The organism is Achromobacter marplatensis (assembly GCF_049060505.1).
Lineage (GTDB): Bacteria > Pseudomonadota > Gammaproteobacteria > Burkholderiales > Burkholderiaceae_B > Achromobacter > Achromobacter marplatensis_A.
In genome coordinates, this window is sequence record NZ_JBMGRB010000008.1 from 112,230 (window position 1) to 167,071 (window position 54,842).

At 67.0% G+C, this 54,842-nt stretch carries 52 protein-coding genes and 1 pseudogene (1 of these 53 only partly in view); 28 read left to right on the forward strand and 25 right to left on the reverse strand.

Features of this window, described 5'->3' with window-relative positions; translation table 11 throughout:
* The 8 genes in view from ACI0FO_RS20075 to ACI0FO_RS20110 are tightly spaced (at most 17 nt apart) and all read right to left on the reverse strand, a layout consistent with a single transcriptional unit that may run on beyond the window.
* Positions 1–706 carry the 5' portion of a glycosyl transferase gene (locus ACI0FO_RS20075; protein WP_416029481.1) on the reverse strand. Its footprint begins 218 nt before the window's first position, so the window shows 706 of its 924 coding nt (coding positions 1–706); its start codon is at positions 704–706; its stop codon lies beyond the left edge, outside the window.
* A complete protein-coding gene (locus tag ACI0FO_RS20080) occupies positions 703–1,455 on the reverse strand; it encodes a glycosyltransferase family 2 protein (protein WP_416029483.1) in 753 nt (250 codons plus the stop codon). The genes ACI0FO_RS20075 and ACI0FO_RS20080 overlap by 4 nt, the downstream gene beginning before the upstream one ends.
* On the reverse strand, positions 1,442–3,178 hold the full coding sequence (locus ACI0FO_RS20085) for an AMP-binding protein (protein ID WP_416029484.1): 1,737 nt from the start codon (positions 3,176–3,178) through the stop codon (positions 1,442–1,444). Before ACI0FO_RS20085 ends, ACI0FO_RS20080 begins: the two co-directional genes overlap by 14 nt.
* Complete coding sequence (locus tag ACI0FO_RS20090; RefSeq protein WP_416029486.1) at positions 3,142–3,690, reverse strand: hypothetical protein; 549 nt, start codon at positions 3,688–3,690, stop codon at positions 3,142–3,144. The genes ACI0FO_RS20085 and ACI0FO_RS20090 overlap by 37 nt, the downstream gene beginning before the upstream one ends.
* On the reverse strand, positions 3,687–3,941 hold the full coding sequence (locus ACI0FO_RS20095; protein WP_039883125.1) for an acyl carrier protein: 255 nt from the start codon (positions 3,939–3,941) through the stop codon (positions 3,687–3,689). Before ACI0FO_RS20095 ends, ACI0FO_RS20090 begins: the two co-directional genes overlap by 4 nt.
* A gap of 17 nt (positions 3,942–3,958) precedes the next feature.
* Positions 3,959–4,219, reverse strand: coding sequence for a phosphopantetheine-binding protein (locus ACI0FO_RS20100; RefSeq protein WP_416029488.1), 261 nt, complete (start codon positions 4,217–4,219; stop codon positions 3,959–3,961).
* A gap of 5 nt (positions 4,220–4,224) precedes the next feature.
* Positions 4,225–5,061, reverse strand: a complete 837-nt coding sequence (locus tag ACI0FO_RS20105; protein ID WP_416029490.1) for a lysophospholipid acyltransferase family protein — start codon at positions 5,059–5,061, stop codon at positions 4,225–4,227.
* Entirely contained in the window at positions 5,058–5,786 is a 729-nt protein-coding gene (locus tag ACI0FO_RS20110; RefSeq protein ID WP_416029492.1) for a beta-ketoacyl synthase chain length factor, read from the reverse strand. Before ACI0FO_RS20110 ends, ACI0FO_RS20105 begins: the two co-directional genes overlap by 4 nt.
* Positions 5,787–5,920: 134 nt before the next feature.
* Here ACI0FO_RS20110 and ACI0FO_RS20115 point away from each other — a divergent pair, with 134 nt between their 5' ends.
* From ACI0FO_RS20115 to ACI0FO_RS20145, 7 genes are all read left to right on the forward strand, one after another.
* On the forward strand, positions 5,921–6,562 hold the full coding sequence (locus ACI0FO_RS20115) for a 4'-phosphopantetheinyl transferase family protein (protein ID WP_416029494.1): 642 nt from the start codon (positions 5,921–5,923) through the stop codon (positions 6,560–6,562).
* Positions 6,563–6,652: 90 nt separating this feature from the next.
* Entirely contained in the window at positions 6,653–7,870 is a 1,218-nt protein-coding gene (gene hmpA, locus ACI0FO_RS20120) for an NO-inducible flavohemoprotein (protein WP_416029496.1), read from the forward strand.
* Between the two features lie 56 nt (positions 7,871–7,926).
* Complete coding sequence (locus tag ACI0FO_RS20125) at positions 7,927–8,364, forward strand: Rrf2 family transcriptional regulator (protein ID WP_105558904.1); 438 nt, start codon at positions 7,927–7,929, stop codon at positions 8,362–8,364.
* A gap of 111 nt (positions 8,365–8,475) precedes the next feature.
* Entirely contained in the window at positions 8,476–9,723 is a 1,248-nt protein-coding gene (locus ACI0FO_RS20130; RefSeq protein WP_416029498.1) for a D-amino acid dehydrogenase, read from the forward strand.
* Between the two features lie 167 nt (positions 9,724–9,890).
* Positions 9,891–10,811 carry a DMT family transporter gene (locus tag ACI0FO_RS20135; RefSeq protein WP_416029500.1) on the forward strand — a complete coding sequence of 307 codons (921 nt, stop codon included), beginning with the start codon at positions 9,891–9,893 and terminating at the stop codon, positions 10,809–10,811.
* 133 nt (positions 10,812–10,944) lie between these two features.
* Positions 10,945–11,904, forward strand: a complete 960-nt coding sequence (locus ACI0FO_RS20140) for a proline dehydrogenase family protein (protein ID WP_416029502.1) — start codon at positions 10,945–10,947, stop codon at positions 11,902–11,904.
* A gap of 21 nt (positions 11,905–11,925) precedes the next feature.
* Positions 11,926–12,732 carry a helix-turn-helix transcriptional regulator gene (locus tag ACI0FO_RS20145; RefSeq protein ID WP_416029504.1) on the forward strand — a complete coding sequence of 269 codons (807 nt, stop codon included), beginning with the start codon at positions 11,926–11,928 and terminating at the stop codon, positions 12,730–12,732.
* Here the strand turns inward: ACI0FO_RS20145 and ACI0FO_RS20150 are convergent.
* A complete protein-coding gene (locus tag ACI0FO_RS20150) occupies positions 12,678–13,346 on the reverse strand; it encodes a flavodoxin family protein (RefSeq protein WP_416029506.1) in 669 nt (222 codons plus the stop codon). The genes ACI0FO_RS20145 and ACI0FO_RS20150 overlap by 55 nt on opposite strands.
* A gap of 153 nt (positions 13,347–13,499) precedes the next feature.
* Between ACI0FO_RS20150 and ACI0FO_RS20155 the strand changes: the two genes are divergently transcribed.
* Positions 13,500–14,384 (forward strand): LysR substrate-binding domain-containing protein, encoded by an 885-nt coding sequence (locus ACI0FO_RS20155; RefSeq protein WP_416029507.1) that lies wholly within the window; start codon positions 13,500–13,502, stop codon positions 14,382–14,384.
* Here the strand turns inward: ACI0FO_RS20155 and ACI0FO_RS20160 are convergent.
* Positions 14,341–15,804 (reverse strand): MFS transporter, encoded by a 1,464-nt coding sequence (locus ACI0FO_RS20160; RefSeq protein ID WP_416029509.1) that lies wholly within the window; start codon positions 15,802–15,804, stop codon positions 14,341–14,343. The two genes, ACI0FO_RS20155 and ACI0FO_RS20160, sit on opposite strands and share 44 nt — an antisense overlap.
* A gap of 168 nt (positions 15,805–15,972) precedes the next feature.
* Here ACI0FO_RS20160 and ACI0FO_RS20165 point away from each other — a divergent pair, with 168 nt between their 5' ends.
* From ACI0FO_RS20165 to ACI0FO_RS20180, 4 genes are all read left to right on the forward strand, one after another.
* On the forward strand, positions 15,973–16,893 hold the full coding sequence (locus ACI0FO_RS20165; protein WP_416029510.1) for a LysR substrate-binding domain-containing protein: 921 nt from the start codon (positions 15,973–15,975) through the stop codon (positions 16,891–16,893).
* Complete coding sequence (locus ACI0FO_RS20170) at positions 16,877–17,782, forward strand: LysR family transcriptional regulator (RefSeq protein ID WP_416029512.1); 906 nt, start codon at positions 16,877–16,879, stop codon at positions 17,780–17,782. Before ACI0FO_RS20165 ends, ACI0FO_RS20170 begins: the two co-directional genes overlap by 17 nt.
* Before the next feature lie 152 nt (positions 17,783–17,934).
* Complete coding sequence (locus tag ACI0FO_RS20175; protein WP_416029514.1) at positions 17,935–18,564, forward strand: glutathione S-transferase family protein; 630 nt, start codon at positions 17,935–17,937, stop codon at positions 18,562–18,564.
* A 31-nt stretch (positions 18,565–18,595) separates the two neighbouring features.
* Complete coding sequence (locus ACI0FO_RS20180; RefSeq protein WP_416029516.1) at positions 18,596–19,597, forward strand: pyridoxamine 5'-phosphate oxidase family protein; 1,002 nt, start codon at positions 18,596–18,598, stop codon at positions 19,595–19,597.
* Here ACI0FO_RS20180 and ACI0FO_RS20185 read toward each other — a convergent pair.
* Positions 19,594–20,049 carry a winged helix-turn-helix transcriptional regulator gene (locus tag ACI0FO_RS20185; RefSeq protein WP_416029518.1) on the reverse strand — a complete coding sequence of 152 codons (456 nt, stop codon included), beginning with the start codon at positions 20,047–20,049 and terminating at the stop codon, positions 19,594–19,596. The genes ACI0FO_RS20180 and ACI0FO_RS20185 overlap by 4 nt on opposite strands.
* Before the next feature lie 220 nt (positions 20,050–20,269).
* On the opposite strand from ACI0FO_RS20185, the gene ACI0FO_RS20190 reads away from it, so the two are divergent.
* Complete coding sequence (locus ACI0FO_RS20190; protein WP_416029845.1) at positions 20,270–21,451, forward strand: MFS transporter; 1,182 nt, start codon at positions 20,270–20,272, stop codon at positions 21,449–21,451.
* An 81-nt stretch (positions 21,452–21,532) separates the two neighbouring features.
* Here ACI0FO_RS20190 and ACI0FO_RS20195 read toward each other — a convergent pair whose 3' ends face one another.
* Positions 21,533–23,302 (reverse strand): acyl-CoA dehydrogenase, encoded by a 1,770-nt coding sequence (locus tag ACI0FO_RS20195; protein WP_416029520.1) that lies wholly within the window; start codon positions 23,300–23,302, stop codon positions 21,533–21,535.
* Positions 23,303–23,343: 41 nt separating this feature from the next.
* Positions 23,344–25,014, reverse strand: coding sequence for an acyl-CoA synthetase (locus ACI0FO_RS20200; RefSeq protein ID WP_416029847.1), 1,671 nt, complete (start codon positions 25,012–25,014; stop codon positions 23,344–23,346).
* 176 nt (positions 25,015–25,190) lie between these two features.
* Between ACI0FO_RS20200 and ACI0FO_RS20205 the strand changes: the two genes are divergently transcribed.
* Positions 25,191–25,901 carry a Crp/Fnr family transcriptional regulator gene (locus ACI0FO_RS20205; protein ID WP_416029521.1) on the forward strand — a complete coding sequence of 237 codons (711 nt, stop codon included), beginning with the start codon at positions 25,191–25,193 and terminating at the stop codon, positions 25,899–25,901.
* 6 nt (positions 25,902–25,907) lie between these two features.
* Here the strand turns inward: ACI0FO_RS20205 and ACI0FO_RS20210 are convergent, their stop codons facing one another.
* Together ACI0FO_RS20210 and ACI0FO_RS20215 are read right to left on the reverse strand one after the other, a co-directional pair.
* Complete coding sequence (locus tag ACI0FO_RS20210) at positions 25,908–26,612, reverse strand: aspartate/glutamate racemase family protein (protein WP_416029523.1); 705 nt, start codon at positions 26,610–26,612, stop codon at positions 25,908–25,910.
* On the reverse strand, positions 26,609–27,067 hold the full coding sequence (locus ACI0FO_RS20215; RefSeq protein ID WP_416029525.1) for a MarR family winged helix-turn-helix transcriptional regulator: 459 nt from the start codon (positions 27,065–27,067) through the stop codon (positions 26,609–26,611). Before ACI0FO_RS20215 ends, ACI0FO_RS20210 begins: the two co-directional genes overlap by 4 nt.
* A gap of 231 nt (positions 27,068–27,298) precedes the next feature.
* Between ACI0FO_RS20215 and ACI0FO_RS20220 the strand changes: the two genes are divergently transcribed.
* Together ACI0FO_RS20220 and ACI0FO_RS20225 are read left to right on the forward strand one after the other, a co-directional pair.
* Complete coding sequence (locus tag ACI0FO_RS20220) at positions 27,299–29,584, forward strand: nitric-oxide reductase large subunit (RefSeq protein WP_416029527.1); 2,286 nt, start codon at positions 27,299–27,301, stop codon at positions 29,582–29,584.
* Positions 29,585–29,689: 105 nt separating this feature from the next.
* A complete protein-coding gene (locus tag ACI0FO_RS20225; protein WP_416029529.1) occupies positions 29,690–30,508 on the forward strand; it encodes a formylglycine-generating enzyme family protein in 819 nt (272 codons plus the stop codon).
* A 4-nt stretch (positions 30,509–30,512) separates the two neighbouring features.
* Here ACI0FO_RS20225 and ACI0FO_RS20230 read toward each other — a convergent pair whose 3' ends face one another.
* Entirely contained in the window at positions 30,513–31,331 is an 819-nt protein-coding gene (locus ACI0FO_RS20230; RefSeq protein WP_416029531.1) for a Crp/Fnr family transcriptional regulator, read from the reverse strand.
* Positions 31,332–31,525: 194 nt separating this feature from the next.
* Here ACI0FO_RS20230 and nirK point away from each other — a divergent pair, with 194 nt between their 5' ends.
* Positions 31,526–32,608: a copper-containing nitrite reductase gene (gene nirK, locus ACI0FO_RS20235; RefSeq protein ID WP_416029533.1), complete on the forward strand. Its 1,083-nt coding sequence runs from the start codon at positions 31,526–31,528 to the stop codon at positions 32,606–32,608.
* 186 nt (positions 32,609–32,794) lie between these two features.
* Positions 32,795–35,458: a pyruvate dehydrogenase (acetyl-transferring), homodimeric type gene (gene aceE / locus ACI0FO_RS20240; RefSeq protein ID WP_416029535.1), complete on the forward strand. Its 2,664-nt coding sequence runs from the start codon at positions 32,795–32,797 to the stop codon at positions 35,456–35,458.
* A 25-nt stretch (positions 35,459–35,483) separates the two neighbouring features.
* Here aceE and ACI0FO_RS20245 read toward each other — a convergent pair whose 3' ends face one another.
* Positions 35,484–36,107, reverse strand: coding sequence for a LysE family translocator (locus ACI0FO_RS20245; protein ID WP_105558923.1), 624 nt, complete (start codon positions 36,105–36,107; stop codon positions 35,484–35,486).
* A gap of 166 nt (positions 36,108–36,273) precedes the next feature.
* Between ACI0FO_RS20245 and gorA the strand changes: the two genes are divergently transcribed.
* The gene (gorA, locus tag ACI0FO_RS20250) at positions 36,274–37,632 is read left to right on the forward strand and encodes a glutathione-disulfide reductase (RefSeq protein ID WP_416029538.1); all 1,359 of its coding nucleotides are present in this window, start codon (positions 36,274–36,276) and stop codon (positions 37,630–37,632) included.
* 12 nt (positions 37,633–37,644) lie between these two features.
* On the opposite strand, the gene ACI0FO_RS20255 is transcribed toward gorA, so the two are convergent.
* Positions 37,645–38,469 carry a DUF72 domain-containing protein gene (locus tag ACI0FO_RS20255; RefSeq protein ID WP_416029542.1) on the reverse strand — a complete coding sequence of 275 codons (825 nt, stop codon included), beginning with the start codon at positions 38,467–38,469 and terminating at the stop codon, positions 37,645–37,647.
* Positions 38,470–38,807: 338 nt separating this feature from the next.
* Between ACI0FO_RS20255 and ACI0FO_RS20260 the strand changes: the two genes are divergently transcribed.
* Complete coding sequence (locus ACI0FO_RS20260) at positions 38,808–39,440, forward strand: LysE family translocator (RefSeq protein ID WP_416029545.1); 633 nt, start codon at positions 38,808–38,810, stop codon at positions 39,438–39,440.
* The gene (locus ACI0FO_RS20265) at positions 39,440–39,736 is read left to right on the forward strand and encodes a hypothetical protein (RefSeq protein WP_416029547.1); all 297 of its coding nucleotides are present in this window, start codon (positions 39,440–39,442) and stop codon (positions 39,734–39,736) included. The genes ACI0FO_RS20260 and ACI0FO_RS20265 overlap by 1 nt, the downstream gene beginning before the upstream one ends.
* 48 nt (positions 39,737–39,784) lie before the next feature.
* On the opposite strand, the gene ACI0FO_RS20270 is transcribed toward ACI0FO_RS20265, so the two are convergent.
* A complete protein-coding gene (locus ACI0FO_RS20270; RefSeq protein WP_416029549.1) occupies positions 39,785–41,275 on the reverse strand; it encodes a PLP-dependent aminotransferase family protein in 1,491 nt (496 codons plus the stop codon).
* A 124-nt stretch (positions 41,276–41,399) separates the two neighbouring features.
* On the opposite strand from ACI0FO_RS20270, the gene ACI0FO_RS20275 reads away from it, so the two are divergent.
* Both ACI0FO_RS20275 and ACI0FO_RS20280 read left to right on the forward strand, forming a co-directional pair.
* Complete coding sequence (locus ACI0FO_RS20275; RefSeq protein ID WP_416029551.1) at positions 41,400–42,128, forward strand: GNAT family N-acetyltransferase; 729 nt, start codon at positions 41,400–41,402, stop codon at positions 42,126–42,128.
* A complete protein-coding gene (locus ACI0FO_RS20280; RefSeq protein WP_416029553.1) occupies positions 42,119–43,003 on the forward strand; it encodes a DMT family transporter in 885 nt (294 codons plus the stop codon). Before ACI0FO_RS20275 ends, ACI0FO_RS20280 begins: the two co-directional genes overlap by 10 nt.
* Before the next feature lie 332 nt (positions 43,004–43,335).
* Here ACI0FO_RS20280 and ACI0FO_RS20285 read toward each other — a convergent pair whose 3' ends face one another.
* The 4 genes from ACI0FO_RS20285 to ACI0FO_RS20300 all read right to left on the reverse strand — a co-directional run bounded on the left by ACI0FO_RS20285 (position 43,336) and on the right by ACI0FO_RS20300 (position 46,988).
* Complete coding sequence (locus ACI0FO_RS20285) at positions 43,336–44,223, reverse strand: DMT family transporter (protein ID WP_416029849.1); 888 nt, start codon at positions 44,221–44,223, stop codon at positions 43,336–43,338.
* A 56-nt stretch (positions 44,224–44,279) separates the two neighbouring features.
* Positions 44,280–44,615: a thioredoxin family protein gene (locus tag ACI0FO_RS20290; protein WP_006226863.1), complete on the reverse strand. Its 336-nt coding sequence runs from the start codon at positions 44,613–44,615 to the stop codon at positions 44,280–44,282.
* Between the two features lie 115 nt (positions 44,616–44,730).
* Positions 44,731–46,053: a Zn-dependent hydrolase gene (locus ACI0FO_RS20295; RefSeq protein ID WP_416029555.1), complete on the reverse strand. Its 1,323-nt coding sequence runs from the start codon at positions 46,051–46,053 to the stop codon at positions 44,731–44,733.
* Between the two features lie 140 nt (positions 46,054–46,193).
* The gene (locus tag ACI0FO_RS20300) at positions 46,194–46,988 is read right to left on the reverse strand and encodes an enoyl-CoA hydratase/isomerase family protein (protein ID WP_416029557.1); all 795 of its coding nucleotides are present in this window, start codon (positions 46,986–46,988) and stop codon (positions 46,194–46,196) included.
* A gap of 136 nt (positions 46,989–47,124) precedes the next feature.
* Between ACI0FO_RS20300 and ACI0FO_RS20305 the strand changes: the two are divergent.
* A pseudogene (locus ACI0FO_RS20305) lies at positions 47,125–48,059 on the forward strand (SDR family oxidoreductase).
* On the opposite strand, the gene ACI0FO_RS20310 reads toward ACI0FO_RS20305, so the two are convergent.
* A complete protein-coding gene (locus ACI0FO_RS20310; protein ID WP_416029559.1) occupies positions 47,996–48,748 on the reverse strand; it encodes a TetR/AcrR family transcriptional regulator in 753 nt (250 codons plus the stop codon). The pseudogene ACI0FO_RS20305 and the gene ACI0FO_RS20310 sit on opposite strands and share 64 nt — an antisense overlap.
* A gap of 100 nt (positions 48,749–48,848) precedes the next feature.
* Here ACI0FO_RS20310 and ACI0FO_RS20315 point away from each other — a divergent pair, with 100 nt between their 5' ends.
* The 3 genes from ACI0FO_RS20315 (at position 48,849) to ACI0FO_RS20325 (ending at position 53,235) form a co-directional block, all read left to right on the forward strand.
* Positions 48,849–50,471 carry an acyl-CoA synthetase gene (locus tag ACI0FO_RS20315; RefSeq protein ID WP_416029561.1) on the forward strand — a complete coding sequence of 541 codons (1,623 nt, stop codon included), beginning with the start codon at positions 48,849–48,851 and terminating at the stop codon, positions 50,469–50,471.
* 143 nt (positions 50,472–50,614) lie between these two features.
* A complete protein-coding gene (locus tag ACI0FO_RS20320) occupies positions 50,615–52,471 on the forward strand; it encodes a phosphoenolpyruvate carboxykinase (GTP) (protein WP_416029563.1) in 1,857 nt (618 codons plus the stop codon).
* 128 nt (positions 52,472–52,599) lie between these two features.
* A complete protein-coding gene (locus tag ACI0FO_RS20325) occupies positions 52,600–53,235 on the forward strand; it encodes a class I SAM-dependent DNA methyltransferase (protein ID WP_416029565.1) in 636 nt (211 codons plus the stop codon).
* Here the strand turns inward: ACI0FO_RS20325 and ACI0FO_RS20330 are convergent.
* Positions 53,217–54,080, reverse strand: a complete 864-nt coding sequence (locus ACI0FO_RS20330; RefSeq protein ID WP_416029567.1) for a pirin family protein — start codon at positions 54,078–54,080, stop codon at positions 53,217–53,219. The genes ACI0FO_RS20325 and ACI0FO_RS20330 overlap by 19 nt on opposite strands.
* 221 nt (positions 54,081–54,301) lie before the next feature.
* Here ACI0FO_RS20330 and ACI0FO_RS20335 point away from each other — a divergent pair, with 221 nt between their 5' ends.
* Positions 54,302–54,838 (forward strand): DNA-deoxyinosine glycosylase, encoded by a 537-nt coding sequence (locus tag ACI0FO_RS20335; protein WP_416029569.1) that lies wholly within the window; start codon positions 54,302–54,304, stop codon positions 54,836–54,838.
* Positions 54,839–54,842: the final 4 nt, after the last annotated feature.

The window sequence follows — 54,842 nt, forward strand, 5'->3', positions numbered from 1 at the left end:
GTAGGCCGGCCAGCAGCCAGGGCCCTTGCGGCAGCAAGGCGCCAGCGCCCAGGAACTGCACGGGCGTGGTGCGGTCGCCTTGCAGCGGTACCCGGTCGCCAGCGATGGCGAGCCATTCGCCGCGATCCAGCCGTTGCGCCAGGTCCAGCATGGCGGGGGTGTCCAGTTCGCTGACCTGGATCATGCGCGGCCCGCCGCCGGCTTCGGACAGAAGGCGGTTGAAGTGGACGGCGTGCTTGCTGTGGACCAGGACGTTCAGCCGCAGCGCGCCGGACCGTTCCGCCAGCGCGCGGCAGACTTCGATGTTGCCCAGGTGCGAGCCCACCAGGATCTGGCCGCGTCCCGTGCCCATTTGCCCATGCAGGCCGTCGGGGTCGGCGATGTCCAGGTCGGACAGGGTGATCTTGCCCTGCCATACGTCCAGCTTGTCCAGCATGGCGTGGGCGAACGCCAGGTACTGGCGGTAGACGGGCGCCGCGCGCGGCAACGGCGCGGGCAGCCCGCCGGCCTGGGACAGCCGTTGCTGATATTGCGCGATGGCGCGACGGGCGCGGCCGCCGAAGGCGTAGAAGTACAGCACCACCAGCCAGACCACGGGGGCGACCACGCGGCGGCCCAGCCGGCGGGCCGCCCACGCCGTCAGGCGCATCAGTAGAGGGCTGCCGCGCTCGGCCTGAGCGGCCCAATGGGGATCGGCGGCGCTCACGGCCGCGGCCCTCGCGCCAACCGCCGCCACAGCAGGGCGGGCGAACGGACCAGCATGCCGAAGAACAGCCGCGCGTGCATCCGGCTGATCAGCAGGTTGTCGCGCAGGCCCTTGAAGTGCGAAATGCCGCCTTCGGGATAAACCACGCGCGTGGGCAGCCAGGTCATGGGAACGCCGCGCCAATGCAGCCGCACCAGGATGGCGATGTCGAAGTCCATGCGGTGGCCCACGCGCGCCCCGTCGATCACCGGCAGCACATGCGCCAGCGGGTAGACGCGGAAGCCGCACATGGCGTCGGGGATGTCGAGCGACAGCGTGTTGATCCAGACCCAGACCCGTGTGAGCCAGCGGCCATAAAGGCGGCTGCGCGGTACGTCGTCGCCGTAGACGGGCGCGCCGCAGACCACGGCTTGCGGCCGGGCCCGCGATGCGTCGGCGAAGGCGGCCGCGTCGGGCAGCGCATGCTGGCCGTCGGCGTCCACCTGCAACGCATGGGTGTATCCCAGCGCGGCGGCGGCGCGCAGGCCGTCTTGCACGGCGGCGCCCTTGCCGCCGTTCACGGCGCGGCGGACCAGATGCGTGCGGGGCAGCCGGGCCAGCGCGTCCAGCGCGGCCGCGCAGTTTGCGTCCGAGCCATCGTCGACCAGGACGCAAGGCAGATCTTGCGCGGCCAATTGCGCATGCACGGCCGCGACCGTGGCGCCGTGGTTGTAGACCGGGATGACCGCGCAGAGCTTATGTGCCGGCATGGCCGTCCACCTGCAGAATGCGGCCCGACGAGCAAGGCGCGTCGTCGACGGTGCACGTGAAATACAGCTTCTGCTTCGTTTCGTCCCAGCGCAGGGCCATCACGGCGGAGTCACCCGGGCGCAGCAGCTTCTGGAACTTCAGGGCTTCCATGCCGCCCACGCGCAACCCCGGGATCAGGTCGCGTTGCGCCAGCGATACCGCCCAGCCGATCTGGGCAACGCCCGGCACGACCGGCACCGACGGGAAATGTCCGCTGAAATGCGCCAGGTCGTAGGGGATGTCGAGCGTATAGCGACGCTCGCCAGGGGGCGGGTCGGGCCGTTCCACCGCGATAGGATCGACGGGGCGCGAGCCGGCCGCCGCGTCGAAGTCGGCCTGCGGCAGTTTTCCCTGGGCATTGGCGGGCAGGTGCCGGAAGAAGCGCCAGCTGCGGGGAATGGCCAGCGATTCAAAGCCGGCGCCCAGGTGCGCGCGCAACGCGTCCACGACCGCTTTGCGGCCCTGGTTGCGCAACGCGTGCAAACCGGCGGCTGACAAGGCGACCAGCCCTGTCAGCCGCGCGGCGCCGGAAGGCCGGCCCAACCGGGCGTCGTCCACATAGGCATGGCGCATTAGCGACTGCTCCAGCATGGGCAGCGAGATGCGCTTTTCTTCGATCTTGACGATGCGGTCCAGCCGGCCCAGCAATTGGAAGCCGCCTGGCGTGAGGTACGCGCCGTCGGACGTTTGCTCGTCGGCCGGATTCACCCACGGCGACTGCACGCGCAAGGCGCCTTCGACGTTGAGGCTGACGGCCGTGCCGGGCAACGGCTGCCAATCGGCCGAACCCGTGCGCCACGCCACGGCGCCGGTTTCCGAACTACCGTAGATTTCGGTGGGGCGCAGGCCCAGGTCGCGCTCGATGGCGTCGGATACCTCAATGGGCAGGGCGCCGCCCGAGGTATGGATGCGGACGAGCCGGCCGCGTAGTTGGGCCCAGTCCAGCCGTTGCCCAAGGCGGCGCAGCAGGGCCGGGCTTGCGATCCAGGTGAAGGACGGGTAGCGCAGGCTGGCCTGTTGCAGCTCTTCGGGGTAGAGCCGTTGGCGGCGGTCGATCTGCCGGCCCGCGCACAGCGGCCACAGCACGCGGAACGGCAGGCCGTACATGTGCTGCGCCGACACGCTGCCCAATACCGGCACGTCCGGGCTGGGCCATTGCTGCTGCAACGCTGAAACTTCCGCCGCCAGTTGCCGCCACTGTTTGACAAGGTGCTTGGGACTGCCGCTTGACCCCGAGGTGCACAGCACCAGGGTCAGGGAGGGATCCAGCTCGGCGGGCGCCATGGCGTCGCCGTCCTGCAGGCCGGACAGACGCCACTGCCTTTCGGCGGGCAAGGGAAGGGCGGTGTCGGTCAGCCAGGCGTCCACGTCCGTGTCCAGCGTGGCGCAAGTCTGCGCTTGCGCATCGCCGGGAAGGACGGCGACCACGCCTGCGCGCCAGCAGGCGAACAGGGCGGTCGCCTGCGCGGCGGCGTCGTCGAACCAGAGGGCAATCCGGCGCGCCGAACGCGCCTGCAGCGCACCGGCGGCCAGCAGGCTGGCGCGCGCGAAGGCGGCGCGCGTCAACAGCGGGGCGTCGGCGACGGCCACGCCGTCGGCATCGGCCGACGGCAGCAACAGGCGTTCCAGCGGCGTCCAGCGCATGCTCAGGCCGCCTTGGCGGCTGCCGGGCGCAGCAGCCATTCGCCCGCGATCAGCAGGCCCATCAGGCCGTAGCTGGCGGCCCCGTTGTATGCGACCCACCAGCTCCAGGGCGCCCACGCGGCCAAGCCTGCCGCGATGGCGCCGTTCGCCGCGAAGAACACGCACCACGCGCGGGTCACGTTGCGGGTATAGCGCACGCCCTCGGGCGGCAGGTCGGGATGGCGCAGGCGCGCCAATTGCTCAACGACGGGGCGGCCCACCCGCAGGCTGGCGCCGAAAACGGTAAGCATCATGGCGTTGACCAGCACCGGATACCAGCGCAGCCAGGCTTCGGAGTTGGACACGGCAAGCACCAGGCAGAAGGCGACGGCGACGGCGGGCAGCAGCCGTCCGCCGGGCTGCGCGGCGCGCGCGGTCAGGCCGCGCGCCAGCCACAGCGCGGCCAGCGGCAGCGCCAGCCAAGCCGGATTCACGTGCCCCAGCGTCGCGTAGACGGCAAAGGGATACGCGACGCCGGCGGCGGCGAGGCCTGCCGCGACGCCGCGTCTCATGCGTCGGGCGCCTGCTTTTGCCACATCGCCTGGACGACGTCTTCGACGGTGCGCACCGTGCGGAAATCGTTGGCATCCAGCTTGCGGCCGGTTTGGCGGCGGACGTGGTCGATCAGGTCGATGGCGTCGATGCTGTCGATTTCCAGGTCCGTATACAGATTGGCTTGCGGCGTGACGCGTTCCGGCTCGATCTCGAAGAGTTCGACCAGCGCATCGCGCAGCGTGTTGAAGATGTCCTCGCGGGTATGCATCGTGGACTCCGTATGCGTCAGGCGCGCCGTTGCGCGGCGACAAAGGCCGCCAGGCTATTGATGCTGGTGAAATGATCGCGCATGTTGCGCGTTTCGGGGTCGATGGTGATGCCGTAGCGCTTTTGCACCGCGAGGCCCAGCTCCAGTGCGTCTACCGAGTCCAACCCGAGTCCGTCGCCGAAGAGCGGTTCGTCGGACGCGATGTCGGCAGGCGCCATGTCTTCCAGCCCCAGCGATTCGATGACGAGCATCTTGAGCTCAAGTTCCAATTCATTCATCCCGCTTAGACTCCGCTACCACCGCGCTGGGTGGGTTCGTTCATGAGAGCGCCGGCCGGCGCGAGGCGCGCCAACTCGGCTTCGAAATAGGCATGTAGCCAGGCATTCATTTTGCGCCCGGCGATCGGCAGGGGGTGCGCGTCGCTCCACACGGCCGGGTCGATGTCTTCGCCCACCTGGATCACATAGCGCATGCGGCGCGGTGGAATCCGGTACCAGGGCTCGCCCTTGGTGAGGCTGCGCGGGGCCATCTGGATGACCACGGGCGTGACGACTTTCGCGCCGCGCAGGGCGATGGCGCAGGCGCCGCGATGGAATTGCGGCGACGCATCGGGAGGCGTGCGCGTGCCCTCCGGAAAGACGATCAGCGTTTCGCCATTGCGCAGCACGTCGGCGGCGCGGTCGAACATGTCGAAGCTCTCGTCATTGGTGATGTAGCCGGCATTGGCGATGGGGCCGCGCGTGAACGGGTTGGTGGCCAAGCCGTGCTTGACGATGCAGTTGGCGTTCTTGACGTGGCCGACCAGGAACACGACATCGAGCAGCGAGGGGTGGTTCGCCAGGATCATCTGGCCCGGCTTGCCCAGGCGGTCGGCGCCCTTGAACTCTACCGTCAGGATGCCGACGCGGACCATGAAACGGATGAAGAACCGGAACGTACCGTTCAACGCCGACCGCGCGCGGCGCTGGCGGTCTGCTTTGCCGCCGGGCAGCAGGCGCTGGGGCGGGAAGACCAGCACGCGCAGCAGCACGCCGCCCAGCCCGAATATCGTGAAGGCCATGCCGGTGGCGACCAGGCGCCAAAGCCAGAAGTCCTGCCGGGGTTGCGTGGTGCTTGTCATGCGTTGCGTGTCCAGGTCCAGCGTCGGGCGTGATTCTGGTGCGTCCAGGCGGACGTTCGCAGGGTCAGGTGGCGCAGCAGGTTCAGCGGATTGGGCCAGGCCTGCGGGGCGTCGGGCGGCGCGCCATCGGGGTTGGCGGTCAGCGCCAGCGTCCATTGCGTTCCCGGGCGCAGGTGAAACGCCGCCGCATAGGTATACGGCACGTCGTCGATCCAGGGGGCGTAAGGGGCAGGGGGGCGTTCTTCCGCCAGTACCACCAAGACGTCTTCGTGCCCTTCGCCGAACAGCATCGCGCCTTCGACGAAGGCATGCTCAAGCCCGTCGTCTTCCACGGACAGGGCGATGGATTCAGTGGTTTCGCGGCGTATGATCGACCACTGCGCCGCGATGGCGTTGTGCACGGACAGGCCGAAGGCAGTGGGCGATAGCGGCTCGTCGGCCGCCAACGACTGCAGCAGCCCGAAATTGCGGGTGGTTTCCCCGTGGCGCGACGCGAACACCAGCGGCATGCCGGCGCGGCCTGCAGCCAGCGGCCAGGCGCACGCGAACACCGCGCGCGCCAGCGAGCTGAGGCGGCGGCGCTGCATCGGAGGCAGGAAATCCAGGCGAGGCGCGCATTGGTCCGCGAGGGGGCAGTAAGGATGTTCGGCCCACTGCAACCAGTCGGTGGGCGTATCGATTCCTTGCGCCCACCCCTGCCATTGCGCGATTGAGAACGTCAACATAGCGCGCGATTCTACTATGCCGCCGAGCATTGATTTTGTTTTTGATGGTTACTTTATCGCTAATTCGTCACTGTAAGCGTCTACTTATTTGGAATAACTAGTTACCTATTGCTGTGGAAATTCAGGAACTATTCATGTACTGGGCGGACAAAAGCGCCGCCGTTCTCTATAAACAAGAGAATTTGTCCGACGAGGATGCGCGCCGGGCGCCGGGAAACGGTAGCCGACAGGCAAGAAGGGACGACTGGCAGGTCAGCCGCGCCTTGCTGCACGACGTCAGATCCGCGATGCCCCCTGGTGCCGTCCTGTCGTTGAGCCACAGCGGGGGCCATGCCATCTGCGGGCAGGCGCCGGCTGGCTGGAAATTGGGGGCCGACCTTGAACCGATGCGCGCGCGCGACATTCCCCGCTTGGCGGAGTGGGTGTGTTCCCCGGCCGAAGCTGCGGGGTTGGCGGCCTTGGACGGCGAGGCGCAACAAGAGCGCTTTTACCTGCTCTGGACCTTGAAAGAAGCCTTCATCAAGGCGGCCGGCCTGGACTTTCCGGCGGACATGGCGTCCGTGGGGCTGGCGCCGGACGTGGCCGGAGGGTGGCGCCTGAACGCGCCGACGGGCGCGTGGCGGGCATGCAGTTGGCGGGTGGGGCGCGCCTGGGTGGCATCGATGGTCTGGTTGGCGCCCAGTGATAACGCAATGTCACCGCAGTGGCGCGCGACAACTGGCTGTCCGTTGCCGCCGGTGACGCTTATGGGGCATTGGACGTCAGCCGGGGGGTGATCGTCCCGGCGCGTTTTGCCATGGGCTTTTAAAGATGTATTATGAATATATCTTTAAAAGCGAGCCTGCTCGCAACGCAAGGAGCCCCTGATGTTGAGCCCCCAAATCCGTGCGCTGGTCAAAGCCACGGCCCCTGTCCTCAAGACGCACGGCGTGGCGCTGACGCGCCATTTTTATGCACGCATGTTCGAACACAATCCCGAGTTGAAGCACGTCTTCAACCAGGCCCACCAGGCCGCCGGCCAGCAGCAGCACGCGCTGGCGGGCGCGGTCCTGGCTTACGCGGAACACATCGACGATCCGTCCGTGCTGATGCCGGTCGTGACGCGTATCGTGCACAAGCACGTCAGCCTGGGCATCCGGCCCGAACACTACGCGATCGTGGGCAAACATCTGCTGGCTTCCATCCGCGAGGTGCTGGGCGAGGCCGCCACCGACGAACTGGTTGACGCCTGGGGCGCCGCCTATGGCCAATTGGCGGATATCTTGATCGGCGAAGAAGCGCGCCTGTACGCCGAATCCGCCGGGAAACCGGGCGGCTGGACGGGCTGGCGGGCGTTCCGCGTGGTGGGCAAGCAGGCCGAAAGCGCTGAAATCACGTCGTTCTACCTGGCGCCGTCCGACGGCGGCGCGGTGCCGGCGTATCAGCCGGGCCAATACATATCCGTGCGCGTTTACGTGCCAGAACTGGGGCTGATGCAGCCCCGCCAATACAGCTTGTCGGACGCCCCCGGACAAGACCGCCTGCGCATTTCGGTCAAGCGCGAACCGGCCGGGGCACAGACGCCGGCGGGCCGCGTGTCCAACGTCCTTCACGACCGTCTGGAAGAGGGCGGCGTGCTGGACGTGGCGCCGCCGCAAGGCGATTTCCACCTGAAGGCAGACAGCGATGCGCCCGTCGTGCTGCTGAGCGGCGGCGTCGGGCTGACCCCGATGGTGTCGATCCTGAACCACCTGGTCCGCAACGACGACGCGCGCCAGATCCGCTTTGTGCACGGTTGCCGCAACCGGTCGGTGCATGCCATGAAAGACCACGTCAACCGCATCGCCGCCGAGCGCGGCAACGTGCGCAAGGCTGTGTTCTATGAAGAAATCGGCCACGACGACGAGCCGGGGCGCGACTATGACCATGCCGGCCGCCTGGACTTGCATGCCATCCGCGATGAAGTCATCGTGCCCGGCGCGGACTATTACCTGTGCGGGCCCGCGCCCTTCATGCTGGCCCAGCGCGAAGCGCTGCTGGCGTTGGGCGTGGGTTCCGACCGCATCCATGCCGAAGCCTTCGGCACCGGCGGCGCGCCGGCCTGACGGGTGTATCCTGGCGGCCTGATCCGCCTGGGCCGCCAGGCATCCGTCTTCCTCCTATGCAACTGACCCGATTCACCGACTTCGGCCTGCGCGTCTTGATGTATCTGACGCAATGCCGCGACCGGCCCGCCGCCGTTACCATCCCGGAGATCGCCGGACGCTTCGACGTGTCCCGCAACCACCTGGTCAAGGTGGTGCACTTCATGGCGCAGCGGGAATGGGTCAACACCACGCGCGGCAAGGGCGGCGGCTTGAGTCTGGCCCGGCCGGCTTCCGAGTACCGCGTAGGCGACCTGATCCGCGAACTTGAGCAGCAGGGGCCCTTGATCGATTGCCGCGAACCGCCCTGTGCCCTGGACGGCTCCTGCCGCCTGTCGGGCGTGCTGGCGCAAACCCTGAACGCCTTCTACGACGCACTGAACGCCTACACGCTGGCCGACCTGGTGCGGGACCCTACCGCCGCGGCCATCATCAAGCTGCACCGCGCCGCCTGAGGCGGGGCATGACGTTTTGTTATGGATGCTGCCCGCTTTGGCATTTGCCGCGCGGGCGCTGCACGTTCCAGAATAGCGGCGTGGGGGCGTAAATTCTTTTAGGGTGTTGGCATGCGCGTTTGCGTAATCGGTGCGGGCGTTGTTGGCGTGACCTCGGCTTATTTCCTGGCGCGCCAGGGTCACGACGTGGTGTTGGTGGACAGCCAGCCGCGCCCGGCGGAAGTGTCCAGCTACGCCAATGGCGGCCAGCTCAGCTATAGCTATGTGGCGCCGTTGGCCGGCCCGGGCGTGTTGCCCAGCGTGCCCGGCTGGTTGTTGCGCCAGGATTCGCCGCTGCGTTTCCGGCCCAGGCTGGACCCGCATCAATGGCGCTGGTGCCTGCAGTTCGCGCTGGCGTGCCGCGCGTCGGTCGCGCGGACGTCGACGGCCCAGTTGCTGGGCCTGTCCTACCTGAGCCGCGACGTCATGCATACCTTGCTGGCGCAGGAAGACCTGGACTTCGGCCATTTGAAAAATGGCAAGCTGATCGCTTACCGCAGCGCGGCCTTGCTGGACAAGGCGCGCGCGCTGGTGGCGTATCAGGCGGGGCACGGCGCCGACCAGCAAGTGCTGGACGCCGCGCAGACGCTGGCCATGGAGCCGGCGCTGGCCGCCATGGGCGACAAGCTGGCCGGCGCGATCTACACCCCCAGCGAAGAGGCGGGCGACTGCCGCCAGTTCACCGAGGCTTTGTTCGACCGCCTGCAGGCATTGGGCAATGTGGAATGCGCCATGTCCAATCCGGTGTCCGGCCTGCAGCGCGAAGGCCGGCGCATCGTCGCCGTGAACACCCGCGATGGCGATATCGGCGCCGACGCGGTCGTGCTGGCCACCGGCGTCGGCACGCGCGCCTTGCTTAAGCCGCTGGGCCAGGACGTGCCCTTGTATCCGTTAAAGGGCTACAGCCTGAGCGTGCCGCTGTCCGCCGACGACGCCGTGGCGCCGCGCATCAGCGTGACCGACTATGAACGGCGCATCGTCTACGCCCGCGTGGGCGGCGTGCTCCGGATCGCGGCCATGGTCGATATCGGCAGCGCCAATGCCGATATCGAACCGGCGCGCGTGGAACTGTTGAAGCGGCAGGTGCATGAGGCCTTTCCGGCGTTGGACATGCGCCAGGCCATCCCTTGGGCCGGCTTGCGTCCCGCCACGCCGACGGGCAAGCCGCTGATCGGCCGCAGCAAGGCGGCGGACAACCTGTGGCTGAACATCGGGCAGGGGGCGCTGGGGTTCACGCTGGCCTGCGGTAGCGCGGCCTTGCTGACCGCGCAGATGGCGGGCCTGGAACTGCCGCTGGACCCCGCGCCTTTCCGGCCGTGATGTGCGCGCCGGGAAGGACAGGTATGTCCATTTTGCGATAGCTGCTGCCTTTTCATCGGCAGACGGACCTTCGCGCGCTCAATAGGATAGCGATCGTCCCCCCGCCATGCGCCTTGACGGCCTGGGTGGCGGGCGGGATCCGAACCCTTTCTGCGAGCGCATTCATCATGTCCTTTCTGTTCCCCTTGTTCGCCATCTTGTTCTGGGCGGGCAATGTCATCGTGTCCAAATTGGCGGCCAGCGCCATCTCTCCCACGGCGATCACGTTCTATCGGCTGGTGCTGGCCCTGTTTCTGATGGGGCTTTTCACGGCGCGCCCGGCGTGGCGCAACCGCAAGACCATCTTGCGGCACTGGCCCAAGCTGGCGCTTTACGGCGCCTTGTCATCGGCGGTGTTCCAGGCGCTGTCCTACCGTGCGGCGGAAACCACCACCGCCACCAACATGGCCATCCTGACGGCGTTGATCCCGCTGCTGAGCATGCTGCTTAGCGTCGTCATCCTGCGCGACCCCCTTACGCTGGGCATGGCCGCGGGCGGGGTGATGTCGTTTTTGGGGCTGCTGTATCTGGTGGGGCAGGGCGACATGCTCAGCGTGTTCCAGCACGGCATTCACGCGGGCGACGGGCTGATGCTGCTGGCTGCCTTGTCGTATGCGTTGTACGGGGTGTTGCTGCGCTATTGGAAGGTGCCGGTTCCCGCCTGGCAGTCCACCTTCGTGCAGTCGATTTTCGCGCTGCTGTACATGCTGCCGCTGTACCTGCGCGTGCCGGCGGCGCAGGCCGCGCTGGACGTCAAGACCATTCCCCTGATTCTCTATGCCGGCATTTTTTCGTCGGTGCTGCTGTCCTATCTGTGGATCGAAGGGGTGCACCGCCTGGGACCCAACCGGTGCAGCATTTTCATCAACCTGCTGCCGCTGTTCACGGCGCTGGCGGCATTCGTCATGCTGCGCGAGCAGCTGCATGCCTATCACCTGTGGGGCGGAGCGGTCACGCTGGCGGGCGTGTTGATGGCCCAGACGGTGCAACGGCCGCTGGTGCGCCGGGCGCCCGCCAGGCCGCTTACGGCCGCGGCCGTTAAACGCTAGCCAGCTGGATGACGGGCGTCCTGGCTTGCCTGCCGGAACGCGGGCGTTCTCGCTGGCGCGTCCGCCGATTCACGGGCGTTCAATACAAGCGCTTCCCGCCGCGCCATAGTGCGGCTCTTTAGCGGGAGCGCTCATGAGCCTTTTCCAGAGAACCACCATTGCCCTGGCGCGCAGCCCGATGATGGGCCGCGCGATGCGGGCGATGGCCGCCCGGTCGTCGTTGGCCAGCCGCTTCGTTGGCGGCGCGGATGTGGATGCCGCGGTCCGGACCGCCTTGCGGTTGCGCGACGTGCGCGGCATCCGGGCCTCGCTTTTCTATCTGGGCGAATACGTGGCGGATCCCGCGGCCATCGAACACAACGTCACGCAATCCATTGCCGCCTGCGATGCGCTGGGCAAGGCGGGCCTGGACGTGCACGTGTCCGTGGACCCCACCGCGATCGGCTACATGGACAGCGACGCGCGGGGTGAAGCGAACGCGCGGCGCATCGGCGCGGCGGTGTCGCGGGCGGCGGGCGGCGGGCAGGATTGGGTCGTGCTGGACATGGAGGATTCCGGCATCCGTGATCGCACGTGCGCGCTACATCGGGGCTTGCTGGAAGCAGGCTTGCCTGCTGGCCTGACCCTGCAGGCGCGGCGCCGGCGCACGCCGGAAGACCTGCACTGGGCGATCCGGCAGCGGACCTCGTTGCGTCTGGTGAAGGGGGCGTTTCCAGAACGCGAGCTGGACCACGCCGGTCGCGCGCGCATCGATCAGGCGTATCTGGACGCGGCGTCCATCATGTTGTCGCATGAGGCGCGCAGCGCGGGTTTTCTACCTGTCTTCGGCACGCATGACGACCGCTTGGCCGGCGCGATCATGACGATGGCGCGCGAGCGCGGCTGGCCGCCCGATGGCTTCGAATTCGAGATGCTCTACGGCGTTCGGCCGGATTGGCAGCTGGCCCTGCGCGGCTTGGGCTATAACGTCAGGGTCTATCTTCCGTTCGGCGGCGACTGGTGGCCGTATGCCATCCGCCGGGTGGGGGAAAATTCTCGTAATGCGTGGCTGCTGGCCCGCTCCCTGAGTTCGGACGGGCGCTATTTCAGCTAGCCGCAAGGGCTTGAACACACCATGGCGGTTTCTCGACATATCTGGCATTGCGGCGCGGGCCTGCCCGGCGACGTGCTGATCGCGGATCTTCGCGCGTATCGCTATGCGCCGCACTTCCACGATGCGTGGTCCATCGGTGCGATCGAACACGGCAATTGCGCGTTCACCGTGCATGGCCAAACGTATGCCGCCGGCGAGGGCGACCTGGTGGTGATCGCGCCTGGTCAAGTCCATACCGGCGGCACCTCGGCCGCGCCGTTGGCCTACCGCATGGCCTACATCGATACCCAGTGGTTCGACGACCATGCGCGCGCCTTGTTTGGCGACGGCGCCCGCTTGCCGGGGCCTGTCATTACCGCTCCTGGCCTTTGCGCGCAGTGGCTGGCCGCGCTGACACCGGACCCGATGCCGGATCCGGCTCGGCGCGAACGCCTTTCCGCCGCGTTGTTCGGGTTGCTGGCCGGGCATGCCAAAAGCGGCGATCCGACGCTGGCCGATGCGCCCGACGTTTGCGCGCTGCTGCGCGAGCGCATGGCCGCTGATCCGTCCTGCGCTCCCGATCTGGAAGCGCTGGCGCAGGCGCAGGAACGCCACCGCACGACGCTCGTCAAGCAGTTCGCCCGTCGCTACGGCCTGCCGCCGCAAGCCTGGCTGCGCAATTGGCGGGTGGCGCGGGCGCGGACGCTGCTGCGCGACGGCTTGCCCTTGGCGCAGGCGGCCCAGGCGGTGGGGTTCGCGGATCAGGCGCACCTGACCCGCGTGTTCAAGCAGGTCTACGGCAGCACGCCCGGCGTGCTGCAAAGAGCCGGCGCGTCCCACACGTTGTGAGCGCGAGGCGTCTCCATCCGGTAGTCGGAATACTTCTGCGTGAAAAACGCGGCGCCCAACCGCTCTGCCGCCAACAGCGGCTGGCGGGGATCCGCCGCGACTTCACCGCGCCGGTTGCCCGCGCCGTGCACATAACCTACAAAGTCCGAATGGGTGTAGCGCGCGTATTCCTGCACCTGATGCACGATGCCCAGTGCCGCGCCGGGATAGGTTTCTTCGGACGCGACCGTCAGGCCCAGCCGCTTGCCGGTCATCGCGGCCTTGACCCGTTCCGGTTCCGCGCCTGAGCCGGCGTAATGGGTGAACGACCGGTCGAAGAACGCTTTGGCCTGCGCGGACATCCCGTACCAATAGACCGGCGTGCAAAGCAGCAGGCCGTCGGCGGGCAGAAAATGTTCCAGGAACAGTTCGGCGTAGCGGTCCGCGGGCGGTGAGCCGCGCCGCAGGTCGGGCAGGAAGCCCTGGATATAGTCGTCCAGGAACAGCAAGGTGGTGGAGGTGCCCGCCGCATCGGCGCCGCGTTGCGCGGCCGCCGCCAGCGCGGCGCTGTTGCCGTCGCGCCGGGGGCTGCCCACCAGGATCAGCAGCTTGGTGTCGTGGTGATTTGAATTCATGTCATTTCCTTGGGGTACGGATGATGGGGGATGATGGCGAAGCAACGAGGCAAAGCAGCTATGGCTAAGCCACTTTAGGCAGCCACGAACCCGGCGACAAATGAAGATTCCTTGATTAAGATGAATTCATTTCATGCGTAGGGCGACACCCCCATGTTTGCTTCCCTTCCCGTCACGGCGCTGCGCGCCTTCGAGGCCGCGGCCAGACTGCGCAGCTTCAAGTCGGCCGCGGCCGAGCTTGCGGTGACGCCTACCGCGGTATCGCACCAGATCAAGGCGTTGGAACGGCAGGCGGGCTTCGCGCTGTTCGATCGCGTGCCGCGCGGCGTGCGGCTGACCGATGCCGGCGCGCGTTTGTTCGTCAGCGTGCATGGCGCGTTGCTGGATATCGCCCAGACCCTGGATGCCTTGCGGCCGGCGCCAGCGTCGGGCGCGCTGACGGTTTCCACCACGCATTCCTTCGCGGCGCTGTGGTTGGTGCCCCGCCTGGGGCGCTTCTACGATGCGTATCCGCAATACCAGTTGCGCTTGAATGCTGGCGCGGATCCCGTGGATTTGCTGCAGGATGCCAGCGTTGACGTCGCGATCCGGTACAGCCCGCGCGCGTACCCGGCGCTGCATGCTGCCTGCCAATTGCCCGAATGGTTCGGTGTGTACGGCGCACCCTCGATCGTTGCGCAAGCTGGCAAGCGCGCACCAGCACTGGTGACGGTGCGCTGGCGCGATTCCCAACTGTATGACCAAGGTTGGCAGGCCTGGTGCGAGGCGGCACGCTTGCCGTCTTGGCGCGAACCGGCGGCGGTGCATGCCTATACCGAAGAGCATTACGCCTTGCAGGCGGCCATCGCGGGGCAGGGCCTGGTGCTGGCCAGTTCCGTCATGGTGTCGGACAGCGTCGGGGCCGGCACGCTGGCGGCGTACCGTCCGGATGTGCGCGTGGCCGGGTCCGCCTACACCGCGCTGTGCGCGCCGGGCCGCGAACGCCATCCGCCCGTCAAGGCGTTCCTGGACTGGCTGAGCCGGGAGTTCCAGGCATAGGCCGGCCGCTCGTCCCTAGCGTGCCTGGCACGGACTGCGGCATGGACTTCGGCATGGACTTCGGCAGCAGCGGTAACGCCGCCAGCATGCACAGCCCGGCGATCGCCCAGGTGGCTGGCCAGGAGCTTGCGGCGACCACGTGGGGGATGGCCAGCGGCGTCAGGAACAGGCCCAGGTAGACGCAACTGTTGGCCATGCCCAGCGCGGTGCCCGCGCGGGGCGCGCCGGCCAATGTTGCCAACTCGGTATAGGCCACGCCGTGCCAGGCGGATGCGCAGATGCCCGCCGCGGCCAGCAGGCTTGCGGCCGCCAGCACCGCGCCTGGGCGGGTTGGCGCGCCATCGACTCCCCACGCCACTGCGCCCAACGCCGCGAACAGCAGGCAACTCAGCCAGGCGCAGCGGCGCAAAAACCCGCGCCGGTCGGCACGGCGGTCCGTCCAACGTCCGCTGGCGATTCTTGCCACCATGGCGCCCAACTGCACGGCCACCATCACGCTGGTCAACGTGCCGATGCCGGCCTGGCTGAAGTCATGCAGGAATACCGGGGCGAACGTCAGCACCGCGAATTGCGGGCAGCACATGATGCCGATGGCGGCCGCGGCCCGCCAGACGCGGCCGTCCCGCAACGGGGAGGCGGGCTGCCGCGCCGGAGCGGGCGTGGCGGGAGGAGCGAGCGTGGCGGACGCCGCGGACGAGTCGGGTTCGGCCTTCCCGGCAATCCGGGGCGACGGCGCCGGCCTAGCCGACGCGCTGGCCGGCCTAATCGACGCGCTGGCCGGCGTCGCCGGGACGCCCTCCGGTTCGCGCAGCCACACCGCTGTCAGCGCGGCGGCCAGGCCGCACATTACGCTCAGCGCGCCGAACACAGCGCCAAAGCCCGCGTGCGCCGCCAGCCATGGCAGCAGCAAAGCGCCCAGGCCCCCGCCCAACGGCACGGCGGTTTGCCGGATGCTCATGGCCAGCCCGCGTTCGCCTTCGTCGAACCAGCCCATCACCGCCCGTCCGCTTGCGCCATTGACGCTGCCGCCCAGGATGCCGACCAGCACCAGGCCCAGCGCCAGCAGCCACAAATCGGGCACCCCGCTGGCGGTCGGCGAGGCAAAGCCGCTCATCCAGGCCAGCGCCGCCGCGGTGGCGCCCAGGCCGGACAGCAGCACCGGCCGATCGCCCCAGCGGTCGGTCAGCAGGCCCCAAGGCAATTCGAACAGCGCCACGCCCAGCCCCAGCAGACCCAGCGCCAAGCCCAATTGATCGTTATCCAATCGGTAGCCTGATCGCATGAATACCGCCGTGGTCGGCAGGCCGGCCGCCGCGGCAGAAAAGGCGGCATTGGCGGCAACGCCCACCGTCAGCACCTTCCAGCGATGAAAGGGCCGTTGCGCGTTGGCCGTTGAAGCGAAGGGGATAGACGGGGTCATGCAAGGCTCCGGAAGCGCCGAAAAGGGCGGTAAGCAAGGGGATAGGCAAGCGTCAAAGAAAGCACCGAAGAGAGCGTTAAAAAAATCGACCCAGTCAGTCTGCGCTTCTGCTATCGTTCTGAAAATCAGGAAATATTGTTTAAACAGTTCAATAAATCAGGACAATTTATGCGGCCGGTCACGTTCGACCTGGATGTGTTGCGCAGTTTTGTCGCGGGCGTCGACCTGGGCAGTTTCGGCCGCGCCGCGGACCGGCTGGGGCGCTCCACGTCCGCTGTCAGCGCCCAATTGAAAAAGCTGGAAGAGCAGGCCGGCGTGCCGCTGCTTCGCAAGGAAGGCCGCGGCCTGGCGCTGACCGAGGCGGGTGAAACGATGCTGGGCTACGCCCGCCGGCTGCTGGCGCTGAACGACCAGGCCTCGGGCGCCGTGCGCGGCGCCGAACTGCAAGGACTGGTTCGTCTTGGCTTGCAGGAAGACTTCGGCGAAATGCTGTTGCCGCAGGTGCTGGGCCAGTTCGCCAGGGCGCACCCCAAGGTCAGGATCGAAGCGCGCGTCGCGCGTAACGCCGATCTGCTGGAACGCGTCGCCCTGGGGCAACTGGACCTGGCGCTGGCCTGGGATCACGACGCGCGCATGCCGCATGGCCAGCGGCTGCTAGAGCTTCCGATGTGCTGGATCGGGCCGGCGTCGCCCGCCGCGTCGCTGTTCCACGACGACGGCGGCCTGCCGCTTGTGGCATTCGAGGCACCGTGCCTGTTTCGGGATGGCGCGACCCACGCGCTGGACCACGCGGATCAGCCCTGGCTGGCCGCTTTCACCAGCCCCAGCCTGGCGGGCTTGTGGGCGGCCGTTAGCGCTGGCTTGGGGCTGGCGGTTCGCACGCCGTTGGGCTTGCCCCCCACCGTCCGCGCGCTGGCGCCGGGAGAGCACGGCTTGCCGGTCTTGCCGTCGATCGCGCTTTCGCTGTATTGGGCCCAGACGCAGCCCGCCCCCGTGGCCGCCGCGTTGGGCGATATCGTGCGGCAGTGCATTCATGACAGCGCCCCGCGCGCGTTGGCTGGAGATACCCGCCGTGAATCGATTCCATGAAATGACCGTGTTCCTGGCGGTGGCCGACGCGCAGGGCTTTGCCGCGGCCGCCCGGCGGCTCGGGATGTCCGCACCTACCGTGACGCGCAGCGTCGCGGCGCTGGAACGCCGTCTGGGCGCGCTGCTGCTGGTTCGCACCACGCGCAGTTTGCGCCTGACCGAAGCCGGCGAGCGCTACGCCGCCGACTGCCGCCGCATTCTTGACGAGGTGGAACAGGCCGACGATGCCGCCGCAGGCGTGATGGCGGCGCCGCGCGGCGCGCTCAGCATCACCGCGCCCGCCTTCTTCGGCGAGCTGCATGTGATGCCGGTCGTGCTGGGATATCTGCGTGCGCACCGCGACGTGTCGGTCCGCACGTTGCTGGTGGACCGCGTCGTGAGCCTGCTGGACGAAGGCGTCGATGTCGCCGTGCGCATCGGCGCCTTGCCGGACTCAAGCCTGACTGCGGTGCCGGTGGGGCAGGTGCGCCGCGTGGTGTGCGCCGCGCCGGATTTTCTGCGCCAACACGGCGCGCCCAAGGACCTGGACGCGTTGCCGCGTTTTTGCACGATCACCGCGGCCATGGAAGGGCGCGGCGCGCAATGGCGCTTCCAGCAAGACGGCCAGCTTCGACGCTTGAATGTAGATTCGCAATTAACGGTCACGTCGTTCCAGGCGGCGGTGTTGGCCGCTTGCGAAGGCTGGGGCCTGACGCAAGTGGTGTCGTATCAGGTGGCCCGGCATCTGGCCAGCGGCGCCTTGCAGGTGGTGCTGCGCGACTTCGAACTGCCCCCGTTGCCGGTGCACGTGGTGTACCCCGAGGGCCGGAAAAGCTCGGCAAAGGTGCGCAGTTTTGTTGAGTTCTGCGTGCAGGCCCTGCGCCGCGACCTGGCCGCGCTACCGGCCTGACGCGCCGCGATCCTCCACTTCCGCCTCACTTTTTCGGGACGACCCCGGCGTTTCTTTCACCGTGCGCAAGAGTGTCTTGCGGCGGCTGGCTGTTCTCGCCCCGCGCATGCAGGATCAAGATGGAGCCACGATTCATCCTCTTGAGAACTTCCATGACGACCGCTCCGTTGACCTTCTACAGCTTTCCCTTGTCCGGCCACGCGCACCGCGTCGCGCTGATGCTGTCCCTGCTTGACGTCCCGCACCGCCGCGTTGATGTGGACCTGCGTCAAAAAGAACAGAAGCGCCCTGAATTCCTGGCCATGAACGCGTTCGGCCAAGTGCCGGTGATCGACGACAACGGTGTCGTGCTGGCGGATTCCAATGCCATCCTCGTCTATCTGGCCAAGCGCCATGGCGGCGGGGCCTGGCTGCCCGAGGATCCCGCAGGCGCGGCCCGCGTGCAACGCTGGTTGTCGGTGGCGGCAGGCCCCTTGGCGAGCGGCCCAGCCGCGGCCAGGCTGCTGACGGCCTTCGGCGCATCGTTCGATGTTGAGGCCACGCTGTCGCGCGCGCATGCCTTGCTGTCCGTCATGGACGGCGAGCTAGCGCAGCGGGAATACCTGGCAGGCCACGCCCCGACCATCGCGGACGTGGCCTGCTATACCTACGTGGCCCATGCGCCGGAAGGCAACGTGTCGCTGGCGGACTATCCGCATGTGCGCGCCTGGCTGGCCCGCATCGAAAGCCTGCCGCGCTTCGTGCCAATGGCCAGCACGGCCGCGGGTCTGGTAGCCGCCTGAACGCCGGCGCCATGCCGGCAAGGAGCACGTCATGAATATTGATGATTCTGTCCTGGATTCGCCGCCCTGGCACGCAGGCGAGCGGCTGCTGCAAGCCCGCGCGGGCGTGGCCGAGCGCATGGCGCAAATCGGCCCCAAGGTCGTGCGCGACTATATGCCGGACCAGCACCGCGAGTTCTTCGCCCAGTTGCCTTTCCTGGTGATGGGCACGGTGGATGAGCGGGGCGATCCGTGGGCGGGCGTGCTGGAAGGGTTGCCGGGGTTTGCGGTGTCGCCCGACGCGCGGACGTTGCGCGTGTCGGCCGTGCCGGATGCCGACGACCCGCTGCTTGCCGGCCTGGGCCCGGACCGGGCTGTCGGGCTGCTGGGGATCGAATTGCATACCCGGCGCCGCAATCGCATGAATGGCCGGGTCGCGGCCTGGGACGGCAAGCGCTTTGATGTCGCCGTGGCGCAATCATTCGGTAATTGCCCGCAATACATCCAGTCGCGCGATTTCCATTTTTCGCGCGCCCCGTCGTTGCGCTTTCCCGGCACGCCACGCGTGCGCGATGGGCTGGACGATGCGGCGCGCGCATTGATCTCGGCGTCCGATACGTTTTTTGTCGCAAGCTATGTGGATGCCGAAGCGCGCGGCGGCCGGGCGGTGGACGTGTCGCATCGCGGCGGCAAACCCGGCTTCGTGCGCATCGACGGTAATGTGCTGACCATCCCCGACTTCTCGGGCAACCGCTTTTTCAACACGCTGGGCAATCTGGCGGCGAATCCGCGCGCGGGTCTGGTCTTTATTGATTTCGCGCGCGGCGACATCCTGCAACTGTCGGGACAAGCGGAAGTGATCCTTGATAGCCCCGAGCTCGATACCTTTGCCGGAGCAGAACGCCTGTGGCGGGTGGACGTGCGCCGCGCGGTGTGGCGGCCGGGGGCGCTGGCGCTGCGCTGGACGTTCGATGCGTATTCGCCGACGGCGCTGGCCACGGGGCAGTGGCCGGCGGCCAAGGCCGGTTCGTCGGGACAGGCGCCCGCGCCCTAAGCGCCCGGCGTGGTTTTTTGCACCACAGTGTCTTCCGGACCCAGCAGCCGCCCGTCTTGCGCGCGGATCTCCAGCCGGCGCACCGTTTGGCCGCGCTTGCGGTCGATCAGCGTGGAATGGGCTTCGGCGGGGGCGTAGTAATGATCTTCGCCCCATTGGCGCAAACCCACGATCACCGGAAACAAGGCGCGGCCCTTTTCCGTCAGCACGTATTCCTGGTAGGCGCTGCCGTCCGATGCCGGGACGGCGGTAAGAATGCCGTGGGCGACCAGCGTGCGCAGCCGGTCGCTAAGGATGTTCTTGGCCACCCCCAGGCTCTTCTGGAATTCGCCGAAGCGCCGCAAGCCGTCGAACGCGTCGCGCACGATCAACAGCGACCACCAGTCGCCAATCGCGTCTAACGAGCGGGCCACCGGGCAGGCGGCGCCTTCAAGGCTGGTGCGTTTGACCATGTCGGGCCCTTTCAGCAAGAGGATGGCGGTGACGGCGGATCGAACTTTATGGTTGCATTATAAAACCTTAAGATCTAGCATTCTGGTTTCGTAATGAAACCATATTGGAAAGCCCATGCCGCCCCCCTCAACCGCCGCTGCACGCGCCGCCGCCGAACCGGATGCCTTCGAACGCGATACCGCCGAACTCGACGCCTTCGAACCCGACGCCGGTGCCACGATGCCGACATGGCTGGTGCTGTTGCTGGCCGTGGCCTGCGCGCTCAGCGTGGCCAACGTGTATTACGCGCAGCCCTTGCTGGACGCCATCGGACGCGAATTCATGCTGGACGATAGCGCCGTGGGCATCGTCATCAGCGCCACTCAGCTTGGGTGCGCGCTGGCCTTGCTGTTCGTCGTCCCGTTGGGCGATCTGCTGGACCGGCGCCGGTTGATGATCGGGCAGTTGGGGCTGCTGGTGCTGGCGCTAGGCGCCGTGGCGTTGGCGGGCAACACGCCGTGGCTGTTGGCGGGCATGGTGGCGTTGGGCCTGTTGGGCACCGCGATGACGCAGGGCTTGCTGGCCTTGTCCGCCGCGCTGGCGGCGCCAGCGGAACGCGGCCGTGTCGTGGGCGCGGCGCAGGGCGGGGTGGTGATTGGCCTGCTGCTGGCGCGGACGGTCGCGGGACTGGTCGCGGACGCGTGGGGGTGGCGCGCGGTATATCTGGTGTCGGCGGCGCTGGCGGCCCTGCTGGCCTGGGTGCTGATGCGGCGTTTGCCGCAACGGCGCTTGCCCGTCGCGGACTTGTCGTACTGGGCGCTGCTGCGGTCGTTGTATGCGCTGTTGGCAACGGAACCGGTGTTGCGCGTGCGCGGCATGATCGCGTTGCTGATGTTCGCGGCGATCAGTGCGTTCTGGACCGCGCTGGTGCTGCCGCTGGCCGCGCCGCCGTATTCCCTGTCGCACACGGCCATCGGCGCGTTCGGGCTGGTGGGGGTGTTGGGGGTGCTGATGGCGGCGCGAGCCGGCCGATGGGCGGATCGCGGGCTGGGCGAGCGCACTACCGCGGCGGGTTTGCTGCTGTTGTGCCTGGCGTGGGCGCCCATCGCCTTGCTGGCGCAAAGCCTGTGGGCGCTGGCGTTGGGCGTATTGATCCTGGACGTGGCGCTGCAAGCGCTGCACGTGACCAACCAGACGATGATCTTCAGCATCAGCGCGCAGGCGCATAGCCGCCTGGTGGGGGCCTACATGATGTTCTACGCGGTGGGTAGCGGGCTGGGGGCGATTGCGTCGACGGCGACCTATGCGCAAGCGGGATGGCTTGGCGTCTGCGTGCTGGGCGCCGGCATCAGCGTGGCGGCGCTGCTGTTCTGGGCGGTGACGTTGCCGCGCAAGACGGAGGCAGCGGCGCTGCGGTGCTGAAACGGCAGTCCTGCAAGCCCTGCGCGCCAATGCGAAAGACCGCGAAATCGCGGTCTTTCGGTCTGGCGCCTACGGATACGTTTACGGCTGGATGTCGTAGTCCTTGGAACCCAGCACCACGGCGGCCAGGCCTGGCGCCTGCGTCAGCTTGTGCAACGCATAGCCCTGGACGGTGGCAATCTTGGCTTGGTGGAACTCGGGGTCTTCGTGTTGGCGGTCCAGGCTGACGAGCAGCGCGCGCGCCATCTGCCAGCCGGCCAGGGTAGTGCCCGCCAGCAGCAGGTAGGGCACCGCCGAACCGAACACGGCGTTTGGTGCGCTGGCGGCGTTGGCCAGCACGAAGTCCACTACGTTACCCAACGCCAGACGTGCCTGGCGCAACGGCTTCAGCACCAGGTTGGCGGCCGGTTCGCTGCGCGATTCCAGCTCCGTTTCCGTCTGGCGGACGGCTTCCAGCAGGGCCTGCGCCACGGCGCCGCCATCACGCAGCGTTTTGCGCCCGACCAGGTCATTGGCCTGGATGGCGGTCGTGCCCTCGTAGATGGTCAGGATGCGGGCGTCGCGGTAGTACTGGGCGGCGCCGGTTTCCTCGATGAAGCCCATGCCGCCATGCACCTGTACCCCCAGGCTGGCCACGTCGATGGACATTTCGGTGCACCAGCCCTTGACGATGGGCACCAGGAATTCCTGGACGGCCAGATGGCGGCGGCGCGCCTCCGGGTCGGGATTGGCATGGGCCTGGTCGGCATGGCCTGCGGTGACGTAGGCCAGCGCGCGGCCGGCTTCCGTCAGCGCGCGCATGGTGCCCAGCATGCGGCGCACGTCGGGATGCTGGATGATAGCCACCGCCTCGCGCGAGGACCCATCCACCGGACGGCTCTGGACGCGCTCGGCGGCGTAGGCCAGCGCGTGCTGGTAGGCGCGGTCGGCAATGGCGATGCCCTGCACGCCCACGGCATAGCGGGCGGCGTTCATCATGATGAACATGGCGTCCAGCCCGCGGTTCTCCTGGCCGACCAGATAGCCCAGCGCGCCGCCTTCATCGCCGAACTGCAAGGTGGCGGTGGGGCTGGCCTTGATGCCCAGCTTGTGTTCAATGGAGACGCAGGTGACGTCGTTGCGGGCGCCCAGCGAGCCATCTTCGTTCACCAGGAACTTGGGCACCAGGAAGAGCGAAATGCCCTTGACGCCTTCGGGCGCGTCCGGCAACCGGGCAAGCACCAGATGCAGGATGTTCTCGGTCAGGTCGTGATCGCCGTAGGTGATGAAGATCTTCGTGCCTGACAGGCGGTAGGTGCCGTCGCCCACCGGTTGCGCGCGGGTGCGGATCATGGCCAGGTCCGAGCCCGCCTGCGGCTCGGTCAGGTTCATCGTGCCGGTCCATTGGCCCGAGATCATGGGGCCGATGAAGCGCTTTTTCAGCTCGGGCGATCCGGCCGTCAGCAGCGCCTCGATGGCGCCATTGGTCAGCAGCGGGCAGAGCGCGAACGACAGGTTCGCGGCATTCAGCATTTCGGAACACGGCGAACCGATCAGGCCGGGCAGGCCCTGGCCGCCATATTCAACGGGATGCGACATGCCTTGCCAGCCGGCTTCCGTGTATTGGCGGAACGCCTGCTTGAAACCGGGCGAAGTAGTGACGGCACCGTCGCGCCAGGCACTGGGTTCGCGGTCGGCGGGGTGGTTCAGCGGGGCCAGCACGTCGGCGGCGAAGTGGGCGGATTCTTCCAGCACCGCCTGGGCGGTGTCGGGCGTGGCCTCCTCGAAACCGGGCAGGGCGGCAACTTGCGGCAGTCCGGCCAGATGGTTCAACACGAACAGCATGTCTTTCACGGGGGCTTGGTACGTCATGGCGTCGGAGCTCCTGGATGCGGGGTTGGCGGGGCGGGCGGTCAGCCGGCCTGATCGGGTTTGGGGGAGGGAGGGGAAGCAGGATCGGCCAGGTCGATAGCGCGGGTCGCGCCTACCGCGGCGCGCAGTTCGAATTTCTGGATCTTGCCGGTGGAGGTCTTGGGCAATTCACCAAAGCGCACGGCGCGAGGCACCTTGAAGCCCGGCAGCAGCAGCTTGCAATGCGCGATGATTTCTTCGGCGGTGGCGGTGCAGCCAGGCTTGAGTTCGACGAAGGCGCAGGGCGTTTCGCCCCATTTGGGATCCGGCATGGCTACCACCGCCACGGCCGCGACGGCGGGGTGGCGGTACAACGCGTCTTCGACCTCGATGCTGGAGATGTTCTCGCCGCCCGAGATGATGATGTCCTTGCTGCGATCTTTGATGCGGACGTAGCCGTCGGCGGTCATCACGCCCAGGTCGCCGGTATGGAACCAGCCGCCCGCGAAGGCGTCTTCGGTGGCGCGTTCGTTCTTCAAGTATCCCTTCATGCAGATGTTGCCGCGGAACATGATCTCGCCCACGGTCTGTTCGTCGGCGGGGACCTCTTGCATCGTGTCGGGGTCGCGCACCGAGATGCCGGCCTGCAAGTGGTAGCGCACGCCCTGGCGGGCAGTCAGCAAGGCGCGGCGCTCGTCGTCCAGCGCATCCCAGGCGTCCTGGCGCGCGCAGACCGCAGCCGGCCCGTAGACCTCCGTCAGCCCGTATACGTGGGTTAGTTCGAAACCGATGTCGCGCATCTTGGCGATGACGGCCGGCGCGGGCGCGGCGCCTGCCACCATGGTGCGCACGGTGTGCGTGATGCCGGCGCGCATCTCGGCCGGCGCATTGGCCAGCGCGCTTTGCACGATGGGCGCGCCGCAGTAGTGCGTGACGCCTTCGTCGCGGATCAGGTCGAACACGGTCTTGGGGTCGAACTTGCGCAGGCACACGTTCACGCCGGCGCGCGCGGCGACGGTCCAGGGGAAGCACCAGCCGTTGCAGTGGAACATCGGCAGCGTCCACAGATAGACCGCATGCTTGGGCATGTCCCATTCAAGGATGTTGCTGACCGCGTTGAGGTAGGCCCCGCGGTAGTGGTAGACCACGCCCTTGGGGTCACCCGTGGTGCCGGACGTGTAGTTCAGCGCGATGGCATCCCACTCGTCGGCAGGGGGCTTCCAGTCGTAGTGCGCGGGGGCGTCGGCCAGGAAGGCTTCGTAGTCCGTGGCGCCGGGCAGCGTGGCGGGCGCGCTGTCCAGGTCATGCACGGAAACGATCTTCAGATGCGGGAATTCGGCGCGCGCGCGTTGGGCGACGTCGCCGTATTCGGTGTCGACGATCAGCGCGCGGGCTTCTCCGTGGCCCAGCATGAACAGCACGCTGGGCGTGTCCAGGCGCGTGTTCAGCGTGTTGAGCACGGCGCCCAGCATGGGCACGCCGAAATGCGCTTCGACCATGGCCGGGATGTTGGGCAGCATCACGGCCACGGTGTCGCCGCGCCGGATACCGGCTTGTGCCAGCGCGTTTGCCAGCCGCTGGGCGCGTTCATAGGTCTGCGCCCAGGTGCGCCGTACTTTGCCGTGCACCACGGCCAGGCGGTGGCCGTAGACTTCCGCCGCCCGGGCGATGAAATCCACGGGGGTCAAGGCTTCGTAGTTGGCGTCGCGGCGCGCCAAGCCATGATCGAACATGCTGCTGCTCATGCGTTGTCTCCGGGCGGGGCGCAGAGACGCCCCTTATCTATTTTCGGGAACCTTGATTCCCGTCGCTTGCGCCAGCTTAGGACGGGCCGGAAAATACTGTCTGTCGCCTGCATGACAGACCGCCGGCCGACCCTGCAAATTCCAAGTTTTACACGGTTCCGCCCATGTCCGACGTTTCAAACATTGTTTCCGCGACCGAACTGTCCCGGCTGTTCCAGGCATGCGCCTGGTTTGGGTCGCTGGACGCCCGGCACCAGGATCTGGTGCTGGCGACGTCGCGCGCGGAACAGGTGGCCAGCGGCGCGTGGATCGCGCGGCGCAATGCGCCGTCGGACTATTGGCTGGGCGTGCACGCCGGCCTGTTGAAGCTGGCGATCTACAACGAGTCGGGACGCAGTTGCACGTTCTCGGGCGTGCCGCCGGGCGGGTGGTTCGGCGAAGGCAGCGTTATCAAGCGCGAATTGCGCAAATACGACGTGGTGGCGATTCAGCCATCGCTGGTGATGTTGGTGCCGGCGGCCACGTTCCATGCGCTGTTGTCGGCCAGCTTGCCGTTTTCGCACTTCGTCATCGGCCAACTGAATGACCGGATGGGCGAATTCATCGCGTCCATCCAGAACCACCGCTTGCTGGATGCGGATGCGCGCGTGGCGCAGTCCCTGGCCCAGTTGTTCAACCCGCAGCTGTATCCATCCACGGACCTGACGCTGGCCATTTCGCAGGAAGAACTGGGCTATCTGACCGGCCTGTCGCGCCAGCGGGTCAACCAGGCGTTGCAGGCGCTGGCCGACCAGGGGATTCTTGCGCTGGCGTACAACCAGATCAAAGTGCTTAGCCTGGAGCGCCTGAGGCAGTACGGGCTGGACCAGATCTGACGGGGCCTAGCCAGGCTGCAGCGCGCGGGTCAGGGCGGCGCGCGCCAGGATACGGGTGGAATCCAGCGTGGGCAGGCAGGAATTGCCGTCGTTCAGCACCAGCGGAAGTTCGGTGCAGCCCAGCACCACGGCGTCGCACCCGGCGTCTTGCAGCGTTGTGATGATGTGGCTAAGTTGCGCCACGGATTCGGGATTGAACACGCCGTAGACGAGTTCGTCCATGATGATGCGGGCAAGCGCCGTGCGGTCTTCCTGGCGGGGGCGCACGGCCTGCAGCCCCAGCGCGCCCAGCTTGTCGGGGTAGACCTCGCTGTCGACCAGCCAGCGCGTGCCCAGGATGCCGATGCGCTGGTAGCCGCGCGCCGCGGCCTCGGCGGCGACGGCTTCGGCGATGTGCAGCCAGGGCAGCGGCGACTGCGGCAGCACATGCGCCAACGCCTGGTGGATGGTGTTGTCCGGGCAGATCAGGAAGTCCGCGCCCGCGCGCGCCAGTTTGTCCGCCGATGACCGCATCAGCGCGCCCACGCCAGGCAGATCGCCTTGGTCCAGGCAGGCCACGTAGTCCGCCAGCGAATGCGTGTGCAGCGAGATTTCCGGATGCGCGTGCGGCCCCATGCGTTGCGCGCCTTCGGCGCACAGTGTGCGATAGCACAGCGCCGCGCCCTCGGCCGAGCAGGCGACGATACCGATGTGCAACGGCGTGGCGTTCATTCGGACGGTTCCTTGTTCAAGGCACGCGCGTGGCGGGCGATATGGCGGAAGCTCTCGGCCATCGCCGCCTGTTGCGCGGCGGGCAGTTGCGACAGGAAGAGCTCGTCGATGGCGGGCCCGTACACCTTCCACATTCGCAGCCGCAGGGCGCGGCCCTTGGGCGTCAGCCGGGCATAAGTGGCCCGCCGGTCTTCGTCCGACCGGAATCGTTCCACCAGGCCGGCGGCTTCGATGCGGTCCATCAAACGCGTCAGGTTATAGCGCGCGATCACCATGCGTTCCGCCATTTCGAACATGCGCGCCGTGCCGTCGGGCGCGCGTTCCAGCGCCCATAGCGCGTCATACCACGCCAGCGGCGGCAGGTCGGCGGCCGATAGCCGCTTTTCTATTTGTTCCACCACCAGCGCGTGCGCGGTCAGGAAGAGGCTCCACGCGTCGGGCTTGCCCGTGGCCATGCGTCGGTTCCTTTTGGTTGAAAGACAGGGTTGCAGCGGCCGATTGTAGAAGGCGGGGCCCGGCGTGTCAGGGTAGAAATCACCTGTTGCTAGTGATTTATACCCTTTTTGGTCCGGGTCAAAACTACCGGCGGGATTCCAAGCGATTGATTTGATGCCTGTTTTTTCTGGCACGGAATTCGCATAAGCGGACACACCCCACTAACCGCAACACTGGAGGGCGTTCCCATCATGGGTCCGTATCGGAAATTATGGTTCACCTTGATCGCCGTGGTGGCGATCACTTTCGCATTGCTTGGCTTCTATGGCGGCGAGGTCTACCGGCAGGCCCCGCCGATCCCCGGCACGGTCGCTACCGCCGACGGCGCGCGCCTGTTCGGCCGCGACGACATCCTGGACGGCCAGACCGCCTGGCAATCCGTGGGGGGCATGCAGTTGGGCTCGGTGTGGGGGCATGGCGCCTACCAGGCGCCGGATTGGACGGCCGACTGGCTGCACCGCGAACTGACCGCATGGCTGGATCTGGCCGCGCGCGACGAACATGGCCAGGCCTATGCGCAATTGGCCCCGCCCGCGCAGGCGGCGCTGCGTGAAGCGCTGAAGGCCGAATACCGGTCCAACCGCAGCGATGCCGCGACCGACACGCTGACCATCAGCCCGCGCCGGGCGCGGGCCATCGCCCAGACCGCCGCCTACTACGATCAGCTGTTTTCCGATGCGCCGGCGCTGCACACAAGCCGCGAGAGCTTCGCGATGAAGGAAAACACCCTGCCCGACGCGGCGCGCCGTACCCAGCTGACCCGGTTCTTTTTCTGGACGGCATGGGCGGCAGCAACCGAGCGGGAAGGCAAAGCCGTTACGTACACCAACAACTGGCCGCACGAGCCGCTGATCGGCAACCAGCCCAGCGCCGAAAACGTCATGTGGTCCATCATCAGCGTCGTGGTGCTGTTGGCGGGCATCGGCCTGCTGGTCTGGGCGTGGGCCTTCCTGCGGGGCAAAGAGGAAGACGAACCCAAGGCCCCCGAGCGCGATCCGCTGACCACGTTCGCGTTGACCCCGTCGCAACGCGCGCTGGGCAAATACCTGTTCCTGGTGGTGGCGCTGTTCGGCTTCCAGGTGCTGCTGGGCGGCTTCACCGCGCACTACACGGTCGAAGGCCAGAAGTTCTATGGCATCGACGTGTCGCAGTGGTTCCCGTATTCGCTGGTGCGCACATGGCACATCCAGAGCGCCTTGTTCTGGATCGCCACCGGCTTCCTGGCGGTGGGTCTGTTCCTGGCGCCGCTGATCAATGGCGGACGCGACCCGAAGTTCCAGAAGGCGGGCGTCGACATCCTGTTCTGGGCGCTGGTGCTGGTGGTTGTCGGGTCGTTCACCGGCAACTATCTGGCGATTGCGCAAATCATGCCGCCCGACCTGAATTTCTGGCTGGGCCATCAGGGTTATGAATACGTGGACCTGGGCCGGCTGTGGCAGATCGGCAAGTTCGCCGGCATCTGCTTCTGGCTGGTGCTGATGCTGCGCGGCATCGTGCCTGCCTTGCGCAAGCCGGGCGGCGACAAGAACCTGCTGGCGCTGCTGACCGCTTCTGTCGGCGCGATCGGCCTGTTCTACGGCGCGGGGTTCTTTTACGGTGAACGCACCCACCTGACGGTGATGGAGTACTGGCGCTGGTGGATCGTGCACCTGTGGGTCGAGGGCTTCTTCGAAGTGTTCGCGACCACGGCGCTGGCATTCATTTTCTCGACGCTGGGGCTGGTGTCGCGCCGCATGGCGACCACGGCCAGCCTGGCCTCGGCGTCGCTGTTCATGCTGGGCGGTATCCCCGGCACCTTCCATCACCTGTATTTCGCAGGGACCACCACGCCCGTGATGGCGGTGGGGGCCAGCTTCTCGGCGCTGGAAGTGGTGCCGCTGATCGTGCTGGGCCACGAGGCCTGGGAAAACTGGCGCCTGAAAACGCGCGCCCCGTGGATGGCCGACTTGAAGTGGCCCTTGATGTGCTTCGTGGCCGTGGCCTTCTGGAACATGCTGGGCGCGGGCGTGTTCGGCTTCATGATCAATCCGCCGATCTCGCTTTACTACATCCAGGGCCTGAACACGACGCCCGTGCATGCGCACGCTGCGCTCTTCGGTGTTTATGGCTTCCTGGCGCTGGGGTTCACGTTGCTGGTGCTGCGCTATATCCGCCCGCAATTCGCGCTTAGCCCTGGCTTGATGAAACTGGCGTTCTGGGGGTTGAACATCGGCCTGGCGTTGATGATCTTCACCAGCCTGCTGCCGATCGGCCTGATCCAGTTCCATGCCAGCGTCAGCGAAGGGCTGTGGTTTGCCCGCAGTGAAGCGTTCATGCAGCAAGACCTGCTGAAGACGCTGCGCTGGGGCCGGACGTTTGGCGACGTGGTGTTCCTGCTGGGCGCGCTGGCGATGGTGCTGCAGGTGATCCTGGGCTTGCTGAGCGCCAGGCCCGCGCTGGCCGAACCGCGCCTGCAAACCAGGACGGCTCGGGGGTAGGGCAGCGGCTCCGCGTTTGCGCCAGCGCAACGTCGCGGAGCCCGCTCGCCGGTTCAATGGAGACTCGCCCGTGCCCGCTCGGCACGGGACCTCCGGAGCCCCTTTATGCGCTTCCTTCCCATCGCGGCCCTGTCCTTGCTGACGGCCGCTTGCGGGCCCGCCGACCCGGTCCGCTCCGACTTGCCGGAACTGACTCGTCTGCCCCCGGGCGAACTGCGCCATCTGCCACCCGGCGAGGTGCTGCAAGACGGCTACCCCGTCACGCCCATTCCGCGGCTTGCGCGCTTTCCCAAGGGCTTTTCCATCATGACCCGCCAGGTCAGCCAAGCCGAATACGCGGCGTGCGTGGCGGCGGGCGGATGCAAGGCGCTGGATGCCGGGCAGCGGCGGGCTTCCGCATCCGACCGGCCCGCCGTCGGCATCAGCTGGACCGACGCCAACGCTTACGCCGCGTGGCTGTCCGTCCGCACGGGGCGGCCGTTCCGGTTGCCGACCTATGCCGAGTGGGCGTATGCGGCGGGCGACGCGTTTCATGAGGCGCCCGCGATGGTGTTTCCGGACCGCGATGATCCCGCGCGGCGCTGGCTGGCGGAATATGAGCAGCAGGGCAGCGCGCGGGCGGACGACGCGGTGCGTCCGTTCGGCGCGTATGGCGTCAACGCCTACGGCGTGAAGGACATGGCGGGCAGCGTGTGGGACTGGACATCGGATTGCCATGTGCGCCGCGAGCTGACCGCCGCTGAAGAAGAGGCTGGCGACGGGCCGTCCCAGGCCATCCCAAGCGGCAATTGTGGCATCCGCGTGGCAGCGGGCCGGCATATCGCCTATTTGCCGGACTTTATCCGGAACCCCAAGAACGGCGCGTGTTCGGTGGGCGTGCCGCCCGCGAATCTGGGCGTGCGCCTGGTGATGCAGGCCCCGTAAAGGGTCAATGGGGTGGAGCAGACTGGGGCGGAGCAGCCCGGGGCGGGGCAACCTCGGGCGCGGCAAGCGTGGCCGGGGGCGTGCCGTCCCGGCAGGACAGGCAGGCGGCGCAATCCGTGGAGGCGGGGACGTGTCCGCACAACTGGGCCAGCGCCGCCGGAGACCGCAGCACGATACGCATGCGCGCGCTGCCGCCGACGATGCCGCGTTGCTTCCAATCGCTGAGCAGCCGGCTGACGGTGTGCAGGGTGGTGCCGGTCATTTCGGCAATGTCCTGCCGCGTGATGGGAAAGCCGATATCGACGCCGTCGCGGGTGCGCAACCCGGTTTGCTCGACCAGCCGCAACAAGGTGCGCGCCACGCGTTGTTCGACGTCGTCGTTGGCAAGTTCCCGGATGCGCTGATGCGCGTCCTGCAAGCGTTGCCCCATGGTGTGCAGGGCCGCCGCTGCCAGCTGCGGATGGCTGGCGGTGAACCGAGACCAGGCCGAGGCGGGCCAAGCCAGGCACACGCTTTCCTGCACGGCCGCCACGGTGGCCGGATAACAGGACTGCCCCATGGCGCAGGCCAGCCCGAACATGTCGCCCGGGTTGACGTAACGCACGATGATCTGTTCGCCCTCGGGCGTGACCTGGGTCACTTTCAAGCAACCGTGCAGCAGCACGAAGAAGTGCGCGCCGGGCGCGCCTTGGCCATACGCCACGGCCCCGGCCTCAAGGCGGCAGGGGGCGGCGCCTTGCAGCGCGGCCTTCAGCTGTGCGTCGGACAGCGGCGCGAACAGGTCCAGATTGCGCAACAGCGTGTGGCAAAGGGGCGACGGCATCGCGGTGCTCCGCTTGAAGGTGTGGTGCAGATTCCCACGGCTTGATGGTGACACCGACGCCTGGCGCCCGCAATGCGCGCGCGCACGATGCCTGGCCCCAAGTTTGCGCTACAGCAAAGAAGGATTAGTGCGCGCGGCCTTCAATGGGCAAGCCGACAGACTCGGCGCTGAAGAATCGGAATGAGGAGTTGCACATGAATGCGTTGCGTCCCACCGTGATTGCCACGGCCTTGATTTTCATGCTGGCGGGCGGCCTGGCCGGCGCCCGGAACGCCGATGAACTACCCCGCGCCAAGGTCGCCCTGGTTGCGCCGCCGCTTGTCCACCCGCATGAGCAGGTGGCCAGTTCGGGGCCCAAGGTGATCGAATTCGTCATGACCATCGAAGAAAAGAAAATGGTCATCGACGGCCAGGGCACCACGTTGCAGGCCATGACGTTCAATGGTTCCCTGCCGGGCCCGACCCTGGTCGTGCATGAGGGCGATTACGTGGAAGTGACGCTGGTGAATCCCGCCACCAACGCGATGCCGCACAACGTCGACTTCCATGCGGCCACCGGCGCGCTGGGCGGCGCCCAACTGACCAATGTGAATCCGGGCGAACAGGCCACGCTGCGGTTCAAGGCCGACCGCAGCGGCACGTTCGTCTATCACTGTGCGCCGACCGGCATGGTGCCCTGGCACGTGGTCTCGGGCATGAGCGGCACGTTGATGGTGTTGCCGCGCGACGGCCTGAAAGACCCGCAAGGCAAGCCGCTGCGCTATGACCGCGTCTACACCATCGGCGAGTTCGATCTTTACATTCCCAAGGACGCGAACGGTAAATACAAGGACTACGCGACCCTGGCCGATAGCTACGCGGACACCCTGGAAGTCATGCGCACGTTGACCCCGTCGCACATCGTTTTCAATGGCAAGGTCGGCGCGCTGATGGGCGACAACGCACTGACGGCCAAAGTGGGCGAAACCGTGCTGCTGATCCATTCGCAAGCCAACCGCGACACGCGGCCCCATCTGATTGGCGGCCATGGCGACTGGGTCTGGGAGACCGGAAAATTCGGCAACCCGCCCGAGAAAAACCTGGAGACCTGGTTCATCCGGGGCGGGTCCGCCGGCGCCGCTCTCTACACCTTCAAGCAGCCGGGCGTGTACGCCTACCTGAACCACAACCTGATCGAAGCGTTCGAACTGGGCGCGGCCGGGCACATCAAGGTGGAAGGCGAATGGAATAACGACCTGATGCGGCAAATCAAAGCGCCGGGCCCGATCCCGCGCTGACCGTTCCGGCGGGCAAGGGGCGTCATGTCGCAGGCCGGTGGCGGCATGGGATAGTTGCACTTGCAATTGTTTAAAAACCTCCATACGATTGCAATTGCACATTATGCAATTGCAATTCACGATGTGAAACGACGGCGCCGGCGATCTCGATCCGGGCGCCGCCCACGCACCCGAAGGAGGACGCCCATGGACACTTCGATCGACCCGATCGACGCCGACCCGCAGGAAACCCAGGAATGGCTTGACGCCATGCAGGCCGTGCTGGCCCACGAAGGCCTGCCGCGCACGCACTATCTGCTGGACCAACTGATCAACCAGGACCGCGCGGCCAACGGCCGGTATGCGGCGCCGGGCGTCACGCCCTACGTGAACTCCATCGCGCCCGCCGCGCAAGCGCGGTTTCCGGGCGACGTCGGCATCGAACTGCGGCTGGACGCCTACCTGCGCTGGAACGCCATGGCCATGGTGCTGCGGGCGGGCAAGACGTCGGGGGTAGGCGGCCACATCGCCACTTATGCGTCGGCCACGACGCTGTACGAAACGGGCTACCGCCACTTCTTCCGCGCGGCCACGCCGGAATTCCTGGGCGACATGCTGTATATCCAGGGGCATTCGGCGCCCGGCATCTATGCGCGCGCCTATCTGGAAGGCCGCATTTCGGAAGCCGAGCTTGACCGCTTCCGGCGCGAGATCGGTGGAGGCGGGCTTGCCTCGTATCCGCACCCGCGCACCATGCCGTCCTTCTGGCAATTTCCCACGGTGTCGATGGGGCTGGGGCCCTTGATGGCGGCTTACCAGGCGCGCTACATGCGGTACCTGGAAGACCGCGAACTGATTCCGGAGCAAGGCCGCAAAGTCTGGGGATTCCTGGGCGACGGCGAACAGGATCAGCCTGAAACGCTGGCCGCCGTGGCGATGGCCGGACGCGAAAAACTGGATAACCTGATCTTCGTCGTCAATTGCAATCTGCAGCGGCTGGACGGGCCGGTGCGGGGCAACGCCAAGATCATCCAGGAACTTGAAAGCGTCTACCGGGGCGCCGGCTGGAACGTCATCAAGGTGATCTGGGGCGCCGGTTGGGACGCGCTGCTGGCACAGGACCACGACGGCCGTCTGCGCCGCCGCATGATGCAGTGCGTGGATGGCGAATACCAGGTGTTCAAGGCACGCGGGGGCGCCTATGTGCGCGAACATTTCTTCGGCGCGGATCCGGTGCTGCAAGAACGCGTGGCGCATCTATCGGACGACGAGATCGGCGCGCTGAACCGCGGCGGGCACGATGTGGCCAAGGTCTATGCCGCCTACGCCGCGGCGCTGGCGCATCGCGGCCAGCCTACCGTCATCCTGGCCAAGACCGTCAAGGGCTACGGCATGGGCGCCGCGGGCGAGGCGGCCAACACCAACCACCAACAGAAAAAGATGGCGGACCCGGCGGTGCGCGCGTTCCGCGACCGCTTCGCCATCCCCGTGCCGGACGATCAGCTGGAGCAGATTCCCTACATCAAGCCCGCGCCGGGCAGCGCCGAGCAGGCCTATTTCGATGCGGCGATCGCGCGGGCCGGCGGCCATCTGCCGCGCCGTCCCGCCGGCCCCGGGCCGCTGGCCACGCCGTCGCTCGAGGCGTTCGCCACGCACCTGAAGGGCAGCGACGGGCGCGAATTCTCGACCACGATGGCGTTCGTGCGCGTGCTGGCGCAATTGCTGAAGGACCCGGAAATCGGCCAGCGCGTCGTGCCGATCGTGCCCGACGAGTCCCGCACGTTCGGCATGGACGGCATGTTCCGCCAGGTGGGTATCTATTCGCACGTGGGGCAGCTCTACACGCCGCAGGACGCCGATCAGCTCAGCGTTTACCGCGAAGACCGCAAGGGCCAGATCCTGCAGGAAGGCATCAACGAGTCAGGCGCGATGTCGTCGTGGATTGCGGCGGCCACCGCCCACAGCACGCACGGCGTGGCCACCATCCCGTTCTATATTTTCTATTCGATGTTCGGCTTCCAGCGCGTGGGCGACTTGGCATGGGCAGCCGGCGACATTCGCGCGCGTGGCTTCCTGCTGGGCGCGACATCGGGGCGGACCACGCTGGAAGGCGAAGGGCTGCAGCACGACGACGGGCACAGCCATGTGTTGGCTTCCGTCATCCCGTCGTGCCGCGCCTACGATCCCGCCTATGCCTATGAAATCGCGGTGATTGTGCAGGATGGCATGCGCCGCATGTACCAGGACCAGGAAGACGTCTTCTACTACCTGACCCTGATCAACGAAAAGACCGCGCATCCGGCCATGCCGGCAGGCGCCGAGGCGGGCATCCTGAAAGGCATGTACCGCTTGCGCGATGGGACGCCGGGCGCGGTGCGCGTGCAATTGTTGGGAAGCGGCGCGATCCTGCGCGAAACGCTGGCCGCGGCCGACCTGCTGCAGCAGGATTTTGGCGTGGCCGCCGATGTCTGGAGCGTGACGAGCTATTCGGAACTGGGCCGTGATGGCCAGGAGGCCGAGCGCTGGAACCGCCTGCATCCGCTGGCCGATGCGCGTCGGGGGTATGCCGAAACCGCGATGGCCGACAGCATCGGGCCGGTCGTGGCGGCCACAGACTACATGAAGACGGTGCCCGAACAGATCCGCCCATTCATGGCGGGCCGCCGCTACGTGACGCTGGGGACGGACGGGTTCGGAAGGTCGGATACGCGGCAGGCGTTACGCGCCTTCTTCGGGGTGGACCGCCACCATATCGTGGTGGCGGCCCTGAAGGCGCTGGCCGACGACGGCCGGGTGGAACGGGTGAAGGCGGCTGAGGCCATCGCCCGCTACGGCATCGACGCCGAAGCCGTTTCCGCCGCGTTGCCATAAGGGGCGCGCGTGGCGCGCCGGCGCCTTAGACGCGGCGCGCCAACATGGCCCAGACGCCGGCCACGGACAGCATGGCGCCGCCGCCCAGGTTGAAGCCGCGCTGGGCGCGGGGCGATGCCAGCAGGCGCCGGGCGGATCCGGCGAACACCGCGTATGCGGCGGCATTGATGCCGGCGCAGGCGACGAACGTGGCCGACAGCATCCACAGCTGGCGCGTCACGTCGCCCGCCGGGTCGATGAATTGCGGCAGGAAGGCGACAAAGAAGATCATGCCCTTGGGGTTCAGTGCCGTCACCAGATACGTGTTGGCAAACAGCTTCCAGCGCGAACCCGCCGCCGTGGCCTCGGGCAGCGTGGCGGGCGCCACGCCGGCACGCAGGAGCTTGAAGCCCAGGTACAGCAGATACAGGCCGCCCACGGTCTTGACCACCGTGAACCAGAACGCCGACGCCGCCAGCAACGCGCCCAAGCCCACCAGCGACAGCACCAGGGCGGTGGAATCGCCTAGCGCCACGGCCAGCACCAGCGGCAGGCGTGCGCGCTTGCCATGCGTGATGGAATAGCTGATCACGGTAAGAATCGTCGGGCCAGGCAACATGACAAGCAGGGCCGAGGCGCCCAGGAAGGCCAGCCAGGTTTCAAGCGACATGGGATTCGTGCTCCGATCAAGGATAAGGGGCGGCTGCCGGACAGCCATGCCGGTGACTGTAGGCCAATCGCCGCGCTTTGGGAATGCCCCGGCGCCGGGTGGTGTTAAATACGGTCTTCCCGAACAGTGAACGCGTGGCCGCAGGGCTTTTCGCGAAGGAAACATCATGGCATTCGATTTTGATCTGTTTGTGATCGGCGCGGGTTCCGGCGGCGTGCGCGCGGCCCGTTTCGCGGCGGGCTTCGGCGCGCGCGTGGCGGTGGCCGAAAGCCGCTACCTGGGCGGCACCTGCGTGAACGTGGGTTGCGTGCCCAAGAAACTGCTGGTCTACGGCGCCCATTACAGCGAGGACTTCGAACAGGCGCATGGCTTTGGCTGGACGGCCGGCAAGCCATCGTTCGATTGGGCCACCCTGATCGCCAACAAGAACCGCGAGATCGAGCGCCTTAACGGCATTTACCGCAGTTTGCTGGTCAATAGCGGTGTGACCCTGCTTGAGGGCCATGCCCGCATCGTCGACCCGCATACGGTCGAGATCAACGGCCAGCGCCACAGCGCCGGCCATATTCTGGTGGCCACCGGCGGCTGGCCGCAGGTACCAGACATCCCGGGCAAGGAACACGCCATCACCTCGAACGAGGCGTTCTTCCTGACGGCGCTGCCGCGTCGCGTGCTGGTCGTGGGCGGCGGCTACATCGCCGTGGAATTTGCCTCGATCTTCAACGGCATGGGCGCGCAAACCACCCAGGCCTATCGTGGCCCGCTGTTCCTGCGCGGCTTCGACCAAGGCGTGCGGGAACACCTGCGCGACGAACTCGTCAAGAAGGGCATCGACCTTCGCTTCAATACGGAAGTCACGCGTATCGATAAGCAGGCCGACGGTTCGCTGGCGGCCAGCCTGAAGGACGGTTCCGTGATCGAGACCGATTGCGTGTTCTACGCCACGGGCCGCCGTCCGATGCTGGACAACCTGGGCCTGGAAAATACGGGCGTCAAGTTCAAGCAGGACGGTTTCATCGACGTGGACGACGAATACCGCACCGCGGAGCCTTCCATCCTGGCCATCGGCGACGTGATCGGACGCGTGCCGCTGACGCCGGTGGCGCTGGCCGAAGGCATGGCCGTGGCCCGCCGCCTGTTCCGCCCCGAGGAATACCGCAAGGTGGATTACAAGCTGATCCCGACCGCCGTGTTCAGCTTGCCGAACATTGGCACCGTGGGCATGACGACCGAAGAGGCGCGCGAAGCCGGCTACGAGATCAAGCTGTTCGAAAGCCGCTTCCGGCCCATGAAGCTGACCCTGACCGAGTCCCAGGAAAAGACGCTGATGAAGCTGATCGTGGACGCCAAGACGGACCGCGTGCTGGGCGTGCACATGGTGGGCCCGGACGCGGGCGAAATCGTGCAGGGCATTGCGGTGGCGCTGAAGGCCGGCGCGACCAAGCAGGTGTTCGACGACACTATCGGCATTCATCCCACGGCAGCCGAAGAGTTCGTCACGCTGCGCACGCCGGTCGCGCAATAGGGCGGGCGCGGGCTACAGCCGTTCGATCATGGCGCGCGCCGCGGCCGGCGCACGCTCTTTCGCGCCATTGATGAAGAACGCATAGACGTCTTGCGGCCGCGCGGATGGGGGCGGCTTGGCCCCGATGCGGCGCAGGTCGGCCGGGTCGGCCCCGCGCGCCCAGGTGCGCAGCCGGTCGGCCCACGCGTCCAGCACCTTGGGCGCATAGCCCGCCTTGAAGGTGGGGCTGGCGCGCATCAGGCGGGCATAGACGAAGTCGCCCGTGCGGTCGGCGATGGCCGGAAAATCCTCGCTGTCGGTGTAGACGGTGGCCGCGCGGTGGCGGCGCGCCAGCTCCAGATATTCGTCGCAGGCAAAGCTGGGATGCCGCACGTCCAGCACGTGCCGCAGCGGCAGGCCGTCCACCTTGTTCGGCAACCATTCCAGAAAGGCGCCGAAATCGTCGGCGTTGAAGATTTTGGTGGGGGCGAACTGCCATACCACCGGTCCCAGCTTGGGTCCCAGTTCGGCGATGCCGCTGTGCACGAAGCGCCGGATAGACTCGCCGGCGCCAGCCAGTTCCCGGCGGTTGGTGGCGTAGCGCGATGCCTTCAGTGAAAACACGAAGCCGTCCGGCGTCTCGTCGCGCCACTTGGCGAACGTGGCCGGTTTTTGGGTGCTGTAGTAGGTGCCGTTGATCTCGATGGCGGTCAACTGGCGGCTGGCATATTCCAGTTCCCGCGCATGCGGCAAACCTTCGGGGTAAAACGGGCCGCGCCAGGGGGCGTAGGTCCAACCGCCGATGCCGACGCGGATGCTGGGCGGGCTTTCCACCACGGACGGGTGACGATGCGGCATGTCCAGGTGCTCCATGCAATCGGAAGAACCTGACCAATGTATCGCCGCGCGCGTGCCGTCGTAAAGCCTGACAGTCCTGAACGGGAGGCGACCCCGGCGCGTTTGTCGCATCCGCGATACGCCAGGTCGACCTTTGCGACGTTCAAAATACGCCCCTCGCGGCAGGCGCGGCGCGTGTCCATCGCCGCGGCGCCGCACGGGCATCGCGCGTTTGTCGCGCCCGGAGGAGGCGTGGTCGTGTTGGGGCCGGCCGACGACAAAAAAACGCTGTTCCGGTACAGTTTTGCGATAACGTGTAGGCCTTGAATCCGACTTCGCCCGGCGCCTGCCGGCTCATCATGCCTGACCTGACTCATTTGCTGACGTTCGCCCTGGTTGCGCTGGGCATGGTGCTTACGCCCGGGCCCAACATGATTTACCTGGTGTCCCGGTCCATTTCCCAAGGCCCCCAGGCCGGCCTGATTTCTCTGGGCGGCGTGGCGGTGGGGTTCATCTTCTATGTGCTGTGCGCGGCGTTCGGCATCACGGCCCTGCTGCTGACCGTGCCCCTGGCCTATGACGCGCTGCGCATCGGCGGCGCGCTGTACCTGCTGTACATGGCCTGGCAGGCGATCCGGCCGGGCGGCCGTTCGCCGTTCCAGGTGCGCGCATTGCCCAAAAGCAGCCCGCGCACGCTGTTCACGATGGGGCTGGTGACCAACCTGCTGAATCCCAAGATCGCGGTCATGTACGTATCGCTGCTGCCGCAGTTCATCCAGCCAGACCACGGCAGCGTGTTCACCCAGTCGCTGGCGCTGGGCATGACGCAAGTGGTGATCAGCCTGTCGGTCAACGCCGTCATCGCCATCACGGCGGGCTCGATCGCCGGCTTCCTGGCGGGCCGCCCCTTGTGGATGGTGGTGCAGCGCTGGTTGATGGGCACGGTGCTGGCCGGCCTTGCCGTGCGCATGATCATGGATACGCGTCGCTGATGGAACAAAACGACGGCTTTTTCGCGTCGCTGGGCGGCATGCTCGGCGAAGCCCTCCGGAGCATCGTCTCGGGTATCCAATGGCTGCTGGGCGGGTTGGGGGGCGCCTTGGGCGATTTCTATGCCGGCTTGGCCCGCGCGATGGGCATGAGCCCGTCCTTCTTCAACTTCGTCCTGCTGGTGCTGGGATTGATGTTCCTGTGGGCGGCGGTCAAGGCTTTGCTGCGCCGCTCCATCCTGGGATTCCTTTTCTGGCTGGTCCTGGCGATGCTGGTGCTGGGCGGTTTGGTGGACTAGGCCTGCCAACGCGAAAAGGCGCGCCGCGCGGGCCTCGAGACCCTGCGGTCAGCGCCTGCTTTTCAATGCGATATCCCGTAGCCGGCCGACCAACGCCGGGAACCGCTCGGCCCCGGTATTCCCATATCCGATCACCAGCCCGTTGTCTTCCGGGCGGGGCGTGATCGCGAACGATGACAGCGCGCCGGGATTCATCCCCAGCTTGCGCGCCTGTTCCACGATCGCCACATCGGAAAACGCCGGCGGCAGCCGCACGGTCAAATGCAATCCGCTGTGGCCGCCCAAGACCTCGTGGTCGATTTCCAGGTGCGCGGCCAACGCGTCGCGCAGCGCGGCCTGGCGTTCGCGGTATAGCCGCCGCATGCGCCCCAGATGGCGAGAAAACTGCCCGTTGTCGATGAACGCGGCCATGGTCAGTTGTTCCAGCCGGTGGCCGCCGCGCAGCATTTCGATAACGGACGGCATGGCTTGCGCCGCGATGGTTTCCGGCAACACCAGGAAGCCCAGGCGCAGGGCAGGGAACATGGTCTTGCTGAAGGTGCCCACATACAGCACGGGGGCGTCGGGCAGCAGGCCTTGCATGGCCGCGATGGGTTCGCCCTGATGGCGGAATTCGCTGTCGTAATCGTCTTCGATGATCCACGCGCCCGCGCGCCGCGCACGGTCCAGCAGGTCCAGCCGGCGCGCCACCGACAACACGGCGCCCGTTGGGTATTGGTGCGACGGCGTGGTTTGTATCAGCCGCGGCGGGCGTGTTTGCCACGTCGCTTCGGGGATCACCATGCCATCGGCATCCACGCGCATCGCCACGACGTCCAGGTCACCCGCATGGAAGGCCGATTTGGCCCCACGGTAGCCGGGGTCTTCCAGCCAGGCCGTGTCGCCGGGGTTGGTCAGGAGTTGGACGCACAGCGCCAGTGCGCCCTGCGCCCCTTCGGTGATGACAATGCGCGAGGCGTCACAGCGCACGCCGCGCGATACGCGCAGGTACTGGGCGATGGCTTCGCGCAGCGCGGGTTCGCCCACCGGGTGGCCGTAGCCCAGCGTGGTGGCCGGGGCGGCCTGCAGCGCCCGGTCCTGCGCGCGGCGCCAGGCATTTACCGGAAACTGCGTCAGCGCCGGCGTGCCGGGCGTCATGGGCAGCGAGCCATCGTGCAGGTATCGCGTGGCTACGATGCGCGACAGGCGTTTGGCGGTGAAGGAGGCCTCGGCTGGAGGCGGCGCGGCCTGCCTGGCAGCGTTGCTGGCCGTCGCCGACAAGGGCGCCACGCGGGTGCCTTGCCGGTCGGCAATGACATAGCCTTCGGCCGTCAGTTGTTCATAGGCGATCAGGACCGTGTTGCGCGAAATGTCCAGGTCTTCGGACAACGTGCGCGAGGACGGCAGTTTGCCGCCGGCGGGTAATTGACCGGCCAGAATGGCCTGCTTCAGCCGCTGAATCAACTGGCGCTGCCGGGGTAACGCGCCGGGCCCGCGCGCCAGCGGGCTGGATAGCAGTGCCGCGTCCTTGGGGACGCCCTGAGGGGAAAGGGGGTTCATGGCCCTATTAAATTCAAGGATCGTGGTGCTTTTTATGATGCCACGATTCCGATATCGTGAGGTCATGCGTGTTGCGTCCGCCACCGCCCGGCGACGCGCGCTAACCAGGATGAGGCTCTGTAGCATGCAACCCCGCGTCAATGCTTTCCAACAACCCATCGGCCCCGATGTTTCCGGCTGGACGCCGCGCGCGCGTCCGCCCCTGACCCCCGCCATCGGACAGTATTGCCGGCTGGAACCGCTGTCCGCCGAGCGCCACGCGGCGGATCTTTATCAGGCGTTCAGCCAGGCGCCGGACGACAGCGACTGGACGTACATGGGCGTCGGCCCGTTTGCCGACGAGGCGGCCTACCGGGCGTTCGCCGAGTCCGTGCAGGCGGGCAACGACCCCTTGCATCACGCCATCATCGACCTGGAAACGGGGCGCGCCATCGGCACGCTGGCGCTGATGCGCATTGATCCGGCCAACGGCGTGATCGAAGTGGGTTTCGTGTCGTTTTCGCGCCAATTGAAACGCACCCGTATCGCGACCGAGGCCCAGTTCCTGCTGATGCGCCGCGCGTTCGATGAACTGGGTTATCGCCGTTATGAATGGAAGTGCGACAGCCTGAATGCGCCGTCGCGCAAGGCGGCCGCGCGGCTGGGATTCCAGTTCGAGGGCATCTTCCGGCAAGCTACGGTCTATAAGGGCCGCAGTCGCGATACGGCGTGGTTTTCGATCATCGACGGCGAATGGCCGGCGCTGCGTGCCGCCTACGAACACTGGCTGAACCCCACGAACTTCGACGCCGAAGGCAATCAGCGCACGGGTCTGGCGGAACGGATTGCCCGGGAAAAGGCCGCGTGCGCCTGATCCCGGTTGCGCTTGCGCTGTTCTGGGGGCTGAATTGGCCGGCGGTGAAGATCATTTTGTCGATCTTCCCGCCGTTCACGCTGCGCGTCATCGGCCTGGGCAGCGGCGCGCTGCTGTTGCTGCTGCTGGCGCGCGCCAAGCGCGTGGCGCTGCTGCCGCCGCGCGCGTCGTGGGCGGGCATCGTCGTGGGCGGCATCTTGGCCGTGGCGGTGTTCAACCTGGCGGTGGCGTGGGCGCAGCTCAGCACCAGCACATCGCGCGCGGCCGTGCTGACCTTTACGATGCCGATGATGTCCGCGGTGCTGGCCTGGGCCGTGCTGGGCGAACGCCCGGACCGGCGCCGCGCCGTGGCGCTGGCGCTGGGCGCGGTGGGCGTGGCGATCCTGGCCTGGCCGGTGCTGCGCGCCGTCTTCGCCGACCACGACATCGCCGCGACGAAAGGCCTGGCCTTTCCGTTGATCGCCGCGTTCGGCTGGGCCGCAGGCACCGTCTATCTGAAGCGCTGGCCCGTGGCCGGCAACCGGATCGTGGTGACAGCCTGGCAACTGGTGGTGGGCGCGGCCTGCGCATTGACGGGCATGCTGATCGCGGGCGAATCGTTTCCAATGCAAGGCTGGAACGTGCAAGTGGCCAGCGCGCTGGCGTATCACATCATTCTGGGTACGGCCGTGGCGTATTGGCTGTGGTTCGTGCTGAGCGAAAAGGTCAGCGCCACGGTCGCGGCGTTGACGACCCTGATGGTGCCGGTCGTCGGGGTGTTGGGTGCAATGGCGTTGGTGGGCGATCGGCCCGCCGCGGCGGATTGGTGGGGATTCGCCTTCGTGCTGGCGGGCGCGGCGCTGATCGTGCTGAACCTGGGCAAGGCGCGAGGCTGACGGGGGGATGGGGGGGGTGATGGGGGTGATGGGTTACGTGCGGCCAGCGTCAGCGCCTGCCGGCACGGCCAACGCGCACTCCACCCATCCTACGAACGACGGCCGGTGCAGCGGATGATGCGCTAACGTACAAACGACGTAGGCTAGGACGGGTGCGCCATCTTGATAACGCCCTGGCTCCGTAGGATGGGTGGAGCGCGAGACGCGGGGCGTCGGTTCGCGGTCTTTAAGCGCGCGCAACCCATCACGCCGCAAACCCGCAACCTATCATGCCGCTAGCCCGCTAGCCCGCTAGCCCGCTAGCCGGCAAGCCCGCTAGGCCCGCAAGCCCGCTAAGCGCGCCGTCTGCGAAGCAAGTTCCTGATGACCTCGCCGCCGCTGACAAGCGTGATGCCCGCCAGCACCAGCGCGGCGCCGATGACAAAGCCGGCGTCCAGCGGTTCGTCCAGGATCAGCACGCCGAAGCTTACGCCGAACAGCGGCGTCATGAACGACAGGATCGATAGCCGCGAAGCAAGGTAGCGGCGCAGCAGCCAGAACCAGGCCAGGTAGCTGGACAGCGCCACCACCACGGATTGGAAGGCGACGCTAAGCACGGCCGCCTGCGTGTAGCGGATGGCTTCTTGATCCGTGGCGGCGGCATACGCCAGCAGTCCGGCGGCGGCCACGCCCATCTGATAGAACAGCGTCTTGGCGGGCGCGGCTTCAGACAGGGATGTCTTGCGGATGGCGACCGTGGTGGCGCCCCAAAGCAGCCCCGCCGCAAGACCCATGGCGTCGCCCAGCTGCATATTGCCGGCGCCCGTCTGTGCGGGCTGCGCGGGCTTTCCCAGGAATGCCACCGCGATGCCGCCGAACGCGATCGCCACGCCCAGCCACTGTAGCGGTTGCATGCGTTCTTCGGGCAGCAGCCAGTGCAGGCCCAGCGCGGCGAAGATCGGGGCGGTGTACAGGAACACCGACATGTGCGAGGCCGTGGTGTGGAGCAGGCCCTGTGCCACGAACAGGAATTCGCCCGCGAACAGCAAGCCGACGATCAGGCCGGGCAGGGCGGTGCCATCGCGGAAGGCGCGCAGGCCTTCGGCCCGCCACACGACCACCGCCAACACCAGCGCCGCGAATGCCGAGCGCAGGCCGATCTGCATGATGGGCGCAATGTCGTCGGCCACCAGCTTGATGGCGATCTGCTGGAATCCCCAGCACACGCACAGGGCCAGCATGCCGCTGGTCGCCAGCGCGTCCAGCGGCAAACGCGTGGGCTTGGCGGCGGGCGCGGTCACGGCAGTTCGGCGGGATAGCTGTCCAGCGCCAGGCCGATTTGTTGGCGCAGGTCCCATTCGGCCAGCGTGGACTGCACCGGCCCGAAGAACGCGCCGTCGCGCGTGACGAACATCGCGGGCAGGTGAAAGACCTCGTAGCGTTCGACCAAGCCGCGGTTGTCGCCCGCATCTACCCAGCACACGCGTTCAACCGGCAGCTCTAGCGCGGGAAGCTGTTCGCGCGCGATACGGCAGGTGCCGCAGGTACGGCTGTGGAAGACCAGCAGCGTCAGGCCGGGCGCATCCAGCAGGAAGCGGTCAGCGGTGCTGTCATTGAGTTCAATCTGTTCCATGGGCGGCGAATGAGCGTGTCGTGGGCGCCAAGCGAACCGGGCGCAAGGCGTCCATTATGGCAGCGCGGCGCCCGGGGGCCGGCGATACCCTCGGACGCCGAATGGGTGTGCGGGTTCAGGCGCCGCGCGACCCGTCGCGCAGCACCCGGTCCAGTTCCAGCACCGATTGGTACAGGACGCGGGTGCCGTCCAACAGTTGCGCCGGCTCGATCCACTCTTCCGGGCAGTGGCTGCGGCCATTCAGGCACGGGATGAAGATCATGCCGATGGGGCCGGTGGGCGCCATGTACACCGCGTCGTGGCCTGCACCGCTGGGCAGGCGCATCGAGGCGTAGCCCAGTTGGTCGGCCGCTGCCTTGACGGCATCCATCACCAGCGGTGAACAGTCGGTGGGCTGCGCGCGGCTCAACGGCGTGAAACCGGCCGTCAGGCGCAGCGCCTTCAGGTCGTCGGCCACGCCGGCCATCAGCGTTTCCGGGAACGTGTCCAGCACGGCGTTGCTGTCGCTGCGCATTTCCAGCGTCAACTCCACCCGGCCGGGCACGGCGTTGGCGGCGTTCGGGGTCATCGACAACCGGCCCACGGTGGCCACCACGTAATGCGGGTTGCCGCTGGCGGCGCTGGCCTGGCGGCTGGCCGCGTCGATGATGCGCGCGGCGCCCACCAGCGCGTCGCGGCGGATGTCCATCGGCGTGGTGCCTGCGTGGTCGGGCTGGCCTTCCACCACGATCAGCACGCGGCGGATGCCCACGATGTTGGTGACCACGCCGATCGGCAGGCCACGGCTTTCCAGCACGGGGCCTTGTTCGATATGCAGTTCGACGAACGCGGCGGTGCCGTCGGCGCCCCGCAACGGCGCATGCAGCGCTGCCGGGTCGCCGCCGACGCGGGCGATGCCTTGGGCAAGCGTCTCGCCGTCCGGGTTGCGGGCGGCCAGCATGTCGGCCGTGAGTTGGCCGGAGAGCGCGCGGCTGCCCACGCACGAAATGCCGTAGTCGCTGGGCTCTTCGGACAGAAAGTCGATGACCTCGAACGGATGCGCCAGTTCGATGCCGTGGTCTTGCAGGGTGTGCGCGACTTCGATGCCGGCCAGCACGCCGATGATGCCGTCGAAGCGGCCGCCGGCCATGACGGTGTCGCAATGCGAGCCGGTGGCGATGGGCTTGCGGGCGGGGTCGCGGCCGGAGCGGGTGCCGACCAGGTTGCCGCCGGCGTCCAGGCGGGTGGCCAGCCCGGCGGCTTCGAATTCGCCGCGCAGCCAGGCGCGGGCTTCGTCGAACAGCGGCGAGAAGGCGCGCCGCGTCCAGGGGACGTCGGGCAAGGTGAACCGCGACAGCGCTTCCACGCGGGACCACAGGCGGTCGGCGTTAAGCGGAGGGAACGGGCGGGACGGGGAAGCGGATGTAGAGAGCGAGGAAGGGGGCATTGCGTGCGGCATGAAGATTCCTGAAGATGCGCCATAGATTATGTCATGGCGGGCAAGAGCGCCCGGCGCACCATTCAAGAGGGTTATCGCATCGTTGATGCCTGCCCCACCGTTCAGGGATACCCGCCGTTAGGCATCGTGGCGCCGCGCCCTCAGGAAACCTGCCGCCATGAAGGCTCGCGCTTTTCCAGGAACGCGGCGACGCCCTCGCGGGCCTCGCTCGTGCTGCGGCAGGCCGCGATGCGTTCAACCGTGTCGGCGATCAGCGCGGCGTCGATGGGCTGGCCGGCAAAGTCGCGCACCAGCCGCTTGCTGGCCTGGACCGCGTCGGGGCCATTGGCGCATAGCGTGCGGCAGATCGCCTCGGCCTCGTCGTGCAGCCGCTCGGCCGGCACCACGTCGTGCAGCAGCCCCAAACGCAGCGCGGTGGCCGCGTCGAAGCGTTCGGCCGTCAGGAAATAGCGGTTGGCCGCGCGCTCTCCCATGGCGCGGATCACATAGGGGCTGATCGTGGCCGGAAGCAAACCCAGGCGCGTTTCGGACAGACAGAAGTGCGCGCTGTCCGCGGCGATGGCGATGTCGCAGGCCGACAGCAACCCCATGCCGCCGGCGTAGGCGTCGCCGTTCACGCACGCCACCACCGGCTTGGGGCAGGCCCAGATCGTGTGCAGCATGTCGGCCAGCCGGGTGGCGTCCGCGCGGTTGTCGGCGTCGGTGTGCGTGGCCATCTTGCGCATCCAGTTCAGGTCGCCGCCCGCGCAGAACGCCTTGCCCGCGCCTGTCAGCAGCAGTACGCGCACGCGGGGATCCTGGGCGGCGTCGGCAACCGCGCGGGTCAGCGCAGCGATCAGCGTCTCGTCGAAGGCATTGCGCATGTCGGGCCGGTTCAGCGTCAGGCGGACGATCGCGCCGTCGTGGGCGACGTCTAGCGGGGCGTGCAGAGTCATGCGGATCTCCCGTTGTATTGAATATGGCTCAATAAATTCGGTCTGTATAGGCAATGATTCTAAGATTATTTTGGGTAATTCTCGATTCATTCCCTTTAAATATTGAGTTATCCTCAAAAAAATAACGGAGCGAGACATGAATCCACAATCGGGCGGCGGCGCCGCCGATCAGCGTTACGCATCGGTGTTCCGGCCGGGGCTTTACGACGGCAAGACCATTCTGGTGACGGGCGGCGGCAGCGGTCTGGGGCGCTGCACCGCGCACGAGTTGGCTGCGCTGGGCGCGAGCCTGGCCCTGGTGGGCCGCAAGCGGGACAAACTGGAGGCGACGGGCGAGGCGCCCGTGTCTATCCGGAAGCGGCTGGGCGCATCAGCCTGCATGCCTGCGACATTCGCGACGAGGCCGGCGTGCGCGGCGCGGTCACCGATGTGCTGACGCGTCACGGCGCCATCGACGGCTTGTTCAATTGCGCCGGGGGGCAGTTCCCGGCGCCGCTGGACCGCATCAGTTTCAATGGCTGGAACGCAGTGGTCCAGAACAACTTGCACGGCACCTTCCTGATGGCGCGCGAGGTCTATACACAGCACATGCGGCAGCATGGCGGGGCCATCGTCAACATGCTGGCGGACATCTGGGGCGGCATGCCCGGCATGGGGCATTCCGGCGCGGCGCGCGCCGGCGTCTGGAACCTGACCGAAACCGCGGCCTGCGAGTGGGCGCACGCGGGCGTGCGCGTCAATGCGGTGGCGCCGGGCTGGATCGCATCCAGCGGCATGGATAGCTACGACGACAAATACCGCGCCGTGTTGCGCGAACTGAAGACCAAGGTGCCGCTGCAACGCTTTGGAACCGAGGCCGAACTGGCGGCGGCCGTCGTGTTCCTGCTGTCGCCCGCGGCGGCTTTCATCAACGGCAGCGTCATCCGCGTGGACGGGGGCGTGCCCAACGCCCGGCACTCCTGGACCTTGCGGCCCGCCGAGCGCGGCGACGTCTATAGCGGCTTTCCTCAGTATGTGCGGCCGACCTTGTTCTCGGACTCCCCGGACTCGTCGGACACGTCGGACGCCTGAAGGCGATGCAGCGCGTCGCGCACTTCTCCGCGGAACCGGGCCAGCGCCAGCGTGTCCTGGCGAGGCGGCTGCAAGGCTTGCCAGAGGAAACCCACCAACTGGTCGGCCGTGGCCGCGACGTCGACGCGCGCGCCACGCAGGATGGCGTCCCACAGCACATGCTCCATCGGGCCGTAGACCGACGAGCGCAGCAGCCGCAAGGGCATGTCGCGGCGGATATCGCCGTCCGCCTGGCCCTGCGCCAGGATGCGCATCAGCGGCGCGGTGTAGCGGCGCTGCAAGCCGGCGTAGACCTCGCCGAAATCGTCATTGCGGGCGCGTCCTTCGGAAAGGATGAAGGCGCACAGCCCCGGCCCCTCGGCCAGCAGGTGCCTCAGGTGCGTATGCACCAGATAGTGCAGCTGGGCGCGGGCGCCCTGCACGTGGGGCAGGCTGTCTTCCACCTTGCCGATGATCTCGTCGTACCAATCGCTGATCACCCGGACGCACAGTTCCCGCTTGCCGCCGAAGTAAGTGAATATCGTGGCTTCGGAAACGCCCAGCCGCTGGGCGATCTCGGTCGTTGTGGCCGCCTGGAAGCCGGCCTCGGAGAACACCTGGCGGGCCATGTGCAGGATGTCGCGGATGCGCTGCTCGGATTTTGCGCTGGCCGGTGGGCGGCGGATCGGGACGGCGGGGGTTTTTTCCATGCGGACGGCAAAGGGGCGGGTAGGCGAGCTTATTATTGAGCCAGGGTCAAGCAAGTAGAGCAAGCCCTGGATGATCCATAACAACATCAGAGACTAAACCATGCTGTCCCGAGCGGAATCCTATAAGCGGCTTGTGTCCCAATTCCAATGGCAGGTGCCGGCGGCGTTCAACATCGGCGTCGACGCCTGCGACAAATGGGCGGACGGCAGCGGGCGCGTGGCCCTGATCTACGAAAAAAGCGACGGCGAGCAAACGCGCTATACCTTCGACGACATCAAGGCGCAGTCCAACCGCCTGGCGCACAGCCTGACGCGCCATGGCGTGCGGCGCGGCGACCGCGTGGCGGTGTACCTGCCGCAAGCGCCCGAGACCGCAGTGACGCACATTGCCGTCTACAAGATGGGCGCGGTGGCGGTGCCCCTGTTCACACTGTTCGGCGTCGACGCCATTCAGTACCGGTTGGCCAACAGCGGCGCGGCCGCCCTGGTCACCGACGCCGACGGCTGCCGCAAGCTGCGCGAAATCCGCGCCAGCCTGCCGGACCTGAAGGTCATCTATTGCATCGACGGCGAAGGCGAGGGCGGCGCGGTGCCGTTCCATCCGGCGCTGGCCGCTGAGTCCGACGACTACCCCCCGGTGCCGACGGCGGCGGACGACCCTGCCGTCATCATTTATACGTCGGGCACCACGGGCAAGCCCAAGGGCGCGCTGCACGCGCATCGCGTTCTGCTGGGGCACCTGCCCGGCGTGGAGATGTCGCATGAATTCTTCCCCGAAAACGCCAAGCTGATGTGGACGCCGGCTGATTGGGCATGGATCGGCGGCCTGCTGGACGTGCTGCTGCCGTCGTGGCACCACGGCGTGCCGGTGCTGGCGCGCCGTTTCGAGAAATTCGACGGCACGTCCGCCCTGGAACTGATGGCGCGCCACGGCGTGACCCACACCTTCCTGCCGCCCACCGCGCTGAAGATGATGCGCGGCGCGCCCTATCCCGAGGGCGCGGGTCCCCTGGCGCTGCGCTCGGTGGCCAGCGGCGGGGAATCGCTGGGCGCCGAGCTGATCGACTGGGGCCGCCGGGTGCTGGGCGTCACCATTAACGAGTTTTACGGGCAGACCGAATGCAACATGCTGGTGTCGTCGTGTTCGTCGCTGTTCGACCCGGAAATCGGCTCGATCGGCCGCGCCGCGCCGGGGCATCGGGTGGCTATTGTGGATGACCAGGGCGTGGAAGTGGCCGATGGACAAGAGGGCAACATCGGCGTATTGCGGCCAGATCCCGTCATGTTCCTGGGCTACTGGAACAACCCCGAGGCCACCGCCGAGAAATTCGTGGGCGACTACCTGCTGACCGGCGACCTGGGCGTGCGCGACGCGCAAGGCTTCATCCGCTTCGTGGGCCGCAACGACGACGTCATCACCAGCGCCGGCTATCGCATCGGTCCGGCCCCCATCGAAGATTGCCTGATCGGCCATCCCGCCGTGCGCATGGCGGCGGTGGTGGGCGTGCCCGACGAGCAGCGCACGGAAATCGTGATGGCCTATGTGGTGCTGAACGACGGCTTCGACGGCGACGACGCGCTCATCAAGGCCTTGCAGGCGCATGTCCGCACCCGTTTGGCCGCGCACGAATACCCGCGCGCGATCCGGTTTGTAACCAGTTTGCCAACTACCGCCACGGGCAAGATCATCCGTCGGGAGTTGCGCGACGGCCGCTACGTTTGAGCCGGTCTCAACCCGTGACAAACTCGTCCATGTGGATGGGTTGACGGGTTGCCCAGCGCTGCAAGTATGATGGCGCAAATTACATACGGCCCCAGCTGAATTGGGGCCGTATCACCATTTGTCTATGTATGGAGATAGCCCCAATGAATAAGCCATTGGATGGGGGCCTTGCGGCGTTGAACGTGCCGGCCTACGTCAAGCATCGCGGCCTGATCGACTGGGTGGCCAGCTTCGTCGCGTTGGCCAAGCCGGATCGCGTCGTGTGGTGCGACGGTTCGCAAGAAGAATATGACCGCCTGTGCGAACAGATGGTCCAATCCGGTACGATGCGCAGGCTGAATCCCGCCAAGCGGCCCAATTCCTTCCTGGCGTGTTCGGATCCTTCCGACGTCGCGCGCGTCGAAGACCGCACCTTCATCTGTTCGGACCGGCCCGAAGACGCCGGCCCCACCAACAACTGGGCCGATCCGGCCCAGATGCGCGACACCCTCAATGGCCTGTTCGACGGCGCCATGCGTGGCCGCACCCTGTATGTCGTGCCGTTCTCGATGGGCCCGCTGGGCTCGGATATCGCGCACATCGGCGTGGAACTGTCGGACAGCCCGTATGTGGCCGTGAACATGCGCATCATGACGCGCATGGGCAAGCAGGTCTACGACGTGCTGGGCGCCGACGGCGATTTCGTGCCTTGCGTGCATTCCGTGGGCAAGCCCCTGGCCGACGGCGAAGCCGATGTGGCCTGGCCGTGCAACCCGACCAAGTACATCGTGCATTTCCCCAAAAGCCGCGAGATCTGGAGCTACGGCTCGGGCTATGGCGGCAACGCGCTGCTGGGCAAGAAGTGCTTTGCACTGCGCATCGCCTCCACGATGGGGCGCGACCAGGGCTGGCTGGCCGAACACATGCTGATCCTGGGCGTGACGTCGCCCAAGGGCCGCAAATACCACGTGGCCGCCGCATTCCCGTCCGCCTGCGGCAAGACCAACTTCGCCATGCTGATCCCGCCGCAAGGCATGGACGGCTGGAAGGTCACCACGATCGGCGACGACATCGCCTGGATCAAGCCGGGCGCCGACGGCCGCCTGCACGCCATCAACCCGGAAGCCGGCTATTTCGGCGTGGCGCCGGGCACTAGCGAGCAGACCAACTTCAACGCCATGGCCACCCTGAAGGCCAACGTCATTTTCACCAACGTGGCCTTGACCGATGATGGCGACGTCTGGTGGGAAGGCATGACCGACACGCCGCCCGCGCACCTGATCGACTGGCAGGGCCAGGACTGGACGCCCGCCATCGCGCGCGAAACCGGCCGCAAGGCCGCGCACCCGAACGCGCGCTTCACCGCGCCGGCCGCGCAATGCCCGTCCATCGATCCTGAATGGGAAAACCCCGAAGGCGTGGTCATCGATGCCTTTATCTTCGGCGGCCGCCGCTCCACCACGGTGCCGCTGGTGACCGAGGCGCGCAACTGGGTCGAAGGCGTCTACATGGCCGCGACCATGGGTTCGGAAACCACCGCCGCCGCCGTCGGGCAGCAGGGCGTGGTGCGCCGCGACCCCTTCGCCATGCTGCCGTTCTGCGGCTACAACATGAGCGACTACTTCAACCACTGGCTGAAGCTGGGCAAGCAGATGGAAGCCGCGGGCGCCACCTTGCCGCGCATCTACTGCGTCAACTGGTTCCGCAAGGGTCCGGACGGCAAGTTCGTCTGGCCCGGGTTTGGCGAGAACATGCGCGTGCTGCGCTGGATGCTGGGCCGCATCGACGGCCAGTCCAAGGGCGTGGACCAAGTGTTCGGCATCTCGCCCAGCTATCAGGACATCGACTGGACGGGGTTGGAATTCACCCCGGACAAGTTCGATCAGGTCATGTCGGTGGACGCCGGCGCCTGGCGCGACGAACTGGCGCTGCACGATGAGCTGTTCGGCCAGTTGGCCCAGGGCCTGCCCGAAGACCTGCCGGCCACCAAGGTCAAGATCGAAGGGCGCCTGGTAGCCTGACCGCTGACTGCGTCTGAAAAGCCCGCGCGCCGCATAGGCGCGCGGGCTTTTTTCTTTCATATCTGTGTGGGCAAGAAGTCCAAGCGGATGGGGCTGCGCGGCATGACGGAACGAGGCACAATGGCTTGATGAAACTGGACCCTGAAGACCTTGCCAAGATCAGCGCGCTGACGCTCGCGCATTACGAAGAGAACGCGGAATCGTTCGAGGCCGGCACGCGTGACCACGATGTCAGCCAGAATATCGGCGCGTTGCTACGGCATATCCAGGGCGAGCCGCCCTATGACATCCTGGACCTGGGTTGCGGCCCGGGCCGCGATCTCAAGACCTTTGCCGCCTTGGGCCATCGGCCGGTGGGGTTGGACGGCACGCCGCGTTTTGTCGAGATGGCGCGCGCGGCCAGTGGGTGCGAAGTCTGGCACCAGGACTTCCTGAAACTGGCTTTGCCCGCGGAACGCTTTGACGGCATCTTCGCCAATGCCGTGCTGTTCCATGTGCCCGGTCAGGAACTGCCCCAGGTGCTGCGCGCCTTGCGCGGCACGCTGAAACCGGGCGGCGTCCTGTTCACGTCCAACCCGCGAGGCGGCAATCAGGAAGGTTGGAACCGTGGGCGCTATGGCGTCTATCACGACCGGGACGGGTGGCGCCGCCTGCTGGCGGACGCCGGGTTCGAAGAGCTTGAACACTATTACCGTCCCGAAGGACTGCCCCGCGACCAACAGCCCTGGCTGGCCAGCGTCTGGCGTCAGTGCATCTTCCCGTAGCGGCCGGCGTTGAAGTCCTGAATGGCTTCGACGATTTCCGCTTGCGAGTTCATCACGAACGGACCGTATCCCACCACCGGCTCATCGATCGGCTCGCCGCTCAGGACCAGGAACAAGGCATCGTTGTTGGCTTCGACGGTGATGTCTTCCCCTTCCTGCGAGAACAACGCCAGATGCGCGTCGCGAGCAACGGATTCCCCATTGACCAGCACCGTGCCGCGCAGCACCACCAGCATGCTGTTGCGGCCAGCGGCGACGGGGAAGGTCGCTGCCTTGCCTGCATTCAGGCGCACATCCCACACGTCCATGGGCGTGAAGGTGCGCGCCGGACCGGCCTGGCCCGCGAAGCTGCCCGCGATCACGCGCAGCGAACCTGCGCCGTCCGGCAACGCCACCACGGGAATGTCCGCACTGAGGATGCCCTGGTAACCGGCCGCCGCGGTTTTGTCGCGGGCAGGCAGGTTTACCCATAGCTGCACCATTTCCAGCTCGCCACCCGACCGGGTGAACGCGGGGGAATGGAATTCCTCATGCAGGATGCCCGAAGCCGCCGTCATCCATTGCACATCGCCGGGGCCGATGACGCCGCCGTTGCCGGTGGAATCGCGGTGCTCGACTTCGCCGCTGTAGACGATGGTCACGGTTTCAAAACCGCGATGGGGGTGCTGGCCTACGCCGCGCGGATGGTCGGCCGGCTCGAACGTGGCCGGGCCGGCATAATCCAGCAGCAGGAACGGGCTGACGTTCTTGCCTTTATCGTTGTAGGAGAACATCGAGCGCACCGGGAAGCCGTCGCCCACCCAGTGGGGGCGGGGAGCGGCGTGCAAACCGAGGATCTTCTTCATGGTATCTATTCCTATTGCGCGGCCCCTGCGGGACCGTTCGTCATAGGGTTAAAGATAAGGGCGGAACGATCGTTTCGGTAGTCCCCCCGGCTGGTAAGCACTGTTCCATATATCGGACGATAAAAGCAAGGTCGGCGCGCTGGGGCAAAGGTCTCCTGGGTTGCTAGCCGACTGCGGCGTCCGCCCGGGCGGGCGGGTGCCGTCTGACGTATCCTGCGCAAATGGAACAACGCGTGGATACCGCGCCGCAAGGGCGCAACGAACAAGTTTGGGGCTTTGTCCCTGTCGCCACCCCTGGCTCGCGGGTGTTGGTGCTGGGCTCCATGCCCGGCGTCGCCTCGCTGAAGCAGGCGCGTTATTACGCGCACCCCCGCAATGCGTTCTGGCCCATCGCGGGCCGCGTCCTGGGCTTCGATTTCGCCCTGGACTACCCGCAGCGGCTGCATGCCTTGCAAGTCGCGGGCGTCGCGCTATGGGACGTTCTACAAGCCTGCGAACGTCCCGGCAGCCTGGATGCCGATATCCGCCCTGACACGCTGGTCCCCAACGACTTCGCCGCCTTCCTGGCCGCCCATCCCGCCATCATCCGCATCTGCTTCAACGGCGGCAAAGCGGCCGCCCTGTTCCGCCGTTACGTGTTGCCGACGCTACCCCGGGCCGACCTGGAATACGTGGACCTGCCGTCCACCAGCCCTGCGCACGCCGCCGCCTCTTTCGAGAAGAAGCTCGCCGCCTGGCAAAAAGCGCTGACTGCCTGAACAC

Excerpts from the sequence above, each read along its gene's own strand:
- ACI0FO_RS20080 (WP_416029483.1), bottom strand. The coding sequence starts at position 1,455 with ATGCCGGCACATAAGCTCTGCGCGGTCATCCCGGTCTACAACCACGGC.
- ACI0FO_RS20085 (WP_416029484.1), bottom strand. The coding sequence starts at position 3,178 with ATGGCTGCTGCGCCCGGCAGCCGCCAAGGCGGCCTGAGCATGCGCTGG.
- ACI0FO_RS20090 (WP_416029486.1), bottom strand. The coding sequence starts at position 3,690 with ATGAGACGCGGCGTCGCGGCAGGCCTCGCCGCCGCCGGCGTCGCGTAT.
- ACI0FO_RS20095 (WP_039883125.1), bottom strand. The coding sequence starts at position 3,941 with ATGCATACCCGCGAGGACATCTTCAACACGCTGCGCGATGCGCTGGTC.
- ACI0FO_RS20100 (WP_416029488.1), bottom strand. The coding sequence starts at position 4,219 with ATGAATGAATTGGAACTTGAGCTCAAGATGCTCGTCATCGAATCGCTG.
- ACI0FO_RS20105 (WP_416029490.1), bottom strand. The coding sequence starts at position 5,061 with ATGACAAGCACCACGCAACCCCGGCAGGACTTCTGGCTTTGGCGCCTG.
- ACI0FO_RS20110 (WP_416029492.1), bottom strand. The coding sequence starts at position 5,786 with ATGTTGACGTTCTCAATCGCGCAATGGCAGGGGTGGGCGCAAGGAATC.
- ACI0FO_RS20115 (WP_416029494.1), top strand. The coding sequence starts at position 5,921 with ATGTACTGGGCGGACAAAAGCGCCGCCGTTCTCTATAAACAAGAGAAT.
- hmpA (WP_416029496.1), top strand. The coding sequence starts at position 6,653 with ATGTTGAGCCCCCAAATCCGTGCGCTGGTCAAAGCCACGGCCCCTGTC.
- ACI0FO_RS20125 (WP_105558904.1), top strand. The coding sequence starts at position 7,927 with ATGCAACTGACCCGATTCACCGACTTCGGCCTGCGCGTCTTGATGTAT.
- ACI0FO_RS20130 (WP_416029498.1), top strand. The coding sequence starts at position 8,476 with ATGCGCGTTTGCGTAATCGGTGCGGGCGTTGTTGGCGTGACCTCGGCT.
- ACI0FO_RS20135 (WP_416029500.1), top strand. The coding sequence starts at position 9,891 with ATGTCCTTTCTGTTCCCCTTGTTCGCCATCTTGTTCTGGGCGGGCAAT.
- ACI0FO_RS20140 (WP_416029502.1), top strand. The coding sequence starts at position 10,945 with ATGAGCCTTTTCCAGAGAACCACCATTGCCCTGGCGCGCAGCCCGATG.
- ACI0FO_RS20145 (WP_416029504.1), top strand. The coding sequence starts at position 11,926 with ATGGCGGTTTCTCGACATATCTGGCATTGCGGCGCGGGCCTGCCCGGC.
- ACI0FO_RS20150 (WP_416029506.1), bottom strand. The coding sequence starts at position 13,346 with ATGAATTCAAATCACCACGACACCAAGCTGCTGATCCTGGTGGGCAGC.
- ACI0FO_RS20155 (WP_416029507.1), top strand. The coding sequence starts at position 13,500 with ATGTTTGCTTCCCTTCCCGTCACGGCGCTGCGCGCCTTCGAGGCCGCG.
- ACI0FO_RS20160 (WP_416029509.1), bottom strand. The coding sequence starts at position 15,804 with ATGACCCCGTCTATCCCCTTCGCTTCAACGGCCAACGCGCAACGGCCC.
- ACI0FO_RS20165 (WP_416029510.1), top strand. The coding sequence starts at position 15,973 with ATGCGGCCGGTCACGTTCGACCTGGATGTGTTGCGCAGTTTTGTCGCG.
- ACI0FO_RS20175 (WP_416029514.1), top strand. The coding sequence starts at position 17,935 with ATGACGACCGCTCCGTTGACCTTCTACAGCTTTCCCTTGTCCGGCCAC.
- ACI0FO_RS20180 (WP_416029516.1), top strand. The coding sequence starts at position 18,596 with ATGAATATTGATGATTCTGTCCTGGATTCGCCGCCCTGGCACGCAGGC.
- ACI0FO_RS20185 (WP_416029518.1), bottom strand. The coding sequence starts at position 20,049 with ATGGTCAAACGCACCAGCCTTGAAGGCGCCGCCTGCCCGGTGGCCCGC.
- ACI0FO_RS20190 (WP_416029845.1), top strand. The coding sequence starts at position 20,270 with ATGCCGACATGGCTGGTGCTGTTGCTGGCCGTGGCCTGCGCGCTCAGC.
- ACI0FO_RS20195 (WP_416029520.1), bottom strand. The coding sequence starts at position 23,302 with ATGACGTACCAAGCCCCCGTGAAAGACATGCTGTTCGTGTTGAACCAT.
- ACI0FO_RS20200 (WP_416029847.1), bottom strand. The coding sequence starts at position 25,014 with ATGTTCGATCATGGCTTGGCGCGCCGCGACGCCAACTACGAAGCCTTG.
- ACI0FO_RS20205 (WP_416029521.1), top strand. The coding sequence starts at position 25,191 with ATGTCCGACGTTTCAAACATTGTTTCCGCGACCGAACTGTCCCGGCTG.
- ACI0FO_RS20210 (WP_416029523.1), bottom strand. The coding sequence starts at position 26,612 with ATGAACGCCACGCCGTTGCACATCGGTATCGTCGCCTGCTCGGCCGAG.
- ACI0FO_RS20215 (WP_416029525.1), bottom strand. The coding sequence starts at position 27,067 with ATGGCCACGGGCAAGCCCGACGCGTGGAGCCTCTTCCTGACCGCGCAC.
- ACI0FO_RS20220 (WP_416029527.1), top strand. The coding sequence starts at position 27,299 with ATGGGTCCGTATCGGAAATTATGGTTCACCTTGATCGCCGTGGTGGCG.
- ACI0FO_RS20225 (WP_416029529.1), top strand. The coding sequence starts at position 29,690 with ATGCGCTTCCTTCCCATCGCGGCCCTGTCCTTGCTGACGGCCGCTTGC.
- ACI0FO_RS20230 (WP_416029531.1), bottom strand. The coding sequence starts at position 31,331 with ATGCCGTCGCCCCTTTGCCACACGCTGTTGCGCAATCTGGACCTGTTC.
- nirK (WP_416029533.1), top strand. The coding sequence starts at position 31,526 with ATGAATGCGTTGCGTCCCACCGTGATTGCCACGGCCTTGATTTTCATG.
- aceE (WP_416029535.1), top strand. The coding sequence starts at position 32,795 with ATGGACACTTCGATCGACCCGATCGACGCCGACCCGCAGGAAACCCAG.
- ACI0FO_RS20245 (WP_105558923.1), bottom strand. The coding sequence starts at position 36,107 with ATGTCGCTTGAAACCTGGCTGGCCTTCCTGGGCGCCTCGGCCCTGCTT.
- gorA (WP_416029538.1), top strand. The coding sequence starts at position 36,274 with ATGGCATTCGATTTTGATCTGTTTGTGATCGGCGCGGGTTCCGGCGGC.
- ACI0FO_RS20255 (WP_416029542.1), bottom strand. The coding sequence starts at position 38,469 with ATGCCGCATCGTCACCCGTCCGTGGTGGAAAGCCCGCCCAGCATCCGC.
- ACI0FO_RS20260 (WP_416029545.1), top strand. The coding sequence starts at position 38,808 with ATGCCTGACCTGACTCATTTGCTGACGTTCGCCCTGGTTGCGCTGGGC.
- ACI0FO_RS20265 (WP_416029547.1), top strand. The coding sequence starts at position 39,440 with ATGGAACAAAACGACGGCTTTTTCGCGTCGCTGGGCGGCATGCTCGGC.
- ACI0FO_RS20270 (WP_416029549.1), bottom strand. The coding sequence starts at position 41,275 with ATGAACCCCCTTTCCCCTCAGGGCGTCCCCAAGGACGCGGCACTGCTA.
- ACI0FO_RS20275 (WP_416029551.1), top strand. The coding sequence starts at position 41,400 with ATGCAACCCCGCGTCAATGCTTTCCAACAACCCATCGGCCCCGATGTT.
- ACI0FO_RS20285 (WP_416029849.1), bottom strand. The coding sequence starts at position 44,223 with ATGCTGGCCCTGTGCGTGTGCTGGGGATTCCAGCAGATCGCCATCAAG.
- ACI0FO_RS20290 (WP_006226863.1), bottom strand. The coding sequence starts at position 44,615 with ATGGAACAGATTGAACTCAATGACAGCACCGCTGACCGCTTCCTGCTG.
- ACI0FO_RS20295 (WP_416029555.1), bottom strand. The coding sequence starts at position 46,053 with ATGCCGCACGCAATGCCCCCTTCCTCGCTCTCTACATCCGCTTCCCCG.
- ACI0FO_RS20300 (WP_416029557.1), bottom strand. The coding sequence starts at position 46,988 with ATGACTCTGCACGCCCCGCTAGACGTCGCCCACGACGGCGCGATCGTC.
- ACI0FO_RS20310 (WP_416029559.1), bottom strand. The coding sequence starts at position 48,748 with ATGGAAAAAACCCCCGCCGTCCCGATCCGCCGCCCACCGGCCAGCGCA.
- ACI0FO_RS20315 (WP_416029561.1), top strand. The coding sequence starts at position 48,849 with ATGCTGTCCCGAGCGGAATCCTATAAGCGGCTTGTGTCCCAATTCCAA.
- ACI0FO_RS20320 (WP_416029563.1), top strand. The coding sequence starts at position 50,615 with ATGAATAAGCCATTGGATGGGGGCCTTGCGGCGTTGAACGTGCCGGCC.
- ACI0FO_RS20325 (WP_416029565.1), top strand. The coding sequence starts at position 52,600 with ATGAAACTGGACCCTGAAGACCTTGCCAAGATCAGCGCGCTGACGCTC.
- ACI0FO_RS20330 (WP_416029567.1), bottom strand. The coding sequence starts at position 54,080 with ATGAAGAAGATCCTCGGTTTGCACGCCGCTCCCCGCCCCCACTGGGTG.
- ACI0FO_RS20335 (WP_416029569.1), top strand. The coding sequence starts at position 54,302 with ATGGAACAACGCGTGGATACCGCGCCGCAAGGGCGCAACGAACAAGTT.